This is a genomic window from Rhodoferax sp. OV413 (genome assembly GCF_945881795.1).
Lineage (GTDB): Bacteria > Pseudomonadota > Gammaproteobacteria > Burkholderiales > Burkholderiaceae_C > Allorhodoferax.
This window is the reverse complement of record NZ_CAMCVG010000010.1, coordinates 1-43475: the sequence shown is the minus strand read 5'-3', so window position 1 is coordinate 43475 and position 43475 is coordinate 1. Positions and strand designations below refer to the sequence as shown.

The window sequence follows — 43475 nt, the reverse complement described above, 5'->3', positions numbered from 1 at the left end:
GTATCGGTGTGCCGCGAATGGGCGCCCAAATCGGCCAGCTTCATGAGGGCTTTCGCCTCCATCTCCGCGGCGTGGTACTCGGCCTCATGCGCCAGCCTGGTGGCGCGCTCCGCATAGCGCTGGCGTGCTTGGTTGGCCTGATCCGGGCTCCACGCGGCCCAGCCGGTGCGCTCTTCGCTTGCGTTTTCCAGCTTGATGCAGTCCACCGGACACACCGGCAGGCAAAGCTCGCAGCCGGTGCACGCCGGTTCGATGATGGTGTGCATGCGCTTATTGCTGCCGATGATGGCATCGGTGGGGCAGGCCTTGATGCACAGGGTGCAGCCGATGCACCAGTCCTCGTCGACAAAAGCCACCAGGCGGGGAGCTTCGGTACCGAAAGCCGGGTTCAGCGGGATGACCGGCGCGCCGCTGATGGCCGCGAGCCGTTCAATACCAGCCGCGCCGCCGGGCGGGCATTGATTGATAGGGGCGCTGCCCTCGGCCATGGCCTGGGCGTAGGCCGCGCAGTCGGGGTAGCCGCAGCGGGTGCACTGGGTTTGGGGCAGTGCATCCAGCAGACGCTGCGCAAGCAGAGGCGCAGCCTGCGGCCGTTCACTCACTTGGCGCTGACAACCCGCTTGCTTGCTACCTTTTTTGTAGCTGCTGGCGCAGTCTTGGCGGGCGCCGAAGCGGTTTTTGTTGCGGGTTTTGGCGCAGTTTTTGCGGCTGCTTTTACGGGCGCTGATAGAGGCGCTGCCACCGCCCCGTTATGAGCGCGGATAAAGGCCTTGACTTCCGGGTACACCAGGTCGCGCCAACGGCGGCCGGAGAAGATACCGTAGTGGCCGGCTCCCTTGGCTTCAAAGTGCTGCTGTAGCGACTTAGGCACTCCGCTGCAGATGTCGTGCACTGCGCGTGTCTGGCCGGAGCCGGAAATATCGTCCAACTCACCTTCCACTGACAGCATAGCGGTGGTCTTGATGTCAGCGGGCTTCACGCGCTCGAGCTTTCCGTCTTCGTTTTGCACATCCCAGGTGCCGTTAACTAGCGCAAATTCCTGGAACACCACGCGGATAGTTTCGAGGTAGTAGTCCGCGTCCATGTCGAGCACGGCGTTGTACTCGTTGTAGAACTTGCGGTGGGCTTCGGCGCTGGCGTCGTCACCCTTCATCAGGTCTTTGAAGTAGTCGTAGTGGCTCTTGGCGTGGTGGTCGGGGTTCATGGCCACAAACCCGGTGTGCTGCAGGAAGCCGGGGTACACGCGGCGGCCGGAGCCCGGGAAGTTGCTGGGCACACGGTAAATCACATTGTTTTCGAACCAGTGCAGGCTCTTGTTCATGGCCAGGTTGTTCACGGCAGTGGGCGATTTGCGCGCGTCAATCGGGCCGCCCATCATGGTCGTGGTCAGGGGCGTGGTTTCGCCGCGGCTGGCCATCAGCGACACCGCCGCCAGTACCGGCACGGTGGGCTGGCAGACGCTCATTACGTGGCAGTTGCCATACTTGCCTTGCAGGTGGCGAATGAATTCCTGCACATAGTTGACGTAATCGTCGAGGTGGAACTCGCCTTCTGAAAGGGGCACCACACGGGCATTCTTCCAGTCGGTGATGTAGACCTTGTGGTCTTTGAGCATGGTTTTTACGGTGTCACGCAGCAGGGTGGCGTAGTGGCCCGAGAGGGGGGCGACCACCAGCACGACCGGTTGACCTTTAATTTTTTGCAGGGTGACCGGGTCGTCGGTAAAGCGCTTGAAGCGGCGCAGCTCGCAAAACGGCTTGGATATTTCGATCCGCTCGTGGATGGCAATGTCCACGCCGTCCACATCCACCGTACGGATGCCGAATTCCGGCTTCTCGTAATCCTTGCCCAAGCGGTGCATCAGGTCGTAGCCGGCGGAGAGGCGCTGCGCAAAAGGGCTTTGTCCGACAACCGACAGGGGGTTGCTGTACAGCTTGGCGGCTGCCAAAGCCAGGTCGGAGAAGGGCTCCATCAAAGAGCGCTGGGTTTCGTAAAGCTGGTACAGCATGGGTGACTCGCTTTCAAGAAAATGTTGCAGTGCAATATAACAGCAAAGCGTGTTTTAGCGATTACTGGACTTGAGGATTCCGCGGATGGTGTTGCGGCTGTGGGCGCCGAAGTTGCCCAGAAGCTCGGCCAACAGGGCGTTCAGGCGCGCCATCGGCTCGGCCGGTGCCTGGGCGAGCTCCTTGAGCAGCGTTATTTTCTCTTCATTGGCGCCGAAGTCGAACGCCGGGTCGGACACCAGACCATGGGGCATGCTGGCGACAAGGGCGTCTGCCAGGCGCGGCCCGTAGGCTGCGGCCTGCGCCGAGACCACATTGCGCAGGTAAAGGTCGTTCCATTCGGGGTAGGTGCCGTCCTTGATGGGGTTACGCAGTGCCTGGTCGACGAAGGTGTCTTGCTTGGCCAGCGCCGCGCTCAGCATCAGCTCGGACTGGTATTTCTCGAGTGCCAGGTGGCGGTTGGAAAGCAAGGTGATCATGTCCTTGCGCATGCCGCCCATGCCCGCCATGGATGCGGCATTGATCGCCAGCAGCTTCAAGGTGGAGTCGCCCGGTGCCAGGCTGGCGTGGTAGGGCTGGGTTAAATCTTGCAGGTAGTGCAGCGCCAGGCCGGTAAAACGCCAGCCCCAATACGGGTGCCCCGTGCGAAAAGCCAGCGATGCCAGCGTGCTGAATTGGTAGACCCGCAGCTGCGGGAAGGTGCGCTTGATGAAGGGTGCTGCTGCGTAAAGCACCTTGTTTTCGTGCATAAAGCCCATGTGAAAGGGCGCCTGCGTCGAGTAAGCCAGCAGCGGATTGCCAAAAGGCAGGGTGCCAAAGCCGTACAGCTTCCCCCAATCGGACGGGCTGTCCTCAAACAGGTTGATATCCAGGCCGTAGTCCGGCTCATCGGCGGCACTGGCGACCACTGCCAGCGCCGACACGGCTTCGCCCGGCTTGACCGGCTGGAAGCGCTGGCTGGCGTTGGCTGGCATGGGCAGGGTGGTGACCGCTTCGGGCAGCAGGCGCGGTCCCGGTGCGGTGGCGGTCTTGGGGTCGGGCTGAATAAACAGGGCGAAGCGGCTGTTGGGCGCAATGCGCAGCGCATGGGCGAAGGCCAGGCGGCGGGCCTCGTCGCTGCGTCCCGGGGTGGCCACAAACACCAGCTTGGCCGGCAGTGGGGGGTGGTTTTGCAGGTTGGCTACAGCCCAGGCTTCTTGGCTGGCCAGCAGGGCCTCGATGGTGCGTTCCTCAGCCCTTAAAAAGGACTCCAGCGGTTCGACTGTCACTGCCGGAGCACTGGCCACCTCGGGCATGGCCTCCAGGGCACGATATGCCGCCAGAGTGTGATTGCCCCAGGCGCCCGCGGTGTTGGCCGCTAAAGCGAGCAGGGCGCCCAATGCATAAGCCAGTGTTTTCATAGGCGAATCCTCGTTAATCGCCCGCCCATTATGCGCCTGAAGCTATCAAAAGATGAGCGAATAGTCGCAGGGGCGCCACCCTTAGCGTCGATTGAGCACCGATTCAGGGTCGATTGACCGACGTTCAGACGACTTTGGCGATCGCCTGACAGACGTAGTCGATGTTCTTGCTGTTCAGGGCGGCCACGCACATGCGTCCGGTGTCGGTGCCGTACACGCCGAACTCGGACCGCAGGCGCACCATCTGGTCCTTGGACAGGCCGGAGTAGCTGAACATGCCGATCTGGGTGGTGATGAAAGACATGTCTTTGGTCACACCTGCGGCCTTCAGTCCGTCCACCAGCTTCTGGCGCATGGCCTTGATGCGCACGCGCATGTCGCCTAGCTCCTGTTCCCACAGCGCGCGCAGCTCCGGGTTGCCCAGCACCGCGGCCACGATGGCGCCGCCGTGGGTGGGCGGGTTGGAGTAATTGGTGCGGATGGCGATCTTGAGCTGGCTCAGCACGCGGTCGGTTTCTTCCTTGCTACTGCCCACCACGCTTAGGGCGCCTACGCGTTCGCCGTACAGGCTGAAGCTCTTGGAAAAGCTGGTGGATACAAAAATGTTCAGCTCAGCGGCCACGAACTTGGCGATCACCGCGCCGTCATCGGCAATGCCGTAGCCAAATCCCTGGTAGGCCATGTCAAGGAAGGCGGTCAGTTTGCGGGACTTCACCGCGGCAATCACCTGGTACCACTGGGCGGAGGAAATGTCGTAGCCGGTGGGGTTGTGGCAGCAGGCGTGCAACAGCACGATGGTTCCCTCGGCGGCGGCGTTCAGCGCGGCCAGCATGCCCTCGAAGTTGATGCCGCCCAGGCCGCCGTTGGCGCTCTGGTCGAAGTAGGGGTAGGTGTCCACGGTGAAGCCGGCGTTGGTAAACAGCGCGCGGTGGTTCTCCCAGCTGGGGTCGGAAATCAGCACGGTCGCGTTGGGGCTCAGCTTCTTCAGAAAGTCCGCACCAATCTTCAACCCGCCCGTGCCACCAATGGCTTGCACGGTGGCTACGCGGCCGCTCTGGACCACCTCAGAGTCGGCACCAAAAACCAGGCCTTTGACGGCGGCGTCGTAAGCCGCAATACCGTCGATGGGCAAATAGCCGCGCGCGGTCGGCTTGTCCATCATGGCTTTTTCGGCGGTTTGAACGCATTGCAGCAGGGGCAGCTTGCCGTTGTCGTCGAAATACACGCCCACGCCGAGGTTGACTTTGCTGGGATTGGTGTCGGCGTTGAATTGTTCGTTCAGACCCAAAATAGGGTCACGGGGAGCCATTTCGACGGCGGAAAAAAGAGACATGGATAATTCCTGTGCGCAAGGTAGCAACAATGTCGACCACGCGGGGCCGAGCGGCGAAGCGCGCATTTTACGGCTGTGGCCGGGGCGCTCCAGCCAACTCCTGCCACCATCCGGCCTTCACCCCGAAATTCTTCCGTACTGATTTTTCATGCCCCCCTCGCTCCCATCACCCAAGCCCTCTTTGATTGCCGTTGTCGAGAATGATTCGGCGGCCGAGGTGCGCACCGGCACCTTTGTGAGCTACCCCGACTCCCCGTTTGAGCTCTACCAGCCGTATCCCCCGGCCGGCGACCAGCCCGAGGCTATCAACCAGCTGGTCAGCGGGGTGGAAGACGGCGAAGTGTTTCAGACCCTGCTGGGTGTGACCGGCTCGGGCAAGACCTTCACCATGGCCAATGTGATTGCCCGCCTGGGTCGCCCGGCCATTGTGTTTGCGCCCAACAAAACCTTGGCCGCGCAGTTGTACAGCGAGTTCCGCGAGTTTTTTCCTAAGAACGCGGTGGAGTATTTCGTCAGCTACTACGACTACTACCAGCCCGAGGCTTATGTGCCCCAGCGCGATTTGTTCATCGAGAAAGACAGCGCGATCAACGAGCACATCGAGCAGATGCGTCTGTCTTGCACCAAAAGCCTGCTGGAGCGGCGCGATGTGGTGATTGTGGCCACCGTCTCGGCCATTTACGGTATCGGCAAGCCCGAGAGTTACCACCAGATGGTGATGACGCTCCGCACCGGCGACAAACTGGGCCAACGCGACATGATTGCCCAGCTGGTGCGCATGCAATACCAACGCAACGACATGGACTTCAGCCGTGGCGCCTTTCGCGTGCGGGGCGACACCATCGACATCTTTCCCGCCGAACACAGCGAAATGGCCATCCGCGTGGAGCTGTTTGACGATGAGATCGAGAGCCTGCAACTGTTTGACCCGCTCACCGGCCGCATCCGCCAGAAAATTCCACGCTTCACCGTGTACCCCAGCAGCCACTACGTCACCCCGCGCGAGCAGGTGCTGGCGGCGGTGGAGGCCATCAAGGTGGAGCTGTCGGACAGGCTGAAAGAGTTTGTGGGCATGGGTAAGTTGGTGGAGGCCCAACGGCTGGAGCAGCGCACCCGATTTGACCTCGAGATGCTCAGCGAGGTCGGTCACTGCAAGGGCATCGAAAACTATTCCCGCCACCTGAGCGGCTCTGCTCCGGGCGAGCCACCGTCCACCCTGACCGACTACCTTCCCAAAGACGCGCTCATGTTTCTGGACGAGAGCCATGTGCTCATCGGCCAGTTTGGCGGCATGTACAACGGCGACCGCGCCCGCAAAACCACCCTGGTCGAATACGGCTTTCGCCTGCCCAGCGCCCTGGACAACCGTCCGCTGAAGTTCGAGGAGTTCGAGACCAAGATGCGCCAGGTGGTGTTCGTATCGGCTACACCCGCCCAGTGGGAAAACGACCATGCCGGTCAGGTGGTGGAGCAGCTGGTGCGCCCGACCGGGCTGGTGGACCCGGAGGTCGAAGTGCGCCCCGCGGGCAGCCAGGTGGACGACGTGTTGCAGGAAATCCGCATCCGCGTCGACAAAAACGAGCGCGTCCTCATCACCACCTTAACCAAGCGAATGGCCGAGCAACTCACCGACTACCTGACGGATAACGGCGTCAAGGTGCGCTACCTGCACAGCGATGTGGACACGGTGGAGCGGGTCGAAATCTTGCGCGACCTGCGCCTGGGAGCCTTTGACGTTTTGGTCGGTATCAACCTGCTGCGCGAGGGCTTGGACATCCCGGAGGTATCGCTGGTGGCCATTCTGGACGCCGACAAAGAGGGCTTTTTGCGCTCCGAGCGTTCGCTCATTCAAACCATTGGCCGCGCCGCGCGCAATCTGGAAGGTCGGGCGATTCTGTATGCCGACAAAATCACCGACTCCATGGCCCGTGCCATCGGCGAGACCGAGCGCAGGCGCAAGAAGCAAGTCGCCCATAACCTCGAGCGCGGCATCACGCCCCGGGCGATTGTGAAGAAGGTGCGCGACCTGATTGACGGGGTTTACAGCGAAAAAGCAGGCAAAGAGGCCGAGCGGCTCGAGCGCGACGCGCAGCAGCGCGCGCAGGTGGAAGACATGAGCGAGAAGGACATTTCCCGTGAAATCAAGCGCCTCGAGAAGCTGATGATGGAGCACGCCCGCAACCTGGAGTTCGAAAAGGCGGCCCGTGTGCGCGATCAGCTGTCCATCCTGAAGGAGCAGGCATTCGGTGCTTCAGGGTCGGATAACGTGGTCGCACTCTAAGTCCGACTGATTTGTTTGGGTAAATAGACTGATCAGTCTGCTTACCCGACTAAGGTCAGGGGGTTTGGTGCTATAGTTGAGTCCGCTAGTCAACCACTCTTACTTAGGAGCAAGCGATGCGTCTCACCACCAAAGGCCGCTTTGCGGTCACCGCGATGATCGATTTGGGCTTACGCCAAAGCTCCGGACCCGTGACCCTGGCTGCTATCAGCCAACGCCAGCAAATTTCCCTGTCGTACCTGGAGCAGCTGTTCGGCAAGCTGCGCCGCCATGATTTGGTGGAGTCCACCCGCGGCCCCGGCGGCGGTTACACGCTGGCCCGCAAGGCCTCTGATATCACCGTGGCTGAAATCATCACCTCGGTGGACGAGCCGATTGACGCCACGCAGTGCGGCGGCAAGGAGAACTGCCTGGGCGAGGGCACCCGCTGCATGACCCACGACCTGTGGGCTTCTTTGAATACCCGTATGGTCGAGTTTCTGGAGTCGGTCACCCTGCAAAAGCTGGTGGACGACCAGTTGGCCAAGGGCCTGCAAATCGAGGACAAGCCCACTGTCAAGCGGGCGATTTCGGCCATGCCAGTTGTCAAGCCCATCCGCATCAATGCGCCGAACTCGGTCTTCGCCCTCGGCAACGTGTTCTCCAAGCCTTGATTTTTTCAGTCCCCGATTTTTTTGTTTAAGCGCAGCAACTGAACCTTATGGAAACCACACCCCACTTCCCGATTTACATGGATTACAGCTCCACCAACCCCTGCGACGAGCGGGTAGTGGACGCGATGGTCCCTTGGTTGCGCAACCATTTCGGCAACCCCGCATCCCGCAGCCACGCCTGGGGCTGGGAAGCAGAAGCCGCGGTAGAAAAATCCCGCGAGCAGGTTGCCGCCCTGATCAACGCCGACCCGCGTGAAATTGTCTGGACATCTGGTGCGACCGAGTCCAACAACCTCGCAATCAAGGGGGCTGCCCAGTTCTACAAGACCAAGGGAAAGCACATCATCACGGTCAAGACCGAGCACAAAGCGGTGCTCGACACCTGTCGCGAGCTTGAGCGCCAAGGCTTTGAAGTCACCTACCTCGATGTGCAAGAAGACGGCTTGCTGAATCTGGACGCATTTCAGGCCGCCATTCGCCCGGACACCATTCTGGCCAGCGTGATGTTTGTGAACAACGAGATCGGCGTGATCCAAGACGTCACTGCTATTGGCACAATTTGCCGCGAAAAAGGCGTGATCTTCCATGTGGACGCGGCCCAGGCCACCGGCCGTGTGGACATCGACATGACCCAGCTGCCCATCGATTTGATGAGCCTGACCTCCCACAAGACCTATGGCCCCAAAGGCATCGGCGCCTTGTTCGTGCGTCGCAAGCCCCGCATCCGCCTCGAAGCGCAGATGCACGGCGGTGGCCACGAGCGCGGCATGCGCAGCGGCACCCTGCCAACTCATCAAATCGTGGGTATGGGCGAGGCCTACCGCATTGCCAAAGAAGAGATGCACCAAGAAAACAAGCGCATCCAGGCATTGCACGACCGTATGCTGGCGGGTTTGGATGGCATTGAGCAGGTCTTCATCAACGGCCACAAAGAGAAGCGAGTGCCCCACAACCTGAACATGAGCTTCAACTATGTGGAAGGCGAGTCGCTGATCATGGGTATCAAGGGTCTGGCAGTGAGCAGCGGCTCTGCTTGTACCTCTGCCTCTTTGGAGCCCAGCTATGTATTGCGCGCTTTGGGCCGCAGCGATGAGCTGGCACACAGCAGCCTGCGCATGACCATCGGCCGCTGGACCACCGAAGCCGACATTGACTACGCGGTAGACACCATCAAGAAAAACGTGGCCAAGCTGCGCGACTTGAGCCCGCTGTGGGACATGTACAAAGAAGGCATCGACCTGTCCACTATCCAGTGGGCGGCACACTGAACTACGTTACGAGGTAAGCACAATGGCATATTCAGACAAGGTCGTAGACCACTACGAAAACCCCCGCAATGTGGGCTCTTTTGACAAGGGCGACGAATCTGTGGGCACCGGCATGGTGGGTGCGCCCGCCTGCGGCGACGTGATGAAACTTCAGATCAAGGTGAACCCGCAGACCGGCGTCATCGAGGACGCGCGCTTCAAGACCTACGGCTGCGGCTCGGCCATTGCATCGAGCTCGCTGGTCACCGAGTGGGTCAAAGGCAAGACATTGGATGAGGCTGCGGCCTTGAAGAACAGCCAGATCGCTGAGGAGCTGGCCCTTCCGCCCGTCAAGATTCACTGCTCCATCCTTGCCGAAGACGCCATCAAGGCTGCCGTGGATGACTACAAGAAAAAGCACCTGAACTGATATGAGCGTCACTCTGACTGAGGCTGCCGCCCGGCATGTCACCCGTTACCTCACCAAGCGCGGCAAAGGCGTGGGTGTGCGCTTGGGTGTCAAAACAACCGGCTGCTCCGGATTGGCCTACCAGCTGGAGTACGTGGACGAGCTGGCCCCTGAAGACGTTGTCTTCGAAGGCCACGGCGTAAAGGTCCTGGTAGACCCCAAGAGCCTGGCCTACATTGATGGCACCCAACTCGACTTCGTGCGCGAGGGTTTGAACGAAGGTTTTCGCTTCAACAACCCCAACGAGCGCGACAAGTGCGGTTGCGGTGAGTCCTTCCGCGTGTGAACCTGCAAGACGATGACTTCACGCTGTTCGGCCTGAAGCCCACCTTCGCGCAAGACCGCGCAGCGCTGGACGCCCGCTGGAAAGACCTGCAGCGCGAGGCCCACCCCGATAAGTTTGCCTCGCATGGCGCAGCCGCCCAGCGGGTTGCCATGCAGTGGTCGGTGCGCATCAACGAGGCTTACCAGCGGCTCAAAGACCCGTTGCACCGCGCTGCCTACCTGTGCGAGCTGGCGGGATTCCCCATCAACGCCCACAGCAACACGGCCATGCCAGCGCAATTTTTGCTGCAGCAAATGGAGTGGCGCGAGGCCTTGGACGACGCGGCTGATGCTCCGTCGATCGAGCGATTGATGGCGGAAGTGCAAGCAGCCCGCAAGGACTTGCTGCAACACTGCGCGCTGTGCTTTGACGAAAAAAACAATGTGGCCGCCGCAGTTGGCAGTGTGCGGGCCTTGATGTTTCTGGACAAGTTTGCCCAAGACATCCATGCCCGACTGGACCGATTTGACTAGTGTGAGATTTCATGGCGCTTCTGCAAATTTCTGAACCCGGGCAATCGCCCAACCCCCACGAACGTCGTATTGCAGTGGGCATAGACCTTGGCACTACGCATTCGCTGGTGGCCGCGGTGCGCAATGGCGTGGCCGAATGCCTGCCTGATGCAGAAGGTCGCGTGGTGCTGCCCAGTGTGGTGCGCTATCTGGACGCGGAGCGCCGCCAAATCGGGTTTGATGCCTTGGCCAACCAAACCACCGACCCCGGCAACACCATCGCATCGGTCAAGCGCCTGATGGGCCGCGGTTTTGCCGATGTTGCACACACCAGCAAACTGCCTTATGCGCTGGTGGATGAGCCCGGCATGGCCCGCATCCGCACGATTGCAGGCATCAAGAGCCCGGTAGAAATTAGCGCCGAGATTCTGGCAACCCTGCGCTTCAGGGCGGAAGACAGCTTTGTGGACGACGTTTACGGCGCCGTCATCACCGTGCCGGCTTATTTTGACGATGCGCAGCGCCAAGCCACCAAAGATGCCGCGCAACTCGCCGGCCTCAACGTGCTGCGCCTCATCAACGAACCCACCGCCGCCGCCATTGCTTACGGCCTGGACAATGCCGCCGAGGGCGTTTACGCCATTTACGATCTTGGCGGCGGCACTTTTGACATCTCCATCTTGCGCCTCTCCCAGGGTGTATTTGAAGTGCTAGCCACGGGCGGAGACTCTGCGCTGGGCGGAGATGATTACGACCGCGCCTTGGCCGACCTGCTGTTGGCGCGCAGCGGCCTGTCCGCCGCCACCCCCGAGGATCAGGCAGGCCTTATGGCGCATGCCCGCGCCTGCAAAGAGGCCCTGTCATCCGAAGATGTAGCACCTGTGGAACTGGATCTGTCATCCGGCGGCTTGGATGTGTCGGTCAACCGAGACGAATTTGAGGCGGCCACGCAGCCCCTTACAACGCGCACCTTGCAGGCGGTTCGCAAGGCCCTGCGCGATGCCGGATTGGCCAAAGACGATATCAAGGGCGTGGTTCTGGTGGGCGGCTCGACCCGTATGCCGCAGGTGCGCCGCGCGGTGGCAGACTTTTTTGGCCAGCCGCCCCTGACCAACCTCAACCCCGACGAGGTGGTTGCAATGGGCGCCGCAATTCAGGCCAATCAACTCGCGGGCAACAACCCGTCGGGCGATTTGCTGTTGCTGGATGTGATCCCGCTGTCCTTGGGGGTAGAAACCATGGGCGGCTTGGTTGAACGCATCGTGCCCCGCAACCAAACCATTCCTACCGCCATGGCGCAGGATTTCACCACCTACCAGGACGGCCAAACTGCGCTCGCTTTGCATGTGGTGCAGGGCGAGCGCGACCTGGTGGCCGACTGCCGCAGCCTCGCCCGCTTTGAGCTGCGCGGCATTCCGCCCATGACTGCCGGCGCGGCGCGTATTCGGGTGACCTTTACGGTGGATGCTGATGGTCTGCTGAACGTGTCCGCCAAAGAGCAGGTCAGCGGCGTGGAGGCGCGCATTGACGTCAAACCCTCCTACGGCCTGAGCGACGAGCAAATTGCAACCATGCTCAAAGAAAGCTTTACCACCGCCGAAGCCGACATGCGCGCTCGCGCGGTGGTGGAGGCGCGGGTTGACGCCGACCGCTTGCTCATCGCCACCCGCAGCGCCCTGGACGCCGATGGCGACCTGTTGTCATTCGAGGAGACGGCCGCTATTGATGAAGCCATGCGCCGGCTCGCTCAGCAATCTGCTGCGACAGACCCCGCTGTGATTGAGGCCGCCGTTAAGCAACTGGCTGATGCGACAGAAGCCTTCGCGGCCATGCGCATGAACCGCGGCATCTCGCAAGCGCTTGCCGGCAAGAATATCGAATCCATGTAATCGGACCACGCCATGCCCATCATCAAAATTCTTCCGCACGCAGAATACTGCCCCGAGGGCGCGCAACTGCAGGCCGCCCCCGGCACCTCGATTTGCGAGGCGCTCTTAGAAAACGGCATCCAGATAGAGCACGCCTGCGACATGAGCTGCGCCTGCACGACCTGCCATGTCATCGTGCGCGAAGGCTTGTCGTCGCTGAATGCGGCCGAAGAGGCCGAGGAAGACCTGCTTGACCGCGCATGGGGGCTGGAGCCCAACTCGCGCCTGAGCTGCCAGGCTTATCTTGCGCAGCAGGATGTGGTGGTGCAAATCCCCAAGTACTCCATCAACCACGCCAAAGAAAACCACTAAGGCCTGCCATGCGCCAAATCGTGCTGGACACCGAAACCACCGGTTTCTATGCCAACCACCCCGACAACCCCGACCGCATGGTCGAAGTGGGCTGCGTGGAGTTGATTAACCGCAAGCTTACCGGCCGGCACCTGCACTTCTACCTCAACCCCGGCCGCGATAGCGACGAGGGCGCTTTGCGTGTTCACGGGCTGACCACGCAGTTTTTGAGCGACAAGCCCAAGTTCCAGGAGATCGCCCAGCCTTTGCTGGAATTTGTGGCCGGCGCTCAAATCATCATCCACAACGCGCCGTTTGATTTGTCATTTCTTGACATGGAACTGGCGCGCACTGGCCGGGGTACTTTCAAAACCCATGTGGAGAGCGTGCTAGACACCTTGGTCATGGCCAAGGAAATGTTCCCCGGCAAGCGCAACAGCTTGGACGCGCTGTGCGACCGGCTGGAGGTTGACAACTCCGGCCGCACACTGCACGGTGCCTTGCTGGACGCCGAGTTACTGGCGGATGTTTACATCAATATGACCCGCGGCCAAGACGCGCTGATCAACGAGACCAGCAGCCCCCGCGAACCCGGCGTAGTGTTTGAGAAAATTGACTTGCGCGGCTTCGACCTCACGGTGCTGCAAGCCAACGCACAGGAAATGGCCGCCCATGACGACGTGCTGGCCCAGCTCGACAAATCCAGCGGCGGCAAAACTGTGTGGAAGCTGCAAGCCTGAGCGAGGAGGGCGCTGCAAACTGTTATACAATCTGAGGCTTCCTTGAGACGGGAAAAACAGTTTCAAGGGCGATTAGCTCAGGGGTAGAGCACTGCATTCACACTGCAGGGGTCGCAAGTTCGAAACTTGCATCGCCCACCAAAATCTTCAATGATTTCAAGCACTTAGCGGAAACGCTAAGTGCTTTTTTGTTGGCGGCATGGATGGGTGTCTAGTATTTCAAATTGGGTGTAATTGGGTGTAATATTGGTTTTATGCTTCGCACCGACTCCCTTCAAATCACACCTGAAATCCTAAGCCTGATCGCTCGGATTGAAGAATTCAAAGGCGCTTGGCGCGCTTTGGGCTCGCTTGCGCCAGAGCGTCTTTCAGCCTTGCGCAAGGTGGCCACCATCGAAAGCATCGGATCTTCCACCCGTATCGAAGGCAGCAAACTGTCTGATCGGGAAGTGGAAAAACTGCTTTCAAATCTGGCGATCCAGTCGTTTGAGACCCGGGATGAGCAGGAGGTGGCCGGTTACGCCGAATTGATGGACCTGGTGTTCAGTTCTTGGAGGGACATTCCGTTCAATGAGAATCACGTCAAACAACTGCACCAGATTTTGTTGCGCCATAGTGAGAAAGATTCCCGGCATCGGGGGCAGTACAAGGCCAACTCAAACAGTGTTGCCGCGTTTGACGAAAACGGTGTGCAGATTGGTATCGTTTTCGAAACGGCCAGTCCATTCGACACCCCCGGCCTCATGGCCGAACTGGTGACTTGGGTCAATGATGAGCGCGACAAAGCGCACTTGCACCCGCTCTTGATCATTGCTGTCTTCGTGGTGGTGTTCCTGGAGATACACCCATTCCAGGATGGCAACGGCCGACTCAGCAGGGTTCTAACGACATTGCTATTGATCCAGACGGGCTATGCCTATGTGCCGTACAGCTCACTGGAAAGCGTGATCGAGCTCAACAAGGATGCCTACTACCTGGCCTTGCGCCAGACCCAGGGCACCATCCGAACAGATGCGCCCAACTGGCAACCGTGGCTGGTTTTCTTCCTGCGCTCGCTGGCTGAGCAGGTTCGGCGACTGGAGAAGAAGGTCGAACGCGAAAGAATCGTGCTGGCCGCTTTGCCCGAACTCTCGTTGCAGATAGTCGAATTTTCCCGTGAGCATGGCCGCATCACGATTGGCGACGCCATCAAATTGACGGGCGTCAGCCGTAACACGCTCAAGCTTCACTTTCGCAACCTTGTCGAACGCGGACATTTGATTCAGCAAGGCAGTGGGCGTGGTGTTTGGTATGAACTTAAGTGATCATGAACCGAGATGGCTAAAGAAGTTGTGCAGCAGCGCGGGCTAGCTATTGGGCCGACGTCCCCCCGTTTTCAGTAGCACTGAGCTTTGGAGTCCGGGGGGATTACCGGGGTAGGTCGGCAGAATCGTTCTGCTCGAGCTACGAGGCAGATGCTTCAGCCGGATGCCTCGGCCATATTGCCCGCCGTGCGGGCAAGAAAGTGCAGGGCCAGTTTGTCGGGTTGGCTCATGTCTCTGAAGGTCATGCCGGCATTGAAATCCGGCTCGCCTGCCGGCCGGTGGTGGTGGGACAGCACGCCGTTGGGCTGCGGACCATGGCGCCCTCAGGGCTGACATCGACCAGCTGGACCGGCGCCGGCTGCCCGTCTCCCGCGGTGAAAACACGGGCGGGCAGCTTCGGGCGACCTGGTGCGTGGAGCTGGTGCCTAGGGCCGGTGCTTAGGGCTGGTACCTAGGGCGCGCGCTCAGGCAGGCTGCGCGCCCAGGTGATGATGGTTTGTGCCATGCGGTCGGTGGCCGACGGTGCCTTGATGGTGCCGGCCAGAACGTGCTGGTCTTTGGCTTCGCTGTAATCCACCGGGACGATCTGCTTGTTGGCTGAGCCGAAGCGGGCCACCGCAGCCAAGGTCTGCTGCGGCTCGACCACGCGGTCGTTCGCGCTGTAAAGCACCAGCACCGGCGCGGTGAACCGGTGCAGGTCGCTTTCGCGCACGCCCTGCACCATCGCCATCATCGGCAGCAGGCTGCGGGTGGGGTAGCGGGTGGACCAGGCGTTGGCCTCGGCGTCGCTGGCAGGAGTCCAGCCGGTGTCGGGCCCCAGAATCGCCTCGGCAATCCGGCCGCCCCAGGGACCGATGAGCAGGTCGGCGCGCGGGTCTTTGGGGCCGAAGTTGGGCGAGAGAAACACATGGCCGGCCACCTGCGTGTCCAGCCCATGGGTGCCCAGCCAGGTGGCCAGGGTGGAGCCGGTGGAGCAGCTGATGAGCAGCACCTTGTCGCCCAACTGTTTGCCTATCTGCAGCGCCTCCCGGGCGTCGGCCAGCCAGTCTTGCAGCGTGGCATCGCCCATGGCGGCGGCGGGCAGGCCGTGGCCGCTGAGGCGGGCATAAAACACATTGGCGCCCAGCGCCTTGGCCACGTCATCGGTCAGGGGCGCGGTTTCCAGCCGGCTGGCCGAAAAGCCATGCAGGTACACCACCGCCCAGGGGGTGCGCTGCCCTGGCGCGCCGGCCCAGACGATGCCCTTGGCCGTGCCGGGCTTGATGCCTGGGTGTGCGGCCTCCTGGCTGGCAAGCCAGGGGTCCAGGGCCTGCAGGTTGTGGGGTGGGGCGGCCCTCGGTGTGGGCGTGTCAGGCCCCGCGGCATAGCGCGGTCCGGCCAGAAACACCGCCGCCGCAATGCCCAGCGCTGACATGACACCTGCCAGCACCCTGAACCACCGGCTACCCAAAGTTTGGAGCGAAGCAGTTGCAATCGAGGGCATCGCGGGTTTCCTTATGAAAAGGCCTGTCTGTCAAGGCTAATTTGCGGGGCTGGGGGGCGCGCCCGCTCGCTAAGATGGTACACCCGCCTAAGATGGGCGGACCAGCAGGAGCGTGCATGGATTTGAACCGATGGAGCAGGGCGGCGGGCGCCGAAGCGGGTACAGCGGCGAGCGCTTTAGTGGTCGCCCTTCTGGGCTCGGGCTTGGCGGGGTGCGCACAAATAGAGAACCTCGGCTGGAGGTATTTAACGACAAGCACCATGCCGGCCCAGATGCAGGCGGGCGGGCAGCGTCTCAACGGCGAGGTGCAATTGCGGGCGGACCGCACAGGCTCGGTCTTGTTGCTGGGGAGCGGCGACTTGGAAAGCTGCGCCGGCAGCCTGCGATTTACCGGCGCAATCAGCGGGGCGCTGGACATGCGCTGCAGCGACGGCACGGTGATGGATATGCCTTACACCATGCTCAATGAGGTGAAGGGCTACGCGCTGGGAAGCTACCAGGGAACCACCGCCGTGCTCACTTTTGGCATGGAGCCGGCAGAGGCGCAGGCTTATCTTTCGCGCGCCCAGGCGGCGCCCAGCAACATTGACAGCAGCGCCGGCAAGCCGCTGGTGCGCTAGCTAAAACGCAAGCCCTCAGCGCTCCTAAAAAAGGAGCTGCTTGCGCATGTATGGCGTGGCCTGGCGGCCTAAATGGCCTTATTTTTTACTGTTTTTGATAGCCAGCGCAGCGTCTCTCACCAGCTGCGGCCCGGCGTAGATCAGGCCGGTGTAGATCTGCACCGCATCGGCGCCGGCGTCGATTTTGCTCACCGCGTCTGCCGCGCTCATAATGCCGCCCACTCCGATGATGGGAAAGCCTGACCCCAGGTGAGCGCGCAGCTGGGCAATTACCGCGTTGCTCTTGGCCAGCACCGGCGCACCTGAGAGGCCACCGGTCTGTTCCGCGTGCGGCAAGCCCTGCACTGCCTCGCGCGAGAGCGTGGTGTTGGTGGCAATCACGCCCCAGGCGTTGTTGATGTGGCCGGCGGCGTCGCGTCCGTAGCGTTGGAGGGTGGCGGCGATGACCTGCACCTGCCCGTCGTCCAGGTCGGGGGCGATCTTGAGGAAGATGGGCTTGTGGCGTCCGTGCCGTTGCGCGAGCAGTTCGCGCCGTTCGGCAATCGCGCCCAGAAGCGCGTCCAGCGCGGCATCGCTTTGCAGGCTGCGCAGGTTCTGGGTGTTGGGGCTGGAGATGTTGACGGTGATGTAGTCGGCGTGGGGGTAGACCCCGTCCAGGCAGGTAAGGTAGTCATCGGTCGCGCGCTCGATCGGGGTGGCGGCGTTCTTGCCGATGTTCAGGCCCAGCAGCAGCGAGGGCTGCGCGCTCTGGCGCAGGGCCGAGCGTTGCACGTTGGCAATAAACGCGTCCAGCCCGTCGTTGTTAAAGCCGAGCCGGTTAATGAGCGCCTGCGCCTTGGGCAGGCGGAACATGCGCGGCTTGGGGTTGCCGCTTTGGCCCAGCGGGGTGACAGTGCCCACCTCTACAAAACCAAAACCCATGGCGCCCAGGCCGTCAATGCAGCGGGCGTTTTTGTCCAGCCCGGCGGCCATGCCCACGCGGTTGGGAAACCGCAGCCCGGAAATGACGACGGGGTCGTTCACCTGTGGGCTGGCATAGGCCAGCTTGAGCGGGTTGCCTTGGCTGGCGGCGAGGCCGGCCATGGTGAGGTCGTGGGCGACTTCGGGGTCGAGTTGGAACAAAACGCGGCGGGCGAGGGCGTAGGGCACCAGTGACATCAGATAATTCCTGCTTTCATCGTTCAAACTCAGATTTCGATCTGTCAGGATTGTCCCCCATGACCACCTCCCCAACGTCAGCCGCACGCCCCCCGCTCAGCCAAGACGAGCTCAAAACCCTGGTGGGCCAGGCGGCGCTGCAGTACGTGGTGCCCGGCGAGATAGTGGGCGTGGGCACAGGATCCACCGTCAACAAGTTCATCGACGCGCTGGCCAGCATGAAAGACCAGATCAAGGGCGCCGTGTCCAGCTCGCTGGCCAGCACCGAGCGTTTGCAGGCGCTGGGAATCACGGTGTTTGACAGCAACGAGGTCGACAACATCTCGGTCTATATCGACGGCGCGGATGAGATTGACGGCGCGGGCAACATGGTCAAAGGCGGCGGCGCGGCGCTCACGCGCGAGAAGATCGTGGCGGCACAGAGCGCCCGGTTTGTGTGCATTGCCGATGAATCCAAGCTGGTGCAAACGCTGGGCAAGTTTCCGCTGCCGGTCGAGGTCGTTCCGATGGCGGCGCAGCGCATCATCAAGCAGTTTGCGGCCCAGGGCGGGCAGGGCGTGGTGCGCCTGAAAGACGGCAAGCCGCTGGTCACCGACAACGGGCAATGGATTGTGGACATCACCGGCCTGCTCATCACCAATCCGCTGGCCTTTGAGGCCGAAGTCAGCCAGTGGCCGGGCGTGGTGACGGTGGGGGTGTTTGCCTACCAGCGCGCCCAGGTCTGCCTGCTAGGCACCGCCGGCGGGGTCAAAACGTTGACGTTTGAATAAAACGCTGTCGTTTGAGTAAACCGCGGGCGGTTTAGGTGGCGGCGGGCGCCGTCATCATGCGCTCGACGTACCGCGCGATCAAATCAATTTCCAGATTCACCCGGCCGCCCACCTGCAGTGCGTGCAGGGCGGTGTTGGTGACCGTGTGGGGAATCAGGTTGATGCTGGCCTCGCAGCCCTCGGCGATGTCGGCAATGCGGTTCACCGTGAGGCTCACACCGTTGATGGTGATGGAGCCCTTGTAGGCCAGGTATTTGCCTAGCGCCTTGGGCGCGATGACCCGCAGTTCCCAGCTCTCGCCCACCTGAGCGAAATGGCTCACATGGCCCATTCCGTCCACATGGCCGGACACCAGATGGCCGCCCAGCCGGTCGTGGGCACGCAGGGCTTTTTCGAGGTTGATGGGGCCCATCGCATCCAGGCCTGCGGTTTTGTCCAGGGACTCGGCAGAAATGTCGATGGCGAACTGCCGGCTTGCCGCATCGAAGGCGGTAACCGTCATGCAGGCGCCGTTGAGGGCGATGCTGTCGCCCAGGCCGACGTCGTCCAGATAGCCGGCAGGGGCCTCGATGGTGAGGCGCTTGCCGTGGGTTGCAGATTCGCCCAGAGGCTGGACGGCGGAAATACGGCCTACGCCGGTGATGATGCCTGTAAACATGCGCGGATTTTCGCAGGGAAAGGGCAGGGCACAGGCCGCCCCGCCGGCAAGCCCCTAGAAACGGTCGCGCCCCGCCACGCGGGCAAGAATTCGCAGGTCGGGGCCCACCATGGCGGTGGATGTGAATTCCAGATCCACGCCCTGACGCAGTTCAGCAAGCGGCCCGATGTGGAACATGCCCGCGCCTTGGCCCAGCAGCTTGGGCGCGAGGTAAACCACCAAGTCGTCCACCAGCCCCTCGCGCACCAGCGAGCCGTTGAGCTTGAAGCCGGCTTCCACATGCAACTCGTTGATTTCGCGGCGGGCGAGGTCGGCCATCATGGCCGCCAGGTCCACCTTGCCGCCGGGCTGCCCGTCCGCCCCTTGGCCGGGCATATAGATGACCATGGCGCCAGACGCCTCGAGGGCCGCCTTTTTGGCATCATTTCGGGCTGCGGCGTATATCCAGACTGCGCGGCCAGCTATGAATAAAGGAGCATCCGGCGGGGTTTCGAGCTTGCTGTCCACCACCACCAGGTGCGGTTGCCTTGGCGTGGCGACCAGCCGCACATCCAAGCGCGGCCGGTCCGCCAGCACCGTGCCAATGCCGGTGAGGATGGCGCAGGAACGCGCCCGCCAGGCATGGCCGTCCGCACGCGCATCGGGGCCGGTAATCCATTGGCTCGCGCCGTTGTCCAGGGCGGTGGTGCCATCCAGAGACGCCGCCACCTTCATGCGGACCCAGGGCGTTTTGCGGACCATGCGGCTGAAAAACCCGATGTTGAGCTCTCGGGATTGCACGGCCAGAGGGTGATCAGCGGTAAGCACTTCCACCTCCACCCCCGCAGCCCGCAGCCTGGCAAAGCCGTTGCCGGCCACCAGCGGGTTCGGATCGAGGTTGGCGGCAACCACCTTCTTGATGCCCGCCTGAATCAAGGCATCGCAGCAGGGCCCGGTGCGGCCGTGGTGCGAGCAGGGCTCCAGGGTGACGTAGGCTGTGGCGCCCACCACCGGGTGGCCCTTGCTGGCCGCATCCCGCAAGGCCATGACTTCGGCGTGGGGCCCGCCGGCTTGCTGGGTGTGGCCTTGGCCGAGGATGTCGCCACCGGGGGCGGTGATGACGCAGCCTACGCGGGGGTTTGGGGAGGAAAGGTTGGTGGCACGCTGCGCATGCTCCAGGGCGATTTGCAGGGGCATGGACACTTTATCGCCAGCACTCCGCGACCAAAGAGGCCGCAGGGTTGCTGATGGTTATTCCTTTGGCACCTGCCTGGTTGATGGTGAGGCCCCCGCACTTGTCAGCGGCCATGGATCCGTCGGCCACCGGTCGCATGATCAATACAAAGTCGCTCTCGTTGGCGGTGCTGGCGTTGGTGCCCCCGTTGGAGATTTCATAGAGCTGCGTCCCATCTGCGGGGGAGCGCAGCATGGCCGCAGGCATGATGGACCAGATGTTGTTGTTGCCGGCTCTGTCTGCGTCATAGCGATCGTTTGCGGCATAAAACCTTTGCATGTACTGCGCCGCCTGCATTAACTGGGTCTTGGCTGCAGCGCGGTTCGAGCGGGCCACATAGCTTTGGTAGGAGGGCAGCGCAATTCCAGCAAGCAACGAGATGATTGCCACCACGATCATCACCTCAATCAAAGTAAAACCAGTGTTTCTCAATCGGTGCATGCATCCTCCAGAAAAAATGTTCACTCGCGCTCGGCCAGCACTCAGCTTACTTTAACCGTGGGTAGATCTGGCGCCATGACCGCGTGACCGTGGAACCTACGCAAACACCGGGGTTGGCTTTGCGATAAGTCTCGCTGGTGCAGTCAGGTTTTTTGCATTCGTCCGCATGGGCTGCCGCGTAGGAGGCAGATGTGCAGTCCTCTGGCGGCTGCCCGCCCTTGCTGCGGACTTTGATGTGGCCGCCGGATGACTGAATGTCGCGCAATCCGGTGTCCCTGCCCTGGGCATCGACAATCTGCAGCACAACATCCATACCGTCGGCAATGGACGAGTAGCCGCAGGCGTTTTCATCCTTTTCGTCGATGTACCCGTCGTTATTGGTGTCTATAGTCCCGCCGATCCGGCAAGCGCCGGTGATCGGGTTGAGGTAGATACTTGCCGCATTGCTGTTGGAGTTTTGGCAATCACTGGTGTTCGGTTGGGGCGAAACCGAATCAATTTTTGCGACATCTCCCACTATTTGAACGGGATAGACAATTCGCTGACCCGGTGACTGCGTCAGGTCCAGCCGCCAGCCGCGTTGTTTGCTGTAGTCGATGGCAGTAACGCTGGGGCTGCTGAATTCGACGCCAAACACCGTGATCACGCCTCCGGAGTTGAGCGTTTGGCCAGTCAATGGGTCAATGTTGCTGGTTGCCGTCTTGAAGCGGACGGCGACCAGGTCCGCATCGCTGATGACATCGCTGGTATTCACCCCGAATTCCTGCTTATCCCACAGCCCGAAGACCGCCTGGGTCGAGCCAGTTGCTGTCGGGTCGGTTGGCTCAAACAACTTGCCGGTACCCACTGTGAGCATGTAGCTTGGCCGGAAGTTGGCAAGGTCCGTCCGCTCCAGCACCGCGGGCGGGGCGGTAATCGGTAAATTGGTTCCGCCACTCTTGGCCGTAAAGAGCGGCGTGCCGCCATTGGCAACTTTCCAATCAGCGCTCCCGGCGCCGCTCAAATCAAATTTCCAGAGGCGCCCCAGCAAGTCACCCGCATAGGCTCCAATAATTTGCTGCTTGGCATTGAGCACCAGGCGTACGCCGCCCAGCCCGTTGCCGGTGCTGGAATCTGTATCCAGGCGTTTGATTAATTGACCGGTGCCGGTGTTCACAATAAACAGACTGGCTTTGCCGGATTTGCTGTCGTAGCCGTTGCCGAAAATCGTCACCCAGTCACCGCTGACCGTAATGCCGCTTTGGGGCGCAAACAGCACATGGCCCAGCTCTTGAAAACTGGTGGAGCTATTGGAGGCAACTGTCGGAAATGTCGGCGACGAGTTGATTTCCCATAGAACAGCCCGTCCGTTCATACCTAAAGGTTTGGTCACATTCAGCGCAAAAACGCTCTGGGCGCCGGCGCCGGTGGTACCTACCACGATGTTGGACCACCCGGTACTCATAACTCCAGAGCTCAAGTCCGGCGTTGCCACATAGGCGTCGGTTTCTGTGAGCGGGCCATCCACGGTAAAGGTGTGGTTGTAGGAATATCCGGATTCGGTCAAAGATTCCAGTTTGCCAAGAACGGAGCGGGGGACATAAGCAAAAACCTCGCGGCCCCCCTTGTTTAAACCTTCTCCCTCGGCAAATGCGTGCACCATTCCATCGTTCGCTCCCAGCAGCAAGATCCCTTCAGTGCGTGCCGCCTTGGCCTTCATATAGGCATCATAGGAGCCCACACCCGGCACCGAACTAGGCAAATTCTCGTATTTCGGATTGGTGTTGTTCTTGATAAAGGCCGGCGTTGAGTTCACGATGTCACCGAGCACCGCATTGCGCTTGCGAAAGGGCGACCCCTCCTTGCTCTGGTCACCCCGCAGGTAATTGATCTGATCAACCGTTACCGCGTTAGACATCTGCGTTTTTGCATCGGTGCCGCGCAAATTGTTGGCGGTGTTGGACACCTGCGTCCAGCTGAAATCGACAGCCTGTTTGGACTTGTCCACCCAAACCACAATATTTCTCGCTGCCGGCGCCGGCAAGGTGGTGGCTCCCGTGGGTTGGCCATTCGCGTCGGTCGTTATAACCTGCCAGGCCACGCCCCCGTTCTCGCCCGCGGAGTTAAGGTCGACCATTTGCACATTGCCCCACCAGGAGCCGCTGGTGTAGTAGGGGATAAACTTCTTTGTACCCGCAGTCAAGGTCACGGCCGAAGCGGCGACACCCGCTTGCGAGAATTGCTGTGACGCAATACTCCCGATGACATTACCAAGGTCTTGGGTGAACTGTTGTGCGTCACTTACCGTCAGAAAATCGCCGCCGCCGTTGTGTGCCGCATGCCGCATATCGTCAATAGCGCTGTAGGTATCTGACTTCGGCTGAACCCAGGCCAGGGTTCCATTCTTCGCTTTGGCAATATCCGCTTCGGACATCAGGCCGGGCGCCCCGAAGCTCACGGTATAGGTCGTCATGTTTTGCCAGAAAGGCGGGTCTGCCGGTGTTCCTCCCCCGACGGAGTTCACGAGATCGGTGCGTAAATCGGTAATCCAGTATTTAAGCGCCACATCCGCCAGCGTATTGCTATAGCCCCCGCTTCCGCTGGGCAGGTCGGACTTGCCACGGTTGCGTTTGTCTGCAGTGTCGCCCGGCTTGTACTGAAAGGTCTTCGAAGCGTCAAAGGCATAGCCATGGGCAGGTTTAGGTGCCACGGTGGCATCCACGTTGCCATAGCTGGGGGGGCTGGAGTCGTTGTAAAAGCCGTCTGTGATCAATAAGGTGTAGGAACGGCGGCATGACAAATGTTTCGCGGGGGTCTCGGAATACGTCGTATCCCATGGCTTGGTGCCCCAAGGCCCAGAATTTCCTGTATTCGAATAGTATTTTCCGGCGCGGTCCAGAGCGGTCCTCAGTGGCGTCCCGCCGCTGGAGACCCGAGCATCCAACCAGGTGTAAAAACTGGATTTACTGAGCTCGAAGTCCCTTATGGTGTTGGGGGTGGAATAAATATCCGCGTAGGAGAGTCGAAACGTATCAGGTTGGTTGACAAAGGCGCCGGTCAGGCCGGTTTTTGCAGCTAGCATGCGGTCGGAATGGTACTTTTTCCAATTCGCATAATTTTGGCGTTCTTCGGTCAATGTGCATGGGTCTGCCTTGCAGTCGGACGCTCTGGTGCCGCTATGGGCTCCGAACGGATTCACTGACGAGGATGTCGATCCATTTTTTGCAAATACGGTGGACCTTATTTCATATTTGTCATAGTTATTCACATTGGAAATAGCCGAAGACGATGTGAACGCAGTCACATCGATACCAGTTTTAGGAAGATAAACGGTCAGTGTGTTGGTCAAAAGCGCAGCGTTGGATTGCCGCGCGCCGGCAACATAGCCCGAGGGGTATGTTTTTTTGGGGTTGTAAAACAGACTGTTATTGACGGGGGAGCTCTGCCGGGGATCGCTAGCACTGAAACAATCAGTAGTCAGCCCCGGAATGCTTCCGGCGCTGTAGTTGTCTTTCAAGATCGCATCGTTAACGTGTTTGGCATAGACACAATCCCAGTCCATGGATCCTGAAGTGTCTAATAGGATCGTGATGTTCGGGCGAACGTTAACGGTTTTTGACAGCAGGGGGGTTTGGGATACCGCAGCAAAAGTGTTGAATGCCATGGTGGCACCCAGCAGGATACATAGGGTGCGCATCGTTCTCATCATCATATTCATGGTTGTCTCCCGATGGCCTATTTCATAGTAACGACGGACTGAAGCCAAATTTCTGTGCCCTTGGGTGCATTCCCATCTTTCGCGCCCACCTCCGGACCGAAGCCTCGCGCCGTGGTTACAAAGGTTTTGGTATTTCCTACGCTCAGAAACTGGGACATGCACTCCGGCTGGCGTCTGAAATAAATGCTGTTGGAGCCGTTATCACTCGACGCCTTAAATTCAACCACTTTCAAGTGCCCGGTCGCCACAAAGCTATTTTTCCCGGAATCAATTGCATCCCAGTTATCCATGCTTTCCCAGGTGTAAGTCAAGGGACTGCCGGCGGGCGCGTTTTGGGGCAGAAATCCCTGGGTGCCGTCAAGTGCGTTTTTCTGGACCTCGCCCTCGCAAAACCTGAGCGCTGCTTCGGCGGACTGTTGTGACAATGTCCGCAGTCTGGTTTGGTTGGATATCTGTTCGCTGGAGGAGGCCCCGCGGATGGAGACACTCGCGACGACCGAGGTAATCAACAAGATAATCAGCACCACAATCAGCACGACACCCTGCTGGCTTCCCGGTGCGGTGGAGTGGCAAGTGGGCTTATTTGTCGACATACCCGACTCCATGGTTGCGGAGTATGACCGTTGTCCGGTATGACTTGCGGAAAAAACCGTCGGTGATATCAATACTATTACCATCGCAGTCGTAATACGTGGGATTGATTCCATCCCCGGCCAAGTCGCTGATAACTGCGGTTTCACTGCGAACGACAACACAAATTCTCACAGCCAGCACTTTGTTCCATCGCTGCAAGCTGGTGAAGGTGGCCAGCGCACTGACGGGAGCATTTATCTCGGTCGCGCTCAGATAACCGAATGCATTTGCGCTGGTAGCTTGGCTTGGGTCAGAGACTGCAAAGCGCAGATGCATGGACTGGATGTTGTCTACCAGCGTCTGCGATTGAGTCAGGTCGCCTGAACCGCGGCAACTCAGTCCGTTGCCGTCCACAGCCAGGCGGGACTGAACGATGAAGTAACTGCCCGCGCTCGATATGCCATTGCCGATGCAGTCCAACAGCTTGGCAGGAGTGGCGCTTGTTAGCTTTCCGCTGTAGACGTCACCCTCGTAAGTGACTGCGATGGCGGAGCTTGTTCCGCTGTTGTTGCACTGAAGGCTTGCCATGGAGGCTACGGTGGCATCTTTAAAGCCCGTGTCGCAGGCAAAGATGCCCCATCCGGCTTGACCGAGGTCGTTTTGTGCCCCATTGGATCGAACCGGGTTGTAGCCGGCTTTTCGTATTTCTTGTGCCAGCATTTCGAGCGCAATCTGCGCGTCTTCGTTCATCCGGCCCTGTGCCTGTGCCGCCTTGCTGGACAGGTTGGTGGACAGGAAAACTATGACCACTATCCCCATGATCAAAATGCCCAGGGCAATAGAAACCAGCAGCTCGATCAATGTCAGACCGACTTGTTGCGCGCGGGTGGTTCCCCGGATGGGAGATCGGCTCACAGCTGCACCTTCATATAAAAGCAGCGGGGTAGCGTGCTGAGGTTTTTTGCGGTGGTCGGGCAGTTTTCGGAGTGGACCTCGGTTGAAACTTCGCTGCCGCCTTGGGTGGTGTTGAGGACAGCGGCCTCTTCCCACACGATCCAGATCTCCGCATGTTCGCTACTGCCGCCGGGGCGGGACAATTCAACCCCGCCCTTCGGTAACTGATTCCTCACCAGTCGCCGAAATGATGCCAGGTCGGCCTCTGCCAGCGTGTCGGTGCTGGTGCAGTCAGGGAATTCGCAGCCTGCGTCACCCGCAAGCGCAGCGTCGGTCAGCTTGGAGACGTCGTACTTGCCGTCTGCGAAGCCTTTTTGATTCAAGCGAATAAGTTCTGCCAACTCATTGGCCAACATGCTGGCAATCGCGCGGTTGGAGGCGTTTTTTTGGGCCGCTAGCGAATACGCCTGCATTCCTGCCAGCGACAGCAGCCCGAAGGACAGGAGCAGCAATGACACAAGAATTTCTATCAGGGTCACGCCACGTTGTTTCACGCTGCGGGCGCCTTTCGCATGAAATTTCAGCATACCGACTCGCCTTTGATGAATCGCACCCTGCCGACGGAATTCATGCACAGCGTGCGCGCATGGCTGGCATCGCTCGAGAGCCCACCGCTCGGGCGGATGATCCATCGTGCTTGTTGTCCGATTGCTCTTCCTGTGCCGTCAAACTTGATGTAGTTGGCGGTTGAAACTGCGCTGATGGTGTTGGCACCCACTGCAAAAAACTCGCTCAATCCGTGAACGGCGTCTTGAACACGCACCACGGTGTCACTGCCGGAGTCGAAGTTTGCATCGCCATCCTCGTCAATAAACACAACCCAGCCCTCTTTCCATCCGCCCACCGACAGCCCGTCCCCTGTTGAGCAGCTAGGCGCCGATGCGGTGGGTTGGTTAGTGCGGCAGATGGTGACGGTTTTGCCTCTGCGAAGCGCCTCGCCTCGCGCAAAGCTTGTGTCCGCCATAAAGTTGTTCAGTGCCCCTGTAACGCTGGAGCCGGCTGCTATCGAACTGAACCCGGGAACTGCTATTGCCGACAGAATGGCGACGATGGCGACGACGACCAGCAGCTCGACCAGCGTGAATCCTGCGTGGGAAGCAAGTGATCGGTTCGATGAATGGCTATTTACAGACATGGAGCGAGGATGCCACATGGGGTTGACCTGGCCCAAGGGCTGGGCGACCGCAGGGCGCAAGGCCCGGACAAGCGGCAGTTTGCCCCAGCCTATGCTACTTACTCACCTCATCCACCAGCGTTTTGAATTCATCAATGTCTTCAAAGCTGCGGTACACGCTGGCAAAACGCACGTAGGCGACCTTGTCGAGCTTTTTGAGTTCGCGCATCACCAGTTCGCCGATGCGGGTGCTCTGGACTTCGCGCAGGCCCAGATTCAGGAGCTTTTCTTCGATGCGCTCGATGGCGCCGTCTATTTGCTCGGTACTGACCGGCCGTTTGCGCAGGGCCAGGTTCATCGAGGCGAGCAGCTTGCCGCGCTCAAACTCGATGCGGCGTCCGTCTTTTTTGACGATGGCCGGAAAATTCACATCCGGCCGCTCGTAGGTGGTAAAGCGCTTGTCGCAGGAGCCACACTGGCGCCTGCGGCGGATGAAGTCCCCGTCTTCCGAAATCCGCGTCTCCACCACCTGGGTTTCGGAGTGGCTGCAGAAGGGGCACTTCATCGGGGGCTGGCAGCGCGTTTACTTGTACACCGGGAAGCGCGAGGTCAGGGCATGCACCCTGGCCCGCACTGCGGCAATGTTCGCCTCGTCGCGCGGGTTGTCCAGCACGTCAGCAATCAGGTGGGCGGTGGCGCGGGCCTCCTCGTCCTTGAAGCCGCGGGTGGTCATGGCGGGCGTGCCCACCCGGATGCCGCTGGTCACCATCGGTTTTTCAGGGTCATTCGGGATGGCGTTTTTGTTGATTGTCATGTGGGCGGCACCCAGCACGGCTTCGGCTTCTTTGCCGGTAATTCCCTTGGAGCGCAGGTCCACCAGCATCACATGGCTCTCGGTGCCGCCGCTCACGATGCGCAGGCCGCGCGTGGTCAGCGTCTCGGCCACGATCTTGGCATTGCGCACCACCTGCTGCTGGTAGGTCTTGAATTCCGGTGTCAGGGCTTCCTTGAATGCCACGGCCTTCGCTGCAATCACGTGCATCAGCGGGCCGCCTTGCAGGCCGGGGAAGATGGCGCTGTTGATGGCTTTCTCATACTCAGCCTTCATCAGAATAATGCCGCCGCGCGGGCCGCGCAGGCTCTTGTGGGTGGTGGAGGTCACCACGTCGGCGTAGGGCACGGGGTTGGGGTACACGCCTGCCGCAATCAAGCCTGCGTAGTGGGCCATGTCCACCAGGAAAATCGCACCAACGTCTTTGGCGACTTTGGAGAAGCGTTCAAAATCAATGGCCAGCGAATACGCACTAGCGCCGGCGATGATGAGTTTGGGCTTGGTTTCGTGGGCCTTGCGTTCCATGGCGTCATAGTCAATGGCTTCGTTGGCGTCCAGCCCGTACGACACCACGTTGAACCACTTGCCGCTGATGTTCAGGGGCATGCCATGGGTCAGGTGCCCGCCTTCGGCCAGACTCATGCCCATGATGGTGTCGCCGGGCTTCAGGAAGGCCAGGAACACCGCCTCATTGGCAGACGCGCCGCAATGCGGTTGGACGTTGGCAGCGTCCGCACTAAAGATTTGCTTTGCCCGGTCAATGGCCAACTGCTCGGCCACGTCCACATGTTCGCAGCCGCCGTAGTAGCGGCGCCCGGGGTAGCCCTCGGCATATTTGTTGGTAAGTTGACTGCCCTGGGCGGCCATCACGGCGGGGGATGCGTAGTTTTCGCTGGCAATCAGCTCAATGTGGTGCTCCTGGCGGGCGTTCTCGGCCAGGATGGCGTTCCAGAGCTCGGGGTCGGTTTGTTCAACAAGAATGTTGCGGTCGTACATGGCAGTCCTTCAAGGAGTTCGGGCCTGTAGGTCATGGGTGACAACAGGGCTGCCCAGGCGAACGGCTGATCGCAGGCACGCTCGGGTGCTGCGGCACGCTTCCCAGTGGTGTCCCACGTCAGCAAACGGCGCCTGTCGGGGCCGCTGCCTATCGCCAGTTGCGTGCGGGACGGAGTTTAACCGAGCCGCCTTGTTCGCCGGTGAGTTTGCCGGCTGGTCTCAGTAAGGGCTGGGGAGGCTAGCCACCTTCTCCACCGCTGGAGTCACTTCCGGCGCGGGGACCGGGGCGGCGCGCATCGGTACCGATTTGCCGGCGGCAACACTTTCCAGGCGGGCATATTCGGCCAACACCTTGGCCGTATAGCCTCCGTCCGCTTCCATATTGGTGGCTCCCACATAGAGCTTGAGTCCGCCTTCAATGGAACCACCGCGGTTGATACATTCCCGAAGCACTTTGGCCCCTACCCGCAGGTTGGACACCGGATCAAACGCCGCGAGCTTGCCGCCGAAGTCCTCGTACTTGTCGTAATGCACCTTGGTCATCACCTGCATCAGTCCCTGCGCGCCCATGTGGCTTTGCGCAAAAGGGTTGAAGCCGGACTCGATTGCCATCACCGCCAGAATGAGCAAGGGGTCGAGCTTGGTCGTCTTGCCGGTCTCGTAAGCCTCAGCAACCAGCGCGCTCAGCGGCTCGGGGGCCACGCTGTATTTCTTGCTCAGCCACAAAGCTACCGCAGCTTGTTGCCGGGGCAGCGCTTGCGGGTTGGCAGCGGTAGCGCGGTCTACCGCTTCGGGCTCGCCGACCAGGCCGGAAATCTGGGCCTGACGGTATTTGAGCCAGCCCATGAGCAGGACTTCGCCTTCCTGGCGGATTTCGGGGCGCACTGCCAGGGTGATCAGGGTGAACACCACAGCCAGGCCCAGCAGGGTAAAGCTGTTGTGCGTGAGTTGCATAAAACCGCGGGCCGTGTGTTTCGCGATGTCGCGAAGGACCTGGGTCAGGGGGGTAGTCGCTGTCAAGAGCTTCTCCTTCTTAAACGGGGGCCCTGCCTGCCCGGCTGCGCGGGGCATTGGCAGAGAAGTCGCCTCGTTGGGGTGGGGTCGCTATCAATATCCTGCGGCGTCGGTTCGACATGTGCAGCGATTTGAAAATGCCGGTTTCGGCAGCGGGGCAAAACATCCTGGTTCGGGATGGCATGAAGGCAATTTTAAAAACGCTCATATGCCTAGTCAACCATATAAACAGTTTTCTATATGCTTGACAGTTGGGGTTTTTGGGATTTTTCCCTCTGGAAGTGGCGCCTGAGGGGGCATGTTGAGGGTGCTAAGAAAATTCAAATAGCCCCGAATCAGCGGTTTGTTTTTGACTTTCGGGCGTCCGTTCGGGCCCGCACGGGTAAAAACCTAGGGAGGGCGCTGTTTTCACAGCGAAAATACGCGGTCGCTGATTTCAGCCCCTTTACCTTCCGAGCCCGCTGTGACGTCCCACCCAACTGCCAAAACATCCGATATCGCCACCCTGGACCGCCTGACCGGCGGTGCTTTTACCGCCGCCACGGCCGGGGAGCGGGCCTCCCGCATCCGCGATTGGCTCCAGACCCTGCCGGACGCTGAACAGCTGGCCGAAGTGTTCAAGGAACTCAGCGTGAAAGACAAGGGTGCTGCTAAGCTCGTGCGGGAGAAACTGGACGAAGCCCGCCGCGCGAAGGGGCAAGAGGCGCTGAGCGCGGAGTGGGCCGCCAAGGCCCAGACGCTGATTGACCTGCCTAAGCTGAACATCGCTGATGCGCTGGCCTGGCAGCGGGACGCCGCCAAGGCCGGCGCGCCCCTGAGCAAGGAGCCGCTGCTTGCGCTCAAGACCCAGTTGTCCGAGCGGGTGCGCGGCATTGAAGACCTGCAGCACCAGGTGCAGGTGCAGCGTGAGGCAGCCGTGCTGCTGGCCCAGCGCATTGAAGTCTTGTCCACCAAACCACTGGCCGATGCCCAAATCGCCTTGGACGCGCTGCGAACCGATGTGGCGCACTGGCAGTCGCAGGCCCTGGCGCTGGAGTCCAGTCGCAATTGGGTGAGCGTGGATGTGCGGTTTCCCGCGCTGTTGGATGCGTCCAAGGGCCAACTGCTGGTGGTGTGGGAAGCTTTCCAGGGAGCGCTTGGCCTGGCCGTTGCCGCATCACAAGACGCTGCGGCACCGCTCCCCCCGGTTCCGGTGTGGGCGGACGAAGTCCGGCTCGCCCGCGGAATTCCGCCGGAGCCCGCCCCCAAGGCTGCCAAGCCCAAGGTCGACCCCGAGCTGCGCGCGCAAGCCCAGGAGTCGGTGAAAGCGGCGCTTGCGATCGTGGAGCAGGAAGTTGGTGAAGGCCACGGCAAGGCGAGCGCCGGTGCCGCTGCCGCGCTACGCAACGCCCTCAAGGAATTCGGCAAACTGATTGACGCCAAGCTCGAAAACCAGGCCCATGCCGCACTGGCGGCGGCCGGCGAGCTCGAAGGCTGGCAGCGCTGGCGCGCCGACCAGATTCGTGAAGAACTGGTTGCCAAGGCGGAGGGCCTGCTCAACCGGCCCGAGGGGCAGGCCATGGGCGGGCGCAAGATGCAGGAAACCCTGCGCACCCTGCGCGATCAATGGAAACAAACCGACCAGGGCGGCGCACCCAACCACGCCTTGTGGAAGCGCTTCGACGAGGCCTGCAATGAAGCCTACAAGGTCGTTGAGGGGTGGCTCGAAAAAGTCAAGGCCGAGGCCGCCGAGCACCGCGCCCAGCGCCTGGCGCTGCTGGACGAACTTAAAGTCTGGGCCGCAGCCAACCGCAGCGCGCTTGACGACGACTGGAAGGGCTTCAACCGCATCCTGCATCAGTTCTCTGAACGTTGGCGCGAGGCCGGCCATGTGGGCGAGAAGATGTTTGCCGAGCTGCAGCCGCAGTGGAAGGCCGCTTTTGCGGAGGCTTGTGCCCCCCTGGAGGCCGTGCAGGCCCAAAGCCTTGCCGCGCGCCACGCCATGATTGAAGAGGCCAAGCAGCTCGGTGCCATGCCGATGCTGCGTATTGACGCGGTCAAGGCCTTGCAACAGCGCTGGCAGGCACAGGCACACGCCATCCCGGTGGACCGCCGGCAGGAGCAGAAGCTGTGGGACGCCTTCCGTAAACCGATTGACGAAGCCTTCAACCGCAAGAGCGCTGAGCGCGAAAAAGCCGAAGCTGCGCTTGGCGCACGTGACCGGATGGTGATTGACGCCGCCCGGGCGCTGGAAGCGGCCAACGCGTCCGGGGACGCCACCGCGATTCGCAGCGCCATGGCTGCACTGGAAGCAGCCCTGCATGGCCAGGCCCAGGCGCAGGCCGAGGTGGCCGCGGCCGGAGCCGGCGAGCAAGCTGCTCAGTCAGCCCAGGCCCTGAATTTGGATCAAAAACCGCCCGAAGCGCCCGTGAACATTGCGCAAGCAGCTCCTGAAACCATAGCAAGTCAGGCGGCGTCCGGGGAGGCGGAGTCCGGAGCTGCAGCTGCGGCAACTTCAGAGCCCGCCCCTGAACCCGCTTCTGAACCTACTTCTGAATCTGCCGCTGAATCTGCCTCTGAATCCGTGGCAGAGCCTGTTGCTGAGCCCGCGGTGGTCGTGCCGCCCAAGCCGGCCGCCAAACCAGTAATCGCCGTGCGCGGGGATGACCGGCCCGGTATGAAAAAAGACGCCCCCGCCGATCCGCGTGCGGGCAAGTGGGGCGATCGCAAAGACGCAGGCCGCGGCGGGCGCGATGGGCGTAGCGATAGCCGAGATAACCGTGGCGACGGCAGCCGTCCGGCCCCGTCGAACGCTCCCCGTTTGGGAGATACCGCCTTCCGCGCTCAGCGCGATGCCTTTGACAACGCCCAGCTGGCCCTCAAGAAATTGGCGGCCCAGGCGCATGGCGAGGCCTTGGTGCATTTGCTCACCGCGTGGGAAAAGCGCGACGCCGCACTTATTCCTTCAGCCCAGGAGCTCGGCGGCCGCGCCGCAGCGCAGGCCCGCACCGGGTGGTCCAAAGCTGTGTCAGCCGCACCCTCGCTCAAAGCTGACGCTGCCGCACAGCACCTGTTGCGCCTGGAGATGGCCGCTGAAGTACCCACGCCGGCTGAGCACCTCGATGCCCGCAGGGGCCTGCAATTGCAGCTGCTTACCCGCCGCAATGACCCCGCCCCAGCCCAAACCTGGGTCGACGATGCCGCTAAGGTGCTGTCAGCGGAGTTTGACGCGGCGGCGGCGCGGCGTCTGCAAACCGTGCTGAAGGTTCTGCTCAAGCGTTCTTAGCGCAAAGCCGCAGGAATGCGGACGAATTGGGGCTGCTCTGCGTCTGGGGCTGTTTGTGGCGCGCTCAAGCGCAGCACTTCGGCTCGGGCGTGCGGGCCATGGATGTGCCAGTCGCTCAACACCCAGCGGTCCCCGCCATCGGGCAGGGGGTGCCGGGCTGGCTGGTGGGTGTGGCCGTGGACCATGGTGCGGGCGCCAGCATTGCGCAACCAGTGCGCGGCGGCGTCGGTGTCCACATCGGCATACGACGCGTGAGCTGCTTTATTGGCCTCGCTGCGTTGGCGCAGGTCCATTGCAATGGCCTGCCGCTCGGCCAGTGGTTTTGCTAGAAAGTCAGATTGCCACTGAGGTGAGCGCACTACCGCACGGAAATTTTGGTATTCGGTGTCGTCCAGGCACAGCGCGTCCCCGTGGGTGAGCACGATGCGCTCTGAATGAAAGTGCAGGGTGCAGGGGTCTTCCAGGAGCCGCACCCCGGCGCTGGCCGCCAGGGCCTCGCCCAGCAAAAAATCACGGTTGCCCCGCATCAGAAAAACCGGCAGTCGCTGCGCAGTCTGGCGCATCAGGCCAACGCAGCCGGCCTCAAAGCCAGGTTCCCCCGCGCTAGCGCTCTCTAGTACGTCGTCACCCACCCAGACTTCAAACAGGTCGCCCAATATAAAGAGGGCGTCGGCCGCAGTGGTTTGCATGTAACGCTGCCAGGCCGCATAGGTTCCGGGCTCGGCGGGGTGGAGGTGGAGATCCGAGATGAAATCCACCGTCCGCCAGTGGTCTGGTGCATGCAGATCCACTGGGGAGGTACCTCTTACAGCGCGACAGCTTTTTCGATGATGACGTCTTCTTTGGGGACGTCGTCATGGAAGCCCTTGCGGCCCGTCTTTACTGTCTTGATCTTGTCCACCACGTCGGTGCCGGCCACGACTTTGCCGAAAACCGCATAGCCCCAGCCCTGCATGCTGGGGGCGGTGTGGTTCAAGAAACCGTTGTCGGACACGTTGATGAAGAACTGCGCTGTCGCAGAGTGCGGGTCGCCGGTGCGGGCCATGGCAACGGTGTACAGGGTGTTCGTCAGGCCGTTGTTGGCTTCGTTGTCAATCGGGTCGTCAGTGGGCTTCTGAGCCATGCCGGGTTCCATACCGCCGCCCTGGACCATGAAGCCGGGAATCACGCGGTGGAAGATGGTGTTGTTGTAGTGGCCCTTGTTCACATAGGACAGGAAGTTAGCGGTGGACTTGGGCGCTTTCTCCTGGTCCAGCTCGAGGGTGATGACACCGTAGCCGGTGATGTGGAGTTCTACTTGGGGATTGCTCATGGTTTAGGGCGCCAATGTGGCGGAGTTAATGACGATGGGGGCTTGGGGAACGTTCTGGTACTGACCTGACGAGGTGGTCGGGGCGCTGCGGATTTTGTCGATGGTGTCCATGCCCTGCGTGACTTTGCCGAAGACAGCGTAGCCAAAGCCGTCGGGGCTCGGGGCGTTGAGGTTGGGGTTGTCCACGACATTGACGAAGAACTGTGCCGTGGCGCTGTTGGGGTTGCCGGTGCGGGCCATGGCGATGGCGCCCCGGTCGTTTTTCAGCCCGTTGCCGGCCTCCAGAGGAATCGGAGCGCGGGTTGGCTTTTGTTGCAAGTTGGGCGTGAAGCCTCCGCCCTGCACCATAAAGTTACCTATCACCCGGTGAAAGATGGTGCCGTCGTAGTGCTTGTCTTTGACGTATTGCAAGAAGTTCTCCACCGTTTTGGGCGCTTTTTCGGGGTACAGCTCAATCGTGAAGCTGCCCATGGTGGTCTGAAACACGACCTTTGGAATGTCTTTGGCCTGGGCCGCCCATGAGAGCGACACCGCTGCCAGCACCCACACCGGGCGCATCAGCCTGCGCATCCACTGATTCATCACAGCACTCCTTCGTAAAAAATCTTCCACTGCCCGTTTTCTCGGGTCCAGTACTGGCGCTTGGTGGTGCCGACACGGGTCCCTTCGGCCAGCTCGCCAAAGGTGGCCACCATCGTCTCCGCGTTGTCCACCCAGTGCAGGAACGACACATCTTTGAGCTGGATGGTGCGCCCTCTGGTTTTTTCCATCTCGTTGCGCAGGACGGTGGTCCACTGGGCAAGCGTCTTGCCATTGCTATTGAAATCCGCGGTGTAAAAGCCCAACACTTGGCTCATGTTGCCGCCGGTTTTGGCATTGCGCCAGGCCAGCAGGGCTTCCTCAAAACCGCGGCTGGTGGCTGTGGCCTGGGTGGGCGTCACCCACTGTAGCTGCGGGGCAATCACCACCGGTGTGGCGCGCACCGCGACGGTGCGGATGATCTGGACGAGGTCGGGGTTGGCCAAGACGACGCAGCCATCCGTCGCCTGGGGCGGGCGGGAAAACTGGTAAGGCGGTGTTCCGTGCAGCCAGATGCCGCTGCCGGTCTTTCCGCGCTTGGCGTCAAGCACATTGGGATAGCTGATAGGCAATGCGCCGGAGCCGTAGAAATCTTTCAAGGACTTGGGGTCCAAGTTGCTGGTGATGTAGTACACCCCCAGCGGCGTGCGCTGGTCTCCCTCAACCACCTTGGCAATGCCGGCCTTGCCCACCGAGATGTAATAGTCCGCCTTCAGCACGAGTCCGGCGGAAGTGTTCTCGAATAAATACAGGCGCGAACGCGAGGCATCCACCGCAATGGCGTGGCGCACGGTGGGCGAGAGCTGGAGGAATTGGGTGGGCAGGGTACCCGGTGCCGGACGCTCCTTGAGCGCCTTGACCCGCTTCTGCGACTCTTCGCGCAAGTCCTTGAGGGCGCTGCCGGCAACCTTGGCCATGTCGGGCGGCACATCGCCCCAGGCGCTGACCGGGCGGGTGCGCGACACCAGCAGGTCGCCATAGACGAGCTGCGCGAGCTGGAAGTTGGGCAATTCTTTGGCCAGCTTTTCGGCCTTCTCAAAGGCTTGGCGCGTCTCCCCCTGACCAATCAGCTGGTAGACCTCAATCAGCCGCGCTTCAGCCAGTCCCGGGCTTTCCGATGGTGATGCCGCCGCCACATCCGGCGCCGCAGTCTCTTGTGGTTCCCGGCCGGGCTTGGCGTTGTGGTTCTTGGCGAAACCCGGGCTGGCAGCCGAACACAACACGGATGCCAGAGCCAGCCAGGCGGCCATGCGGCGCAATTCGGCCAAGCGAGGCAAGTGGTGTGAGCGGCCCAACGTGGATAAGCAGCGCAAGAGGGCTAGGGGTAGGTGGGGCATAGCGGGGAGGGTGTTTATCAACACCGGGTGCGCGATCGGCACAGAATCAGTTCACCACAGATTCGCGAACAATCACCCAGCGGTCTCCGGACTTCACCAGTTCCAGGGCCTTGCGGCTGGATACGGCCAGTTCGTTGGCCTTGTAGTCCTGGCGGAACTTGGCGGTGGCCTTGTTGCCATTCACAGTAACGGTCAGGTTTTGCACTGCTACGCTGATTTTGGACTTGCTGCTGATGCGCAGGCGGCGCTCGTCTTCCCAGGCTGCGCGGCTGGTACCGCCGGGCGTGGCGAAGTCCTTGCCATAGTAGGCAAGGTAGCCTTTCACGTCGCGCGCGGCCCAAGCCTTGGCCCAGTTTCGTACAGCAGCCTCAACGTCCTTGCTCACGTCGGCAGCAGGCTCTGCAGCCGCAGATTTAGGCGCCGCCGGTGCTGGCGCTGGCGATGCTGCCGGTGGCGTTGCCGCCGCGGGGGCAGGCGTAGCCGCCGCAGGAGTCACGCTGGCAGCGGCGACGGCAGCGGCATTGGTGTTGGCATTGGTGCCGGAGTTGGGTTTTGTGTTGTTGCTCAGTGTGGGCGGGGCTTTGCCGGTCACTGGTTCAGGCAGGGTAGGGGGCGCTTTGGCGGGGCCTGCCTGCAAAGTTTGCGGGCTCACGCCGCCCATGGCAGGCGCGCTTGGCAGGGCGGGCACTGCGGAGGGGCGTTGCCCTTTGCCGGTCGCCGGATTGAAGAGTTCGCGGATGAGTGCAAGCTTGGGAGGCACGGCGGGGTTGTTGGCGTCGAGCTGCAAGGCCTTGCCATAGGCTTGACTGGCCAGCTTGGCGTACACATCGCCCAGGTTTTCATGCGCGGTGGTGTAGCTGGGGTTGGTGCGGATGGCCATTTCCAGCGCGGTGCGTGCCTTCTCGAACTGGTTTTGGCCGGCGTACAACACCGCGAGGTTGTTGTAGGGCTCGGGAAGCTCGGGGTAGTCTTCGGTCAGGCGGGTGAAGGTGTTGATGGCTTCGGAGGTTTTGCCGGTATCGCGCTGGATGACGCCTTTGAGAAAACGCATCTGCGGATCGCGTGGCTTGGCGCTCAGGTATTGGTCGACTTTGGCCATGGCCTCCGAGGTCTTTCCGTTGCGCACCATCTGGGCAACTTCGGCATAGTCGTCTGCGTGTGCGAGGCCGAAAGTGAGGGTGGTTGCCAGGGTGATCCAACGGAGTGCCGTAAAAATCTGGGAGGGGGCGTGCTTCATAATGCCTTTGAAATCTGATGCGGAAAGTGCCGTCGGCGCAGGGCTTTATACTGCTTTGGATTGTAGCTGAGGGGTGAGCGTGCGACCCCGATGCAGCCTGTCGTTCCGTGTCCATCGCGAGCCCCCTCAATGACCTTCGTTCATGCAGTGGGCTCGCTTTTTTGTCTTTGAGAGTCATGAGTTTGCGCATTTTCGACACGCTTTCGCGATCGTTGCAGCCGTTCACCCCGATGGAAGCCGGCCATGTGCGCATGTATGTGTGCGGCATGACCATTTACGACCTCTGCCATATCGGTCACGCCCGCATGATGATGGCGTTTGATGTGGTTCAGCGTTGGTTCAAGGCCAGTGGGCTACGGGTCACTTATGTGCGCAACATCACCGATATTGACGACAAAATCATCAAACGCGCGCTAGAGCGCGGCATCACCATTCGCCAGCTCACCGACGAGATGATTGTTGCCATGCACGCCGATACGGCTGCTCTGGCCATCGAGCCCCCCACGCTGGAGCCACGCGCTACCGACTATGTGCGGCAGATGCTCGGGCTGATTGGCGAGCTCGAAGTCAAGGGATTGGCTTACCGCGCCGGTAACGGCGATGTCAATTATTCGGTGCGCAAGTTTGCGGGCTACGGCAAGCTCTCCGGCAAGTCGCTTGACGAATTACGCGCCGGCGAGCGGGTCGCCGTGGCTGACGGCAAAGAAGACCCCCTGGACTTCGTGCTCTGGAAGTCGGCCAAGCTCGGCGAGCCGCCCGAGGCACAGTGGCCCAGCGATTTCGGCACCGGAAGGCCCGGCTGGCACATCGAATGCTCCGCCATGAGCTGCGCCACGCTTGGCAAAACCTTCGACATTCACGGCGGCGGCGCCGACTTGCAGTTCCCCCACCACGAAAACGAAATCGCCCAAAGCGAAGGCGCTAACGGCCAGGCCCTCGCGAACTACTGGATGCACAACGGTTTTGTGCGGGTGGATAACGAGAAGATGAGCAAGTCGCTGGGCAACTTTTTCACCATCCGGGATGTGCTGAAGCAGTATGACGCCGAGACGGTGCGCTTCTTTATTGTTCGCGCCCACTACCGCAGCGCCCTGAACTACAGCGACGCGCACCTCGACGACGCCCGCCAGGCCCTCAAGCGCCTGTACACCTCCCTGAGCGAAGTCAGCCCGCAAGACGCGCCGGTGGATTGGTCCAACCCCTACGCCGCCCGCTTTAAGGCGGCCATGGACGAAGACTTCGGCACGCCGGAGGCGATTGCGGTGTTGTTTGATCTGGCTGGCGAGGTGAACCGCAACCAGTCGGTAGAGGCGGCCTCCCTGCTGAAGGCGCTGGGTGGCTGCTTAGGAATTTTGCAGTCCGATGCGCGACAATTCCTGCAGTCCGGCGCGGGACTGGACGAGGCTGCGATTGCGCAACGCATTGTGGAGCGCGCAGCTGCAAAGGCCGCCAAAAACTTTGCGCTTGCCGACAGCATCCGCAAAGACTTGCTGGCGCAGGGCATTGTGCTCAAGGACTCTGCCGGCGGCACCACCTGGGAGGCGGCGCAGTAATGGCTGTTGCAAGCGTACCGCAGACGCCCGTGCTCACCACCCCGGGCTTTTGGGGGGATGCCTGCCGGCACCTCATGAAAAAAGACCGGGTCATGAAGCGCCTGATTCCGCAGTTTGGCGACGCCTGCCTGCAGACGCGGGGCGATGCCTTTGTTACGCTGGCGCGCAGCATCGTGGGGCAGCAAATCTCGGTCAAGGCGGCCCAGACCGTCTGGGACCGTTTCGCCCTGCTGCCTGAAAAGATGGCCCCCGACGACATTCTCAAGCTCAAGATTGACGACATGCGTGCGGCCGGTCTGAGTGCGCGCAAGGTGGAGTATCTGGTCGACCTCGCGCTGCATTTCGACAAGGGCACGCTCCACATCAAGAACTGGGAAACCATGGGCGATGAGGACATCATCGCCGAGCTGGTAGCCATCCGCGGCATCGGCCGCTGGACGGCGGAGATGTTTCTTATTTTTCACCTCATGCGGCCCAATGTGCTGCCGCTGGACGACGTGGGACTGATCAATGGAATCAGCCGCAATTATTTTTCCGGCGAGGTGGTGAGTCGCAGCGACGCGCGCGAGGTGGCGGTGGCCTGGGCCCCCTATTGCAGCGTAGCGACTTGGTATATTTGGCGGTCACTCGACCCCTTGCCCGTCGAGTACTAAGGAGAATCACGTTGGCAAAGAAAACATTCCTCGATTTCGAGCATCCCATCGCAGAACTCGAAGGCAAGATTGAAGAGTTGCGCTATGTGCAAAACGAGTCCGCGGTTGATATTTCCGCCGAAATCGACCAGCTCAGCAAAAAGAGCCTGCAGCTCACCAAAGACATCTACAGCGATCTGACGCCCTGGCAGATCACCAAAATTGCGCGCCATGCCGAGCGTCCCTACACGCTGGACTATGTGCAGGAAATCTTCACCCATTTTGTGGAGTTGCATGGCGACCGCCACTTTGCCGATGACCTGAGCATCGTCGGCGGTCTGGCCCGCTTTCAGGGCACGCCCTGCATGGTGCTGGGGCAGCAAAAAGGGCGCGACACCAAGGAGCGGAGCCTGCGCAACTTCGGCATGAGCAAGCCTGAGGGGTACCGCAAGGCCCTGCGGCTGATGAAGCTGGCCGAAAAGTTCAAGCTGCCGGTGTTTACCTTTGTCGACACGCCCGGCGCATACCCCGGCATCGATGCCGAAGAGCGCGGACAGTCCGAGGCCATCGGCCGTAATATCTTCGAGATGGCGCAACTTGAGGTGCCCATCATCACCACCATCATCGGCGAAGGCGGCTCCGGCGGCGCGCTGGCCATTTCGGTGGCTGACCAGGTCATCATGCTGCAGTACTCGGTGTACTCCGTCATCAGCCCGGAGGGTTGTGCCTCTATTCTCTGGAAGACCTCCGAGAAGGCGCAGGAAGCGGCGGACGCACTCGGCATCACCGCCCACCGCCTCAAGGCCTTGGGGCTGGTCGACAAAATCGTTAACGAGCCCGTGGGCGGCGCCCATCGCGACCCCAAGCAGGCGGCAGCCTTCCTCAAGCGCGCGCTGGCTGATGCCTACCGGCAGGTGAGCGACTTGAAAGCCAAAGAACTGGTCGACCGACGCTACGAGCGCCTGCAAAGCTACGGCCGCTTTACCGACACCAAAGCCTCCGTCAAGTAAATGCCCCCCGGCGCGGCATGACCCAGTCGCTGGAACTTGCAATGCGGGCCTTTGAGCCCGCTTTGCCTTTGGGCGTGGCCTACAGCGGCGGCGCCGATTCCACCGCACTGTTGCTAGCCTGCGCCCGCAAGTGGCCGGGGCAGGTGGTGGCACTGCACGTGAACCACGGCTTGCAGCACGCTGCCGCAGAGTTTGAGGAGCATTGCCGCACCACCTGCGCGAGGCTGGGCATTCCTTTGCAGGTGGCGCAGGTGGACGCCAAAGCCAGCCCAGGCCAAAGCCCGGAAGACGCCGCCCGCATTGCCAGATATAAGGCTTTTGAGGCGCTAGCGCATGTGGAATATGCGGGAGCTGCTATTCAATCGATAGCAATTGCCCAGCACGCCGACGACCAGATCGAAACCCTGCTGCTCGCGCTCAGCCGTGGCGCGGGCACGGCCGGCCTGAGCGGCATGGCGGCGCACTGGCAGCGCGGCCAGATGTATTACCACCGCCCTCTATTGCAGGTGAGCGGCGCTGCGCTGCGCGAATGGCTGGCAGCCGAGGGAGAGCCCTTTGTTGAAGACCCCAGCAACACCGACACCCGGTATACCCGCAACCACATCCGCGCGAAGCTGCTGCCCGCGCTCGAAGCGGTGTTCCCGCAGTTCCGCGACACCTTTGCCCGCAGCGCGCGCCATGCGGCGCAGGCGCAATCGCTGCTCGATGAGCTGGCCGCTGCCGATTGGCTGGTGATTGCGCAACCGGCCACCGGGCTGCCGCTCCTCCAGCCTTTGCGCGCACTGAGCCCCCAGCGGCGGGCCAATGTGTTGCGGCACTGGCTCAAGAAGCACCACGGCGTGATTCCGTCCGCGGCACAAATGCAGGAACTTTGCAGCCAGATCGAGGCCTGCAGCACCCGCGGACACCGCATTGCCATCAAGGTTGGTGAGGGCTGTGTAGAGCGCAGGGGGCCGGGGTTGGCTTGGTACAATGCGGAGCCTTTTCCCTCTGGAAAACAGTTTAGAAAATAAAAAAATCTCCTCCATAAAATTAAACAAAACCAAATAAAACCAACAATGGCTTTGATCGTTCACAAGTACGGCGGCACGTCGATGGGTTCTACCGAACGCATTCGCAATGTCGCCAAGCGCGTCGCCAAATGGGCGCGCGCCGGCCACCAAATGGTGGTAGTCCCCTCCGCCATGAGCGGCGAAACCAACCGGCTGCTGGGCCTTGCCAAAGAGCTCGCTCCCAACAAGCCCGGCGATGCCTACGGCCGCGAGCTCGACATGTTGGCCTCCACCGGCGAACAGGCGTCCAGCGCCTTGCTGGCCATTGCCTTGCAGTCCGAGGGCATGGAGTCAGTCAGTTACGCCGGCTGGCAGGTCCCTATTCGCACCAACAGCGCCCACACCAAGGCCCGCATCGAGTCGATTGATGACGTCAAAGTGCGCGCCGACCTTGCCGCCGGCCGTGTCGTCATCGTCACTGGTTTTCAGGGGATGGACGAGCTGGGCAACATCACCACCCTCGGCCGTGGCGGTTCAGACACGTCAGCGGTCGCCGTTGCGGCTGCCATGAAGGCGCAGGAGTGCCTGATTTACACCGATGTCGACGGCGTCTACACCACCGACCCCCGCGTCGTGCCCGAGGCGCGTCGCCTACGCAGCGTCAGCTTTGAAGAAATGCTGGAAATGGCCTCCATGGGCTCCAAGGTGCTGCAAATCCGCTCGGTGGAATTTGCCGGCAAATACAAAGTGCCCTTGCGCGTGCTCTCCAGCTTCACGCCCTGGGACATCGACATCAACGAAGAAGCCGCATCCGGCACCCTGATTACTTTTGAGGAAGACGAACTCATGGAACAAGCCATTGTTTCCGGCATTGCATTCAACCGCGACGAAGCCAAAATTTCGGTACTGGGCGTGCCTGACAAGCCCGGCATTGCCTACCAAATTCTGGGCGCGGTGGCCGATGCCAACATCGAGGTGGACGTCATCATCCAAAACCTCAGCAAAGACGGCAAGACCGACTTCAGCTTCACGGTGAATCGCGGCGACTTTGCCCGTGCGGTCGATTTGCTCAAAGACAAAGTGTTGCCCAGCCTGGGCGCGCAAGAGGTAGTTGGCGACACCAAGATCTGCAAGGTCTCCATCGTCGGCATCGGTATGCGCAGCCATGTGGGCGTGGCCAGCAAGATGTTCCGCGTGCTGAGCGAAGAGGGCATCAACATCCAGATGATCTCTACCTCCGAGATCAAGACCTCGGTGGTGATTGATGAAAAATACATGGAGCTCGCCGTGCGCGCTCTGCACAAAGCCTTTGATCTGGACCAGCCCGCCGCTTGAAAAAATCCAGCCGGAGTCGTGAGATAATTCCGGCTGACTGGAAACGTGACCGAGTGGCCGAAGGTGCTCCCCTGCTAAGGGAGTATAGGGTGTAGAGCCCTATCGAGGGTTCGAATCCCTCCGTTTCCGCCAAACCCCTTGACCCCCGCATGGATACTGGGTTTCAGCCCTAAGCGGGCCTCAAAACCCACCCTAACCCGGTGGGTTTTTTTTTGCCCAAAATAGACGCCAAACGTCCCGGGACGGTCCCCGTTTTGTCCCCGTTTTGGTG

Annotated in this window: 41 protein-coding genes, 2 tRNA genes and 1 riboswitch; of the genes, 20 read left to right on the top strand and 23 right to left on the bottom strand. The window is 61.0% G+C overall.

Features of this window, described 5'->3' with window-relative positions:
• From Q0O05_RS02650 to Q0O05_RS02635, 4 genes are all read right to left on the bottom strand, one after another.
• A partial coding sequence (locus tag Q0O05_RS02650; RefSeq protein WP_293660341.1) for an RnfABCDGE type electron transport complex subunit B occupies positions 1 to 602 on the bottom strand: 602 nt, incomplete at its 3' end.
• Positions 599 to 2008, bottom strand: a complete 1410-nt coding sequence (gene phaZ, locus Q0O05_RS02645) for a polyhydroxyalkanoate depolymerase (RefSeq protein ID WP_293660340.1) — start codon at positions 2006 to 2008, stop codon at positions 599 to 601. The genes Q0O05_RS02650 and phaZ, both read right to left, overlap by 4 nt.
• A 54-nt stretch (positions 2009 to 2062) precedes the next feature.
• Positions 2063 to 3406 (bottom strand): hypothetical protein, encoded by a 1344-nt coding sequence (locus tag Q0O05_RS02640; protein ID WP_293660339.1) that lies wholly within the window; start codon positions 3404 to 3406, stop codon positions 2063 to 2065.
• A gap of 124 nt (positions 3407 to 3530) precedes the next feature.
• Entirely contained in the window at positions 3531 to 4739 is a 1209-nt protein-coding gene (locus tag Q0O05_RS02635) for an amino acid aminotransferase (protein WP_293660338.1), read from the bottom strand.
• A gap of 148 nt (positions 4740 to 4887) precedes the next feature.
• Here Q0O05_RS02635 and uvrB point away from each other — a divergent pair, with 148 nt between their 5' ends.
• From uvrB to Q0O05_RS02580, 11 genes are all read left to right on the top strand, one after another.
• Positions 4888 to 7020, top strand: a complete 2133-nt coding sequence (gene uvrB, locus Q0O05_RS02630) for an excinuclease ABC subunit UvrB (RefSeq protein ID WP_293660337.1) — start codon at positions 4888 to 4890, stop codon at positions 7018 to 7020.
• A 116-nt stretch (positions 7021 to 7136) separates the two neighbouring features.
• Entirely contained in the window at positions 7137 to 7673 is a 537-nt protein-coding gene (iscR, locus tag Q0O05_RS02625) for a Fe-S cluster assembly transcriptional regulator IscR (protein ID WP_293660336.1), read from the top strand.
• A 47-nt stretch (positions 7674 to 7720) separates the two neighbouring features.
• A complete protein-coding gene (locus Q0O05_RS02620) occupies positions 7721 to 8941 on the top strand; it encodes an IscS subfamily cysteine desulfurase (protein ID WP_293660335.1) in 1221 nt (406 codons plus the stop codon).
• Positions 8942 to 8963: 22 nt separating this feature from the next.
• Entirely contained in the window at positions 8964 to 9350 is a 387-nt protein-coding gene (iscU, locus tag Q0O05_RS02615) for a Fe-S cluster assembly scaffold IscU (protein ID WP_087493592.1), read from the top strand.
• Position 9351: 1 nt separating this feature from the next.
• Entirely contained in the window at positions 9352 to 9675 is a 324-nt protein-coding gene (iscA, locus tag Q0O05_RS02610; RefSeq protein ID WP_293660334.1) for an iron-sulfur cluster assembly protein IscA, read from the top strand.
• Positions 9672 to 10187: a Fe-S protein assembly co-chaperone HscB gene (gene hscB / locus Q0O05_RS02605; RefSeq protein ID WP_293660333.1), complete on the top strand. Its 516-nt coding sequence runs from the start codon at positions 9672 to 9674 to the stop codon at positions 10185 to 10187. Before iscA ends, hscB begins: the two co-directional genes overlap by 4 nt.
• 11 nt (positions 10188 to 10198) lie before the next feature.
• Positions 10199 to 12055 (top strand): Fe-S protein assembly chaperone HscA, encoded by a 1857-nt coding sequence (hscA, locus tag Q0O05_RS02600; protein ID WP_293660332.1) that lies wholly within the window; start codon positions 10199 to 10201, stop codon positions 12053 to 12055.
• Between the two features lie 12 nt (positions 12056 to 12067).
• On the top strand, positions 12068 to 12406 hold the full coding sequence (fdx, locus tag Q0O05_RS02595; protein WP_293660331.1) for an ISC system 2Fe-2S type ferredoxin: 339 nt from the start codon (positions 12068 to 12070) through the stop codon (positions 12404 to 12406).
• Positions 12407 to 12414: 8 nt separating this feature from the next.
• Complete coding sequence (gene dnaQ, locus Q0O05_RS02590) at positions 12415 to 13125, top strand: DNA polymerase III subunit epsilon (RefSeq protein ID WP_293660330.1); 711 nt, start codon at positions 12415 to 12417, stop codon at positions 13123 to 13125.
• A 66-nt stretch (positions 13126 to 13191) separates the two neighbouring features.
• Positions 13192 to 13266: transfer RNA gene (locus Q0O05_RS02585), tRNA-Val, on the top strand.
• A 113-nt stretch (positions 13267 to 13379) separates the two neighbouring features.
• Complete coding sequence (locus Q0O05_RS02580; RefSeq protein ID WP_293660329.1) at positions 13380 to 14429, top strand: DUF977 family protein; 1050 nt, start codon at positions 13380 to 13382, stop codon at positions 14427 to 14429.
• 155 nt (positions 14430 to 14584) lie between these two features.
• On the opposite strand, the gene Q0O05_RS02575 is transcribed toward Q0O05_RS02580, so the two are convergent.
• Positions 14585 to 14725, bottom strand: a complete 141-nt coding sequence (locus tag Q0O05_RS02575; RefSeq protein ID WP_293660328.1) for a hypothetical protein — start codon at positions 14723 to 14725, stop codon at positions 14585 to 14587.
• Positions 14726 to 14880: 155 nt separating this feature from the next.
• Entirely contained in the window at positions 14881 to 15912 is a 1032-nt protein-coding gene (locus tag Q0O05_RS02570; RefSeq protein ID WP_293660327.1) for an alpha/beta hydrolase, read from the bottom strand.
• A 116-nt stretch (positions 15913 to 16028) separates the two neighbouring features.
• On the opposite strand from Q0O05_RS02570, the gene Q0O05_RS02565 reads away from it, so the two are divergent.
• Positions 16029 to 16532, top strand: coding sequence for a hypothetical protein (locus Q0O05_RS02565; RefSeq protein ID WP_293660326.1), 504 nt, complete (start codon positions 16029 to 16031; stop codon positions 16530 to 16532).
• Between the two features lie 78 nt (positions 16533 to 16610).
• On the opposite strand, the gene Q0O05_RS02560 is transcribed toward Q0O05_RS02565, so the two are convergent.
• Positions 16611 to 17690: a quinone-dependent dihydroorotate dehydrogenase gene (locus Q0O05_RS02560; RefSeq protein WP_293660325.1), complete on the bottom strand. Its 1080-nt coding sequence runs from the start codon at positions 17688 to 17690 to the stop codon at positions 16611 to 16613.
• Between the two features lie 59 nt (positions 17691 to 17749).
• Between Q0O05_RS02560 and rpiA the strand changes: the two genes are divergently transcribed.
• Positions 17750 to 18460 (top strand): ribose-5-phosphate isomerase RpiA, encoded by a 711-nt coding sequence (gene rpiA, locus Q0O05_RS02555; RefSeq protein ID WP_293660324.1) that lies wholly within the window; start codon positions 17750 to 17752, stop codon positions 18458 to 18460.
• Positions 18461 to 18491: 31 nt separating this feature from the next.
• Here the strand turns inward: rpiA and Q0O05_RS02550 are convergent, their stop codons facing one another.
• From Q0O05_RS02550 to Q0O05_RS02500, 11 genes are all read right to left on the bottom strand, one after another.
• Positions 18492 to 19118, bottom strand: a complete 627-nt coding sequence (locus Q0O05_RS02550; RefSeq protein WP_293660323.1) for a riboflavin synthase — start codon at positions 19116 to 19118, stop codon at positions 18492 to 18494.
• A 54-nt stretch (positions 19119 to 19172) separates the two neighbouring features.
• Positions 19173 to 20294 carry a bifunctional diaminohydroxyphosphoribosylaminopyrimidine deaminase/5-amino-6-(5-phosphoribosylamino)uracil reductase RibD gene (gene ribD, locus Q0O05_RS02545; RefSeq protein ID WP_293660322.1) on the bottom strand — a complete coding sequence of 374 codons (1122 nt, stop codon included), beginning with the start codon at positions 20292 to 20294 and terminating at the stop codon, positions 19173 to 19175.
• A 7-nt stretch (positions 20295 to 20301) separates the two neighbouring features.
• A complete protein-coding gene (locus tag Q0O05_RS02540) occupies positions 20302 to 20772 on the bottom strand; it encodes a type IV pilin protein (protein WP_293660321.1) in 471 nt (156 codons plus the stop codon).
• A gap of 46 nt (positions 20773 to 20818) precedes the next feature.
• The gene (locus tag Q0O05_RS02535) at positions 20819 to 24469 is read right to left on the bottom strand and encodes a PilC/PilY family type IV pilus protein (protein WP_293660320.1); all 3651 of its coding nucleotides are present in this window, start codon (positions 24467 to 24469) and stop codon (positions 20819 to 20821) included.
• Positions 24470 to 24486: 17 nt separating this feature from the next.
• The gene (locus tag Q0O05_RS02530; protein ID WP_293660319.1) at positions 24487 to 25062 is read right to left on the bottom strand and encodes a PilX N-terminal domain-containing pilus assembly protein; all 576 of its coding nucleotides are present in this window, start codon (positions 25060 to 25062) and stop codon (positions 24487 to 24489) included.
• The gene (locus tag Q0O05_RS02525; protein WP_293660318.1) at positions 25049 to 25957 is read right to left on the bottom strand and encodes a PilW family protein; all 909 of its coding nucleotides are present in this window, start codon (positions 25955 to 25957) and stop codon (positions 25049 to 25051) included. The genes Q0O05_RS02530 and Q0O05_RS02525 overlap by 14 nt, the downstream gene beginning before the upstream one ends.
• Complete coding sequence (pilV, locus tag Q0O05_RS02520) at positions 25954 to 26523, bottom strand: type IV pilus modification protein PilV (protein ID WP_293660317.1); 570 nt, start codon at positions 26521 to 26523, stop codon at positions 25954 to 25956. The genes Q0O05_RS02525 and pilV overlap by 4 nt, the downstream gene beginning before the upstream one ends.
• On the bottom strand, positions 26517 to 27149 hold the full coding sequence (locus Q0O05_RS02515) for a GspH/FimT family pseudopilin (RefSeq protein WP_293660316.1): 633 nt from the start codon (positions 27147 to 27149) through the stop codon (positions 26517 to 26519). The genes pilV and Q0O05_RS02515 overlap by 7 nt, the downstream gene beginning before the upstream one ends.
• A 76-nt stretch (positions 27150 to 27225) precedes the next feature.
• On the bottom strand, positions 27226 to 27675 hold the full coding sequence (gene nrdR, locus Q0O05_RS02510; RefSeq protein WP_293660315.1) for a transcriptional regulator NrdR: 450 nt from the start codon (positions 27673 to 27675) through the stop codon (positions 27226 to 27228).
• 18 nt (positions 27676 to 27693) lie between these two features.
• A complete protein-coding gene (glyA, locus tag Q0O05_RS02505; RefSeq protein ID WP_293660314.1) occupies positions 27694 to 28938 on the bottom strand; it encodes a serine hydroxymethyltransferase in 1245 nt (414 codons plus the stop codon).
• A 44-nt stretch (positions 28939 to 28982) separates the two neighbouring features.
• A riboswitch (ZMP/ZTP riboswitch) is annotated at positions 28983 to 29110 on the bottom strand.
• Positions 29111 to 29157: 47 nt separating this feature from the next.
• Complete coding sequence (locus Q0O05_RS02500) at positions 29158 to 29892, bottom strand: lytic transglycosylase domain-containing protein (RefSeq protein WP_293660342.1); 735 nt, start codon at positions 29890 to 29892, stop codon at positions 29158 to 29160.
• Positions 29893 to 30415: 523 nt separating this feature from the next.
• On the opposite strand from Q0O05_RS02500, the gene Q0O05_RS02495 reads away from it, so the two are divergent.
• Positions 30416 to 33217, top strand: a complete 2802-nt coding sequence (locus tag Q0O05_RS02495; protein WP_293660313.1) for a DUF349 domain-containing protein — start codon at positions 30416 to 30418, stop codon at positions 33215 to 33217.
• Here Q0O05_RS02495 and Q0O05_RS02490 read toward each other — a convergent pair.
• From Q0O05_RS02490 to Q0O05_RS02470, 5 genes are all read right to left on the bottom strand, one after another.
• Positions 33214 to 33975, bottom strand: a complete 762-nt coding sequence (locus tag Q0O05_RS02490) for a UDP-2,3-diacylglucosamine diphosphatase (protein WP_293660312.1) — start codon at positions 33973 to 33975, stop codon at positions 33214 to 33216. The two genes, Q0O05_RS02495 and Q0O05_RS02490, sit on opposite strands and share 4 nt — an antisense overlap.
• A gap of 47 nt (positions 33976 to 34022) precedes the next feature.
• Positions 34023 to 34529, bottom strand: coding sequence for a peptidylprolyl isomerase (locus Q0O05_RS02485; protein ID WP_293660311.1), 507 nt, complete (start codon positions 34527 to 34529; stop codon positions 34023 to 34025).
• Positions 34530 to 34532: 3 nt separating this feature from the next.
• Complete coding sequence (locus tag Q0O05_RS02480) at positions 34533 to 35111, bottom strand: peptidylprolyl isomerase (protein ID WP_293660310.1); 579 nt, start codon at positions 35109 to 35111, stop codon at positions 34533 to 34535.
• The gene (locus tag Q0O05_RS02475; protein ID WP_293660309.1) at positions 35111 to 36376 is read right to left on the bottom strand and encodes a L,D-transpeptidase; all 1266 of its coding nucleotides are present in this window, start codon (positions 36374 to 36376) and stop codon (positions 35111 to 35113) included. The genes Q0O05_RS02480 and Q0O05_RS02475 overlap by 1 nt, the downstream gene beginning before the upstream one ends.
• Before the next feature lie 115 nt (positions 36377 to 36491).
• Complete coding sequence (locus tag Q0O05_RS02470; RefSeq protein WP_293660308.1) at positions 36492 to 37682, bottom strand: tetratricopeptide repeat protein; 1191 nt, start codon at positions 37680 to 37682, stop codon at positions 36492 to 36494.
• Positions 37683 to 37858: 176 nt separating this feature from the next.
• Here Q0O05_RS02470 and cysS point away from each other — a divergent pair, with 176 nt between their 5' ends.
• The 6 genes from cysS to Q0O05_RS02440 all read left to right on the top strand — a co-directional run bounded on the left by cysS (position 37859) and on the right by Q0O05_RS02440 (position 43336).
• Positions 37859 to 39235, top strand: a complete 1377-nt coding sequence (gene cysS / locus Q0O05_RS02465) for a cysteine--tRNA ligase (protein WP_293660307.1) — start codon at positions 37859 to 37861, stop codon at positions 39233 to 39235.
• Positions 39235 to 39888, top strand: a complete 654-nt coding sequence (locus Q0O05_RS02460; protein WP_293660306.1) for a DNA-3-methyladenine glycosylase 2 family protein — start codon at positions 39235 to 39237, stop codon at positions 39886 to 39888. The genes cysS and Q0O05_RS02460 overlap by 1 nt, the downstream gene beginning before the upstream one ends.
• Before the next feature lie 11 nt (positions 39889 to 39899).
• On the top strand, positions 39900 to 40877 hold the full coding sequence (locus Q0O05_RS02455) for an acetyl-CoA carboxylase carboxyltransferase subunit alpha (protein ID WP_293660305.1): 978 nt from the start codon (positions 39900 to 39902) through the stop codon (positions 40875 to 40877).
• 17 nt (positions 40878 to 40894) lie between these two features.
• Complete coding sequence (tilS, locus tag Q0O05_RS02450; RefSeq protein ID WP_293660304.1) at positions 40895 to 41890, top strand: tRNA lysidine(34) synthetase TilS; 996 nt, start codon at positions 40895 to 40897, stop codon at positions 41888 to 41890.
• A gap of 45 nt (positions 41891 to 41935) precedes the next feature.
• A complete protein-coding gene (locus Q0O05_RS02445) occupies positions 41936 to 43204 on the top strand; it encodes an aspartate kinase (RefSeq protein ID WP_293660303.1) in 1269 nt (422 codons plus the stop codon).
• Positions 43205 to 43243: 39 nt separating this feature from the next.
• Positions 43244 to 43336 (top strand) — tRNA-Ser (locus Q0O05_RS02440).
• Positions 43337 to 43475 lie beyond the last annotated feature (139 nt).

Coding starts and splice junctions, on each gene's coding strand:
- ribD (WP_293660322.1), bottom strand. CDS start 20,294: ATGCCCCTGCAAATCGCCCTGGAGCATGCGCAGCGTGCCACCAACCTT.
- Q0O05_RS02620 (WP_293660335.1), top strand. CDS start 7,721: ATGGAAACCACACCCCACTTCCCGATTTACATGGATTACAGCTCCACC.
- hscA (WP_293660332.1), top strand. CDS start 10,199: ATGGCGCTTCTGCAAATTTCTGAACCCGGGCAATCGCCCAACCCCCAC.
- fdx (WP_293660331.1), top strand. CDS start 12,068: ATGCCCATCATCAAAATTCTTCCGCACGCAGAATACTGCCCCGAGGGC.
- pilV (WP_293660317.1), bottom strand. CDS start 26,523: ATGCTGAAATTTCATGCGAAAGGCGCCCGCAGCGTGAAACAACGTGGC.
- Q0O05_RS02565 (WP_293660326.1), top strand. CDS start 16,029: ATGGATTTGAACCGATGGAGCAGGGCGGCGGGCGCCGAAGCGGGTACA.
- Q0O05_RS02640 (WP_293660339.1), bottom strand. CDS start 3,406: ATGAAAACACTGGCTTATGCATTGGGCGCCCTGCTCGCTTTAGCGGCC.
- iscA (WP_293660334.1), top strand. CDS start 9,352: ATGAGCGTCACTCTGACTGAGGCTGCCGCCCGGCATGTCACCCGTTAC.
- Q0O05_RS02635 (WP_293660338.1), bottom strand. CDS start 4,739: ATGTCTCTTTTTTCCGCCGTCGAAATGGCTCCCCGTGACCCTATTTTG.
- iscU (WP_087493592.1), top strand. CDS start 8,964: ATGGCATATTCAGACAAGGTCGTAGACCACTACGAAAACCCCCGCAAT.
- dnaQ (WP_293660330.1), top strand. CDS start 12,415: ATGCGCCAAATCGTGCTGGACACCGAAACCACCGGTTTCTATGCCAAC.
- tilS (WP_293660304.1), top strand. CDS start 40,895: ATGACCCAGTCGCTGGAACTTGCAATGCGGGCCTTTGAGCCCGCTTTG.
- Q0O05_RS02445 (WP_293660303.1), top strand. CDS start 41,936: ATGGCTTTGATCGTTCACAAGTACGGCGGCACGTCGATGGGTTCTACC.
- rpiA (WP_293660324.1), top strand. CDS start 17,750: ATGACCACCTCCCCAACGTCAGCCGCACGCCCCCCGCTCAGCCAAGAC.
- glyA (WP_293660314.1), bottom strand. CDS start 28,938: ATGTACGACCGCAACATTCTTGTTGAACAAACCGACCCCGAGCTCTGG.
- Q0O05_RS02485 (WP_293660311.1), bottom strand. CDS start 34,529: ATGAGCAATCCCCAAGTAGAACTCCACATCACCGGCTACGGTGTCATC.
- Q0O05_RS02580 (WP_293660329.1), top strand. CDS start 13,380: ATGCTTCGCACCGACTCCCTTCAAATCACACCTGAAATCCTAAGCCTG.
- phaZ (WP_293660340.1), bottom strand. CDS start 2,008: ATGCTGTACCAGCTTTACGAAACCCAGCGCTCTTTGATGGAGCCCTTC.
- iscR (WP_293660336.1), top strand. CDS start 7,137: ATGCGTCTCACCACCAAAGGCCGCTTTGCGGTCACCGCGATGATCGAT.
- Q0O05_RS02540 (WP_293660321.1), bottom strand. CDS start 20,772: ATGCACCGATTGAGAAACACTGGTTTTACTTTGATTGAGGTGATGATC.
- cysS (WP_293660307.1), top strand. CDS start 37,859: ATGAGTTTGCGCATTTTCGACACGCTTTCGCGATCGTTGCAGCCGTTC.
- Q0O05_RS02515 (WP_293660316.1), bottom strand. CDS start 27,149: ATGTGGCATCCTCGCTCCATGTCTGTAAATAGCCATTCATCGAACCGA.
- Q0O05_RS02480 (WP_293660310.1), bottom strand. CDS start 35,111: ATGAATCAGTGGATGCGCAGGCTGATGCGCCCGGTGTGGGTGCTGGCA.
- Q0O05_RS02560 (WP_293660325.1), bottom strand. CDS start 17,690: ATGTCACTGGTGCCCTACGCCCTCGCCCGCCGCGTTTTGTTCCAACTC.
- Q0O05_RS02530 (WP_293660319.1), bottom strand. CDS start 25,062: ATGTCGACAAATAAGCCCACTTGCCACTCCACCGCACCGGGAAGCCAG.
- Q0O05_RS02460 (WP_293660306.1), top strand. CDS start 39,235: ATGGCTGTTGCAAGCGTACCGCAGACGCCCGTGCTCACCACCCCGGGC.
- uvrB (WP_293660337.1), top strand. CDS start 4,888: ATGCCCCCCTCGCTCCCATCACCCAAGCCCTCTTTGATTGCCGTTGTC.
- nrdR (WP_293660315.1), bottom strand. CDS start 27,675: ATGAAGTGCCCCTTCTGCAGCCACTCCGAAACCCAGGTGGTGGAGACG.
- Q0O05_RS02570 (WP_293660327.1), bottom strand. CDS start 15,912: ATGCCCTCGATTGCAACTGCTTCGCTCCAAACTTTGGGTAGCCGGTGG.
- Q0O05_RS02550 (WP_293660323.1), bottom strand. CDS start 19,118: ATGTTTACAGGCATCATCACCGGCGTAGGCCGTATTTCCGCCGTCCAG.
- Q0O05_RS02470 (WP_293660308.1), bottom strand. CDS start 37,682: ATGAAGCACGCCCCCTCCCAGATTTTTACGGCACTCCGTTGGATCACC.
- Q0O05_RS02500 (WP_293660342.1), bottom strand. CDS start 29,892: ATGCAACTCACGCACAACAGCTTTACCCTGCTGGGCCTGGCTGTGGTG.
- Q0O05_RS02535 (WP_293660320.1), bottom strand. CDS start 24,469: ATGAATATGATGATGAGAACGATGCGCACCCTATGTATCCTGCTGGGT.